Raw genomic sequence first — 57,671 nt, 5'->3', positions numbered from 1 at the left:
ATTTACATAAATCCTACCGGATGGGAAGCAATTCCCTCCACGTTTTAAAAGGACTTAATTTATCCATAAAAGAAGGCGAGCTCGTAGCCATAATGGGGTCATCCGGTTCCGGGAAATCTACTTTTCTGAATATCCTCGGAATGCTCGATGAAGCCGACTCCGGACAGTATGTGCTGGATGGTGTACCTATTAAGGACCTCAACGAAACCAAAGCAGCCAAATACAGGAATAAATTTCTCGGCTTTATTTTTCAATCCTTTAACCTTATAAATTACAAGACCGCCATTGAAAACGTGTCGCTCCCGTTGTATTACCAGAAGGTCAACAGGAAAGAAAGGCAGGAAAAAGCGATCAAATATCTCGAAAAAGTAGGGCTGAAACAATGGGCAGATCACCTTCCCAGCGAACTTTCGGGGGGGCAAAAACAACGTGTGGCCATTGCCAGGGCATTGGCGGCGGAACCTAAGGTATTGCTGGCAGATGAACTTACCGGTGCTTTGGACAGTAAGACTTCCTGTGAGATCATGGAGTTGGTCCAGGAGATCAACGATGAAGGGAAGACCATACTGGTAGTGACCCACGAGCCCGATATAGCCAAAATGTGTAAACGAATCATACACCTTAAAGACGGGGTTATCGTGGAAGACACCTTTGTAGAACAAGTAAGGGCTTCGGAATATGTTCAGTAGGGACCGCTGGCAGGAAATATTCCAGACCATAAGAAAAAACAAGCTCCGGACTTTTCTTTCCGGGTTTACGATAGCACTTGGTATTCTCATATTTACCGTGCTCTTCGGAATGGGGAACGGCCTTAAGAATACATTCAACGAATTTTTTATGGATGATGCTACCAATACTTTTTATATATATCCCGGGCGTACGACCGTACCATACAAAGGATTTAAGAAAGGTAGACAGGTGGAGTTCCGGAACGATGACCTGAAAGACATTAAAAAGGATTTTGCCCTTTACCTGGACCATATTACGCCCAGGATCAGCAAGAGCAGTATTGCCCGGTATAAGGGGGAGTCTAATTCCTATACCGTAAGGGCCGTGGCCCCTTCCCATAGAATTATGGAAAAAACCATTATAATGAAAGGTCGCTATATTAATGAGAAGGATATAGCAGACCAGGCCAAGAATATTGTCATAGGACGCCTTGTGGAGATTGACCTGTTCGGAAAATCAGAAAATGCGGTTGGCAAGTTCCTGGAGGTGGGCGGTGTGATGTACAAGGTTGTAGGAGTCTTTCAGGATGATGGCGGTGACGATGAAGAGAGGTATATTTATATGCCTTACACTACACGTCAGCTTCTCGACAAGGGAACCGACAAAATTGACCAGATCATTCTTACCTATGAAACGAGTATAGGATATGCGGGAGCCATGGCGTTCGACCTTAGCCTGCACAAATATCTTAAAGAAAAACACAATGTAGCTCCTGAGGATCAGAATGGCATTTACCTGAGCAATACGGCCGATATCGTGAAACGGAATATGATGTTTGCCAATGTATTGCAGTGGGTGGTGATCTTTGTTGGTATTGGTACACTCATAGCCGGAGTTATCGGTATAAGCAATATTATGGTATTCGTAGTCAAGGAACGTACCAAGGAAATTGGTATACGGAAGGCGCTCGGAGCAACACCCGCTTCCGTGATAGGTCTGGTGCTGCAGGAATCTATCTTTATTACCACTATTGCCGGTTATATTGGTCTCGTTATAGGTGTAGGTACATTAAGTCTGATAGGGAACAATTTAAAAGAAGACTATTTTATTACCAATCCGCAGGTGGGTATGGATGTGGTGATCACCGCTACCCTGATCCTGATATTTTTCGGGGTAATAGCCGGTTATATCCCGGCAAAAAGAGCCGCTAGCGTAAAACCCATAGTAGCTTTGAGGGATGAATAAGGATATTCCGGAAAGTGCCGGGTAGACAAAGTATTAGAAAAGTAAACAAAAGAATACCATAAACAACATGCGATTTATTTTTGACAGGGATACATGGCAGGAAATTTTCGGTTCGATCCGGAAAAATAAAATCCGTACGATAATTACTGTCATCGGGGTACTTTGGGGTATTTTCGTTTATATAGCATTGTCCGGGGCCACTAAAGGGCTGGATAATGGTTTCGAACGGGAATTCCAGGGTATAGCCAACAACAGTATGTTTGTCTGGTCACAACGCGCCAGCATGCCCTACGAAGGGTTTAAGATAGGAAGGCCTGTACAGCTTAAGCTCGACGATGTCGAGGAACTTCGCAATAAATTACCCGATATACAGTTTATTGCCCCAAGAAACGTAAAGGGACGTTTCGGAGATGCCCCTCCGCAGGTTTCCCGCGGAATGAAGACAGGAGCCTATACCGCGTTTGCAGATTATCCGACCATAGACAAGATATTCAAAAAAAAGATATATGAAGGAGGTCGTTTCCTGAATGAAATGGATGTGCAAAAAGAGAGAAGGGTGTGTGTCATAGGCGAGAGGGTGCAGAACGATCTGTTTAATAAGGACGAAGATCCCGTAGGGGGGTATATAAAACTGAACAATATAAGTTTCCAGGTCATCGGAGTATACAAGAAGTCTGAAAACATAGATTTCGAGAGAGACAATTCCCTGATGCTCCCCTATACCACCTACCGGAAAATATTCAATACCGGCGATAATGTAGGTTTGCTGGCCATAGCAGCCTATGATGAATCTGATATCGTAGCCCTTGAAAAAGATGTAAAACGCATGTTGAAAAGAAGGCATAAAGTACACCCGGAAGATGAAAGAGCGTTCGGTTCATTTAACCTGGGAGAAGCTTTTGCAAAAATGTTTGGGTTTGCCAAGGGCCTGAATTTTTTATCCCTTTTCGTGGGGCTTGCAACCATTATAGCCGGGGTGATCGCCATTGGAAATATATTGCTTATTTCCGTAAAAGAACGAACCCGCGAACTAGGAGTAAGAAGGGCTTTGGGAGCTACGCCGGGTGAAGTGAGAGGGCAGATATTGCTGGAATCCGTTTTTCTGACGATCGTAGCAGGTATACTTGGTATTATATTAGGGGCTTTTGTACTGGCTATAATCAATGTGATGACTCAAGGGAGTAGCGGGTTTCCTTATACCAATCCCACGGTGCCCATACCTTATATTTTTGTGGCCCTTTTTATAATGGTAGTATTGGGTACCCTTATTGGGTTAATACCGGCACAAAGAGCGGTAAGCATAAAACCAATCGATGCCCTGAGGGAGGAATAGGCTCTGCCTATTCCTGTAAAGACGTACAGCTGTACGTCTCCATATAAAGGATAAAAGCGCTATAAAAATTAATAAGAACCATAACATCTCAAAAGAGAAAAACAATTAAATAATCAATAGTAAGCATAGATGAAAATTTTAAAGTACATAGGAATAGGTGTTCTGATCATAGGAGCATTGTTTGCGGCGGCATACTTTATAAAGTCTAACAGCAAATCGCCTATAACGTTTGGAACCGAAACGCCCTTTAAAACCAGTATTGAAGAAAAATCGGTAGCCACAGGTAAAGTGATACCCCAGGATGAAGTTGCTATAAAACCGCAGATATCCGGTATTATCGGTGAAATATTAGTAGAAGAAGGCGATGAGCTGCAGGCCGGCGACCTTATAGCAAAGATCAAGGTAGTGCCAAATGAACAGACACTGAATACGGCAAGGGGAAGAGTGAGCAATGCCAGGATATCCCTGAATAATGCCAGGATAGAATATGACAGGAATAAGACTATTTTTGAAAAAGGGGTAATCTCTTCCCAGGAGTTTAACAATATAGCGCTGACCTACGACCAGGCAAAACAGGAGCTGGCCAATGCCGAAAGCGACCTCCAGATCATAAAGCTCGGTTCCGCCGGAGGGTCTACCAGTGCCAATACCAATGTAAAGGCAACTATAGCGGGGACCGTGCTGGAAATACCTGTGAAAATAGGAGACCAGGTGATAGAAAGTAACAATTTCAACGATGGTACTACAATCGCCAATATAGCGGACCTCTCCAAAATGATATTCGAAGGTATGGTAGATGAGGCAGAAGTAGGGAAACTTGAAGTGGGTTCGTCACTTAAAATCAACTTCGGGGCAATACCGGACAAAGAATTCGAAGGCAAACTGAAATTCGTAGCCCCGAAATGGAATGAGGAAGAAGAGACAACCTCCGGAGTGGTACAGTTCAAGATAGAGGCCGATGTGTTTATGGAAGAAGGGTACTTTATCCGGGCAGGGTACAGCGCCAATGCATCTCTTGTGCTGGATAAGAAAGATGACGTACTGGCCATAAAAGAAGCGTTGTTACAGTTTGACAGGGAAACAGAACAACCTTATGTGGAAGTGGAAGTAGGAGAACAGAAGTTCGAAAGAAGGGATGTGGAAACGGGGATATCGGACGGACTTAATATAGAGGTTATTTCCGGTTTGTCCGAAAATGACAAGATAAAAGTGTGGAATAAGACCGAACCTGTAAAGAAAGAGTCGGCAAATGAATAGGAGAAACAAGCCTTTTTTGGAGATAGACCCGGTTTCATAGCATTAATAGGTAAAACGGAGGAAAAGATTTCTAAAAATAATGTAAATTCGTGCCGCTTGTCATTCGGTAAAAGAAATATACCCCCGGTTTTTAGATCCTGTACCCGGTAAATATAGGGTCTGACCTTTTCGGAAAAGGCCTGGATATAACATATGGGCGCCGTTTGGCAGGTGCCTCGACAAAACCAAAAAAACAACAATTAACCCTTATGAAAACAAGAATTGTACTACTGACTTTTCTCTTAACCACATACGTTGCGCATTCGCAGGCCAAAAAATGGACCCTGAAGGCCTGTATAGATTATGCCCTGAAACACAATATAAATGTCAGGCAAACCGAACTCGATGCCAAAGATGCAGGTATCGATAAGTCCGACGCAATAGGTAAATTCCTGCCGACGGTAAATGTAGGGATGTCTCATTCGTGGAATATTGGTTTGAACCAGAATATCACCACCGGTCTGCTGGAAAACCAGACTACGCAGTTTACCTCGGCACAAGGGGCGTTGCGTTTAGACCTGTTTAAAGGGTTGCAAAATGTAAATACATTGCGCAGGGCTAACCTAAGCATACTTGCCAACCGGTACAAACTGGCGGATATGAAAGACGATATTTCCCTTTCCGTGGCCAATGGTTACCTGCAGGTGCTCTTCAGCAGGGAAAACCTCGAAGTAGCCCGGTCACAGTATGCCGTAACCGATCAGGACCTTAAAAAAACCAAAGAACTGGTAGAATCCGGAGTAGTACCGAAAGGAGATCTTCTGGAAATAGAAGCCACAGCGGCTACCCAGGAGCAGCAAATAGTAAATGCCGAAAACGAATTGCGATTGTCTAAAATTGCCCTGGCCCAGTTGCTGATGATCGATGACTATGAAAATTTCGATGTGGCCGACGAAGACTTTATGCTTCCCGAATCGGATATACTCGATAACTCTCCCAGGAAGATTTACGACAAGGCCCTGACTTTTCGTAACGATATCAAGTTCTCCGAAACCAGTGTGGAGCTGGCCAGGAAAGACCTGGATATAGCCAAGGGAGCTTTACTGCCTACTCTGTCTGCATTCTACGGTTACGATACCAGGATATCCTATCAGGACAGGGTTGTGAATACCGGAGAATTTGAACTGGTGCCTATCGGTGTTGTACCTTCCACAGAAGAACAGGTCCTTACTGCTCAACCGATTAGTGCCATTCGTGGCTCACTGCCTTTTTTCCGGCAATGGACACAAAATGACGGTCATTCTTATGGCATTCAGTTGAATATTCCCGTTCTCAACGGTTTTTCAGCCAGGAACGGTGTAAAGAGGAGTGAAGTGAACTTTGAGAGGACCAAAAATCAACTGGAACAGGACAAACTGGACCTGGATAATGCCGTACACCAGGCGTGGAACGATACCCGTGCCTCTTACAAAAGTTACGAAGCTGCCGGAAAGGCACTGGAAGCGAGACAGGAAGCCTATAACTACGCCAGGGAACGTTTTAACGTGGGACTGATGAACAGTTTCGATTTTGCCCAGGCCCAGTCCAGGGTAGATAATGCGGAAGCGGAATTTGTGAGAACCAAGTACGACTATATATTTAAACTGAAAGTCCTGGAATTCTATTTCGGAATTCCTCTCGATGAACTGTAGGATTTTGGATTTACGATTGCAGACTTTAGATTTGCACAAAAATCGTAAATCTGAAATTAGTAGTGATGCGTTAATTTTTAGTTCATCATTGTAAAGTACTAATATAACTGGCCCTAAGTATGTTTTTTGTTTTTTTGATTTAAATTTGCCTTTGTGAACTTCGTGTAAACCTTTGTGGTTAAATATCAACCACAAAGGGTTCTAGGTATGCACAAAGAACACAAAACGGACTTGTTATCAAAATTTGATGCATCAGTACTAATCTGAAATCGTAAACTACAGTGGCTGTTATTTTAAATATCGAAACCTCTACGACAAATTGTTCCGTTTGTCTGGCCAAAGACGGTGAGTCACTGGTCATAAAAGAACAGGACGACGTTAATTATTCCCATTCCGAAAACCTTCATGTTTTTATCCGGGATGTCATGGAACGGGCTTCTATGTCTCTTTCGGAAATAGATGCCATCGCCGTGAGTATGGGGCCGGGTTCCTATACGGGTTTACGTATAGGGGTGTCTACGGCCAAAGGCCTGTCTTATTCCCTCGATAAACCTCTGATAGCAATACCTACTTTACAGGTGCTGGCTTCCGTATATACCATAGAGAGCGGTGTTGTATTGCCTTTGCTGGATGCCAGGCGTATGGAAGTATATTCGGCGGTGTATGATAAAGACCATCAACCTGTCCGGGAAACAAGGGCGGAAATAATAACAGAGGAATCTTTCGGAGAGTGGCTGGAAAACGGGAGGGTTTACTTTACAGGAAACGGTGCGGAAAAATGTAAGGGAGTTATTTCACACGCCAATGCGGTATTCCCGGAAAAAACAGAAGTTCCGTCGGCCTCGGGAATGACCTTACTGGCAGAAAAAAAGTTCAAAACAGGCGGGTTTGAAAATGTCGCCTATTTTGAACCTTATTATTTAAAAGACTTTGTAGTTACAAAAAAGAAGAAGTGATCCCTCAGGCCTTTGCTTCTCCGTTGTGATTGTATATGTGAATATCTCTTTGCGGGAACGGAATACCGACACCTTCTTTATCAAATGCTTTTTTCACATTCTCCTGCATATAAAAGTGAACATTCCAGTAGTCTTCCGTCTTACACCATGGACGTACGGCAAAATTCACGGAACTGTCTGCTAATTCCGAAATAAGGATATCTACCGGCTTTTCATGATCTATATAAGGACATTCGTCCGCTACTCTTTTAATGACTTCACGGGCCTTGTCAATATCATCAGGGTAACCGATACCAAATGTCATAGGTACTTTCCGGACAGGGTTGGCTGTGAGATTTTCCAGAGGGCCGCTGGTAATGGCGCCGTTGGGTATGATAATGACCCTGTTATCCAGGGTAGTGAGAATAGTGGTGAAAATCTGGATTTCTTTTACAGTTCCCGAATATCCCTGCGTAACGATAAAGTCCCCTACGCGGAATGGTTTGAAGAAAAGTATGAGAATACCTGCGGCCATGTGGCTCAGATTGCCCTGCAATGCCATTCCTACCGCGAAGGCCAGCGCCCCGAATATGGCTACGAATGAAGTGACCTCAAGGCCAAACATACTTGCCGCACTTAGCAATACCAGTGCTTTGACCAGGATAAGCACCATAGAAGTAAGGAAGGGTGTTAAGGACGGATCGGCATTTCTTTTTTCCAGTTGCCTGCGAACATAATTGGCAAGCACCCTGGCAAGCCAGAAACCGATAATGAGTGTTACAATGGCCCCCAGTACTTTTGGTGCATAGGTGACGATCATAGTGAGAGTTTCGTTAAAATATTCTTCCATAGTATAATGTATTTAAGGGTTTTGTTTCCATTTGTTGTGTTGGGGATTTGTATTATTCCGGAAAACGCTGCTTTCTGTTTCGTACTTCAGAGGTTGTTTTGTAATTGGGGTAAGACATCACTAACCTTGTCAACAGGGAGTTTACAGGAAAAATCTACACAAACATAAATAAGAGTTTTGTTATCTACAAATCTGTTTTGCAGTAATACCAACTCCGAATCTCCTTTAGCTCCCGTAACCAGTTTGTTAGGGAAATAGTGCCGGTTTAATTCCCCGGCCTTTTTTACGGCATCTTCTCCGGATATGGCCACTTCATAAAAACTTTCTGTATGATGAAGCATTAACTTTAGCCAGTTTGCATGGAACGAAGGATATTCTTCCGCACTTGGCGCCATATTCCGGAGCATTTGTTTCGCAGTTTCGGCATAGCGCTGTTCGTTAAAGTGGCGGGAGAGGATAAAAAGGTTTTCTGCCATAATAGAATTGGAAGCGGGGATTACGTTATCCGATTTTTCGATACTTCGGGTGATAAGCGGGACATCTTTGTCCGAGGTAAAGAAAAACATGCCGCTCTTCGTATCGTAAAAATGATTGAACGTATAATCGGCTAGTTTTTTGGCGGAAAGGAGCCAGTGTTCATCGAGAGTGGCTTCATGCAGTGTCAGCAGGGCGCTTATCAGGGTGGCATAATCTTCGAGATAGGCATTGATACTGCTTTTTCCATCCTTGTAGTTGCGGTTCAGGCCTCCGTCCGTCCTCCATTGTTTACCGGTGAGAAAACGGGCATTGGCAAGTGCCGCTTCCAGAAACAAAGGTTCTCCGAATATTTTGTAAGCATCCGTATACCCCTTCAGCATTAAAGCATTCCAGGAAGTCAGTATCTTGTCATCCCGTTTCGGCCGGGGCCTTTGGTCTCTCTTTTCCGAAAGCAGGGTTTTCCAGGAAGCGATCTTCTCAGTCAGTTCTGCTTCGGTAAGTCCGTGTTTTTCGGCTATATCACTATCCTTTTTACTGCGGATCAGGACGTGATTTTCTCCTTCCCATACACCATAACTATTAATGTTATAATAATCCCGGAACAACGGATAATCCGTGGGGAGCAGTTTTTGCAGTTCCGGTTTTGTCCAGATATAAAAAGCACCCTCCTCATCTTCGCCTTTTTCATTGGTACTGTCTGCATCGAGAGAAGAGTAGAACGCACCTTCCTTGTCCGTCAGTTCCCGGCGGACAAAATCAAGGGTTTCGTAGACCACGTTTTTATATAGGTCCTTCCCGGTAACCGCATAGGCATTGGCATATACACTTACCAGTTGTCCGTTGTCGTACAGCATTTTTTCGAAATGGGGAACGTGCCACCTGGCATCTACGGAATAGCGGGAAAAACCACCGCCTATGTGGTCGTATACCCCACCGTAAACTATTTTGGTGAGGGTGAGATCGAGATATTCTTCAATTTCTTTATCCGCGGTATTAAAGATATAATGTTGCAGAAAAGACAAATTTACGGGCATCATGAATTTAGGGGCACGGTCGGGTCCGCCATTTACGTGGTCAAAATTATTTTTCCAGCGGTTTACGGCATTTCGTATCTGTAAAGAAGTAAAAGGTATTCCATCTGTTTGCGGAATAACCGTTTCCAGGTTTTGGAGCCCTTTCTCCATGTTGTCCGCGTATTCCCGGAGTTTTTCCGGTTGTTCTTCAAAGAGTTTCCGGATCTGTTGCAGTGCGGCGGTCCAGCGGTCTTTCGGAAAATATGTACCGCCCCATACCGGTCTGCCATCGGGGAGCGTAATCACATTGAGGGGCCAGCCGCCCTGCCCGGTCATAAGCTGTATGGCATTCATATATACCTGGTCTACATCCGGCCTTTCTTCCCGGTCTACTTTTATACTTATATAGCCGGCATTCATTATCGCAGCTACGCCCGGATTTTCAAAGCTTTCCTTTTCCATAACATGGCACCAGTGGCATGCAGCATAACCTATGCTGATGATCAGTAACTTGTTTTCCCGTACCGCTTTGTCAAGGATTTCCGGTTTCCACGGTTTCCAGTTTACGGGATTGTGCGCGTGTTGCAATAAATATGGGCTGGTTTCCCGGATAAGGTCATTAGTATCGTGTGGCATTTTCTCTTTATTTTGAACTGAGGTAAAAGCGGCATACCGGTGCAAACTCTCCTGTGTTATGGCACTTTACCATTCAAAAATATAACAAAAAAGCGTCTCAAAGATTTGAAACGCCCATAACAACTCAAACACTGGTGATTAAGTTAATATTTCATGTACAGTAGGGGAAAAGCGGTATACGGGGCTTTTAATCTACCTCAAAAGTAATTTTTACATTGACCCGGTAGTCCGTTATCTTGTCACCACTTACCATGGCACTTTGATCCTGTACATACACGGATTTTATGTTCTTCAGGGTCTTGGATGCTTGTTTTACTGCTTTTTGTGTGGCGTCTTCCCAACTTTCCGGAGAATTTGCCAGTAATTCGATTACCTTTAAAATTGCCATAATATTCGATTTTTTATAAATGCTTAATAGTCATAAATATACGGAATTATAGCGCATTATTAAAATAAATTTGCTTAAATTGTAGATTAAGAAACCGTTATAAACATCCGCATAATGTTTTGGTAACATTAAATTAACCTTGTATTAATTAAGTTGGCAGACTTTTGCGTCTGTAAAGATTACGTATGGAACAGGTGTATATGGTAATGCTGATAGCCTTAGCGTTGTTGGCAATAACAGATTTGGTTGTCGGGGTCAGTAATGATGCGGTTAATTTTTTAAATTCGGCAATAGGCTCCAAGGCGGTTCCGCTTCGAACCATTATGATTGTAGCCAGTGCGGGGATTGCCTGTGGGGCGTTGTTTTCGAGCGGTATGATGGAAATTGCCCGTAGTGGTATCTTTATCCCCGGAATGTTTACGTTTAACGAGGTCATGATTATTTTCATGGCGGTGATGATAGCAGACATCCTCTTATTGGATGTGTTCAATTCCATCGGTCTGCCTACCTCTACTACGGTATCTATTGTATTTGAACTTCTCGGTGCCGCGGTGTGCCTGGCTATCTATAAGATTCTCGTACAGGATGGCGACATGGCTACGCTGGGAGAATATATCAATACAGCCAAGGCCACGCAGATCGTAGTCAGTATCCTGCTTTCCGTAGCGCTGTCTTTTACAGTCGGAGGTTTGGTACAATATATCTCCCGGTTGGTATTTACGTTTCAGTTTGAAAAAAAGGTAAAATATATAGGAGGTATTTTCGGTGGATTAGCTATTACGGCCATTACGTTTTTTATGCTTATCAAAGGGCTGAAAGGTGTGTCCTTTATTCCTGTGGAAGTAACTTCCTGGATAAAAGATCACCAGTTAATCATTATAGGAGGGAGCCTGATCTTCTGGACGGTACTTTCCCAGATATTGATGACTGCGCTGAAGGTAAATATACTCCGGATGATCATAATCATTGGTACGTTTGCCCTGGCCATGGCTTTTGCCGGGAACGACCTGGTAAACTTTATCGGTGTGCCGATCGCCGCATATCAATCTTATGGTTTTTATGTCAATTCCGGTATGCCTGCCGACACTTACCTGATGGGAGAACTGGCAAGCGGAGAGATTGTAGCGCCGTTCTACTTTCTGTTATTTGCCGGTATAGTAATGGTAATTACCCTATGGACTTCCAAAAAGGCCCGTGACGTTATTGCTACCGGGGTGGACCTTTCCAGGCAGGGGGACGGTGCGGAGAAATTCTCCCCGAATGCCCTTTCCCGTTTTATTGTGAGGACTTCCTTATATGCGGGGATAGGGATTAATTATTTTCTGCCTAAATCCGTTCAGTTAAAGATAGACAAGCAGTTCGAGCAGCCGGAAGTAAGGCGTAAGAAAAAAGATGCCCCTGCCTTTGATATGGTCAGGGCGTCCGTAAACCTTATGGTAGCAAGTATACTGATCTCTATTGGTACTTCCCTCAAACTGCCGCTTTCTACCACGTATGTTACTTTTATGGTGGCTATGGGGACCTCTTTTGCCGATCGTGCCTGGGACAGGGAGAGCGCGGTGTACCGTGTAGCAGGAGTGTTTAATGTTATCGGGGGCTGGTTCCTCACCGCTATAGTGGCCTTTCTTTCGGCAGCTGTAATTGCGTATTTGTTGAGTATAGGAGGTATTGTGGCCTTTGTAGGGTTGCTTATCGTTGTTGCCGTTCTTCTGTATCGCAGTTCCAGAATACATGCTAAAAGAGCCAGAGAAGAAGAAGAAAAACGAAAGCTCCGTACCGAAGATATCATAACCATACACGAAATCGTGAATGACAGTTCGCATCATATATCCAAGGTCATAGGAAAAACCAATAAGCTGTACAGCGAAGTGGTGGATAACCTCGGACTACAGGAACTGAAAAAACTGAAAAAGAACAAAAAAACCCTGAAAAAACTCGAAGATGAGGTAGATGAACTGAAAGGAGAGCTGTTTTACTTTATCAAATCCCTCGATGAGTCTTCTATCGAAGCGAGTAAGTTCTATATCCTGATGCTGGACAACCTGCAGGATATGGTGCAATCTATCGGTTATATTGTGAAAAACAGCTATTCGCACGTTAATAACAATCACAAAAATCTTAAATTCAACCAGATAAGGGACCTGAAAGGAATAGATAATGACCTGCAGGTGCTGTTTGATAAGATTAAATATACCTTTGATAAGGAAACTTTTGGAGATATAGATAATATACTGGAGGAAAAACAGGAATTGTTCGACCGTGTATCCAATCTCATTCAAAAACAAATAGATCGTATACGTACTACGGAAACCAGCCCGAAGAATACGAAACTTTATTTCGGTCTGCTGCTGGAAACCAAAGATCTGATAACCGCCAGCATGAACCTTCTGGAGCTTTTCCGGGACTTTTACCAGGAATATAAGGAAGTAAAAGAGAAAGCGTTTCCTGTTTTGTAGACAGGCAGGTTATCTGTCAAAAAACAAATCCCGGATTTCAGGACCTTTTCAGGAAATGAAATCCGGGATTTTTTATGAAAACAGGATAGACTGAACTATCCGTTAATGGCAACTACTTCATTGACTTTACCGTGCATCATTTCTTTCAGCATGGCTTCAATGCCGTTTTTCAGGGTGAACGTCGAAGACGGACAACCGCTGCACGCTCCCTGTAATATCAATTTAACGACTTTACTATCCTCATCGTAAGATTCGAAAAGGATGTTACCCCCGTCACTGGCCACAGCCGGTTTTACATATTCTTCGATAATATTGATGATCTGCCTGGAGGTCTCGTCGAGGTTTTCGGCATATTGTGTGTCGGCAACAGTATTTTTGTTGGTCTTTTGCTCTTTGATGTCTTCCGATACCGTTGGTTTGCCTTCTTCAAGGTAAACGCGGATATATTCCCGGAGTTCCATAGTGATGTCGTTCCACTCCGCAATATCGTATTTGGTTATGGAAATGTAATTCTCATCCATAAAAACCTCTTTTACGAAAGGAAAATGAAACAGCGCCTGTGCCAGGGGAGCATCCTTGGCATCGTCTATATTTTTGAATTCGAAAGTAGAGATCACCAGTCTTTTATTGGCGACGAATTTCATTACAGCCGGATTGGGAGTACTTTCCGCGTAAACGGTGTAAGGAAGTTTTTTGCCGCCTTCATCTACCTTAATCACGGGCTGTCCGCTGTTCAGGTAACGCTCTATCTGCTCCGCAACCTCATTTTGTACTTCTTCCCATTCCACAATGTTATACCGCTCTATTGCTACAAAATTTCCGGAAATAAAAACGGTTTTTACAAACGGCAGATAAAACAACTGTTGTGCTAACGGGGAGTTCTTTGCCTCATCTATATTCTTGTATTCGTAACTTTTACGTTCTGTGAGAAACCTGTCCGCTTCAAACTTCAGGATAGCCGGGTTATTGGTGGGGTTTACTTTTATAGTGATCTTTTCCATGAGAGTCAAATTTTTATGCAAAGTTACATATAAGATATGAGAAATGTATGTTAAAGTGATTTGACGAAAGATTCCGGGGAGAGGAGTTTTAGTGTCTGCTCCTTTGGTATGTAGATTTGTATGATGTGTCCTGATCCTTACTACATGAAGTTCCTTCGTGTAGATGATATGGAACATCTTCATGTAAGTGATATAAAGCTAAATTAAAGGATGGGTGAAGGTATCTAAAGGACGGTTGGATTTCCTTTACCCGGTAAGGTATTTGGCAATCCCTGCTTAAGGTTCCGGCACTCCCGGATTTCCCCGACTTTATTTCGTAATTTTGAGTTTTAAAACTATAAAAATGATCCTGAAAAAAGTCAACGGAAAAGAGCCCCGTATGGGAGAAGATTGTTTTATTGCGGACAACGCGGTGATCGCGGGAGATGTCCGGATGGGCGATCAGTGCAGTGTGTGGTTTAATGCGGTTATACGCGGGGATGTGCATTATATAAAGTTGGGGAATAAGGTAAATGTACAGGACGGGGCGGTAATTCATGCTACATACCAAAAATCCCCCACCAATATAGGAAACAATGTTTCCATAGGGCACAATGCTATTGTACACGGATGTACGGTACACGACAATGTACTCATAGGTATGGGGAGTATCGTTATGGACGACTGTGTAGTGGAAAGTAACAGTATTATTGCGGCCGGCGCGGTAGTCACACAAAATACACGGGTGGAAGCCGGCAGTATTTATGCGGGGGTCCCCGCGAAGAAAGTAAAAGACATCAGCGAGGAACTCATTTCAGGTGAAATAGACCGTATTGCCAATAATTATGTGAAGTATTCCGGCTGGTTTAAGGAAGAAGAACAGAAGCCGTAAACATGTAAAAGGACCCGGTTTGTCCGTATAAATGCTTCCGCATCGTTTTTACAATATCCGGTGTGTTCGGGAGATGCCAATAAACATTTTACTATTTTTGCCCCAAACAAATACGATTTTTTTATGAACGCATACATATTCCCCGGTCAGGGGGCGCAATTTTCCGGAATGGGAACCGACCTGTATGAGAAGTCGGAAACAGCCCGGGAACTTTTTGAAAAAGCCAATGAAATTCTGGGATTTTCCATTACCGATATCATGTTTAAGGGATCGGATGAGGACCTGAAACAGACCAGGGTTACCCAGCCTGCGGTTTTTCTGCACTCGGTTGTCCTGAGCAAGACCCTTGGAGAGTCTTTTAAACCCGATATGGTGGCAGGACATTCCCTCGGAGAATTGTCTGCCCTGGTGGCTAACGGTACCCTGGATTTTGAAGACGGATTAAAACTTGTATTCCAGAGAGCTATGGCCATGCAGAAAGCCTGTGAATTACAGCCAAGTACCATGGCTGCCGTACTCGGACTGGAAGATGCAGTGGTAGAAAAGATATGTGAAGAGACCGAAGGGATAGTAGTTGCTGCAAATTATAACTGTCCCGGACAATTGGTGATCTCCGGAGAAGTGGAAGCAGTTAACAGAGCCTGTGAAGCCCTCAAAGAAGCCGGCGCCAGAAGGGCTTTGGTATTGCCGGTCGGAGGGGCTTTTCATTCTCCCCTGATGGAACCTGCCCGGGAAGAACTGGCCGCAGCCATAGAACAGACAAAATTTCATAAACCGGGATGTCCCATTTATCAGAATGTGACCACTACGGCAATAACGGATGCCGAAGAGATAAAAAAGAACCTCATGGTTCAGCTTACCGCCCCGGTAAAATGGACACAGAGTATACAGAACATGATAGCCGGGGGTGCGACCCTGTTTACGGAAGTAGGACCGGGGAAAGTGCTGCAGGGACTGGTAAAAAAAATAGACAGGAACGCAGAAGTTACCTCGGCGTAATAGCTGTACATCCGGATAAGGAAAAATACCCGGTCATCCCGGACAGAACCGAAGTCTCCTTCAGTGGGTTCATTCCCGGTTCTGTCCGGGATGACAGTTTTTAATACTTCCGGTATTGTCATTCAGGGAGGTTTTTTCCTTCGGGATAGATACCTGTAGTTTGTTTACAGGAGATTTTACAGATTTTTTTTTGTTAATTGCCTATTGCATAATAGAGGCGTCTTTAATATCTTGCATCTGTATTTTTATTTTTTGACTTGGTATTTTATTTGTTAAACCTTATCTTTTAAATTTTAGGTATTATGTCATTTAAAGCTATTTTAAGCGTTGGCGGCAAGAAGGTAAATATCTTAAGCGTCAATTATGACCTGGCACAGGAAGTGGATGCAACAGGTCGCCCTTCATCGGTGACACGCGGCGGAAGGATCAACCTTATCGTAGAGTCTACCGGAGAGTCTTTCTTCTTTGAGTGGATGACCAATAATTTCGAGCGTAAAAACGGAACGATTACGTACATTAAACGCGACACGGAAGCCAAACTGAAAGAGGTGAATTTTGTCGAAGGATATCTCGTGAAATACAGGGAAAACTTCGATGCTGTAGGTTATAACCCGTTGACGGAGACCTTTACCATTTCCTGCCGGGAATTGTCCTGCGGTGGCGGAGCTCATATCAACGAATGGGTATAATTCAGGTTCGTATTACAAAAACAATATAAAGGAGTGCTTAAGCGCTCCTTTTTTACATACTGCTGCCCGGAACAACTGGAACCTGGAACCCAAACCTGAAACCTGAAACCTGGAACCTGGAACCCAAACCTGAAACCTGGAATCTGGAACCTGAAACCCGAAACAGTCTATAACATTGATTTTCAGACATTTTTCTGCACCACCTCAAAAACTTTGCTGCCGTCACATTTCAAGGTTTTGGAAGGGAATTTGAGCAACAGGGCATAATCGTGTGTGGCCATGAGAATGGTACGGCCGTTGCGGTTTATTTCCTGAAGAACTTTCATAACTTCCACACTGGTCTGCGGGTCCAGGTTTCCGGTAGGTTCATCGGCAAGGATTAATTCCGGGTCGTTAAGCAGTGCACGGGCAATGGCTACACGTTGCTGTTCCCCGCCCGACAGCTGATGCGGAAACTTAAAGCCTTTGGTTTTCATGCCTACGCGACCCAGTACCTCTTCTATTTTGGCTGCCATTTCTTCCTTGTCCTTCCACCCGGTAGCCTTCAGTACGAAGAGAAGGTTGTCGTTTACCGTGCGGTCCGGTAGCAGGTTAAAATCCTGGAATACAATACCGAGTTTACGTCGCAGAAACGGAATATCCTTTTCCTTAAGGGCTCTCAGGTCAAAATCCGTAACCATACCCGAACCCTGGGTAAGCGGAAGGTCGCCATAGAGCGTTTTCATAAAGCTGCTCTTACCGCTTCCGGTCTTTCCTATAAGGTAGACAAATTCCCCCTTGTTAACGGCCAGGTTTATTTCACTGAGCACCAGGTTTTCTCTTTGATAGATGGCAACATCTCTTAGTTCTACGATGGTATTCGACATATTTTGGGTTTTACGGAGGTAAAAATAATAAAAGTTAAGGGTCGGGGTTCAAGGTGTATCGTTAAATTCATGGGAATAAGTATCAAAAGTAAAAAAAATCCTTGCTTTTACCACCTTGTTTCTAAGCTTTAATCTGTGTGCAAATAACGTTTTTATAATTCCGTAAGAATGGAACTGTAAAGGAAATCTTAATTTGCTACCGGTTAATCTCATTGTGGATAATTATAAATGAAAAGCTGCGTTATAGGTTGTATATTCGGTTATCTTTGAGTGACGAAAAAAAATCATTTATGCATTACAGAAAGGTTATCCCGCTTTTTGCGAGTTGTTGTTTTACGATGATGGCAATGGCGCAAATGTCTGAAGTATATACCTATAACGACAAGGATTATGAAAAAGCGCTGGAGTTGTATAACAGCAAACAGTACCGCGCTGCCCAGCTTGCATTTGAGAAAGTAAAAATGCGGACAAAGGATGAGGAAGTGGAAGCAAACAGCGCTTACTATGTCGCCGGAAGCGCTATTCGGCTGGAGCAGTTGGGAGCGGATAAACTGATGGAGAATTTTGTACGGAACTATCCGACTTCCACCAAACGAAACACGGCCTATATCGATGCCGGCGATTATTATTTTTCCAACGGAAAATACCCGCAGGCACTGAAATGGTACAGCAAAGCCGAAGACCAGGGAATGAGCGCCAAAGAACGCGATGCCTTTAATTTTAAAAAGGGATATGCCCTGTTTACGGTAAAGCGCCACAGCGATGCCAAAACCTATCTGAACCGGGTGGCAACTTCGGAAGAGTACGGGCCCAGGGCCAAGTATTACCTCGGGTATATGGCATATGAAGGAGATGATTATAATGAAGCCAATCAGTACTTCGAGCAGGTTACGGGTGAGAAAGAACTCAGTAAAAACCTGTCTTACTACCAGGCGGATATGAATTTTAAAGCCGGGAAGTTCGAGGAGGCTATCCGGCTGGCCAAGGAGCAATTGTCCAAATCAGATCCGAAAGAAGTCTCCGAGCTCAACAAGATCATAGGTGAAAGTTATTTCAACCTTAAACAATATGAAGCTGCGGTACCTTATCTGAAAGCGTATAAGGGCAAGCAGGGGAGGTGGAATAACACGGATTTCTACCAGCTCGGTTATGCTTATTACAAACAGGGCGATTACGAAAACGCCATAAACCAGTTCAATAAAATCGTCGGAGGAAACGATTTCGTAGCGCAGAATGCCTATTACCACCTGGCGGAATGCTATCTGAAAACAGATAAAAAACAACAGGCCCTTAACGCGTTCCGCAATGCCTCACAAATGGATTTTGACGAAAGAATACAGGAGGATGCGCTCCTCAATTACGCCAGGTTGAGTTATGATATAGGCAACCCTTACCAAAGTGTTCCGGAAGTATTGTTGTCTTTTATAGAGAAATATCCCGATTCCGGATACAAGCAGGAGATCGAAGGCTTGCTGGTAGATTCTTATGTCACCTCAAAAGACTACGATGCCGCTTTACAGGTACTGCAAAAGAACAATTCGTACAGTAATAAGGAAACATACCAGAAAGTAGCTTTTTACCGTGGTGTGGAATTGTTCCGCGATGGAAAATATGAAGAGGCCGGGGAGTATTTCGACAAGTCCGCCAAAGAACCGCAGGACCGGAACTACCTGGCAAGGGCAATTTACTGGCGGGGGGAAACCGCGTATTTATCCAATAAGTACGATCAGGCAATTGTAGATTTTAAGGACTTTATCAATAGCCCTGCCGCACCCGTAACTCCCGAATACGACCGGGTGAATTACCAGTTGGGATATACTTATTTTAAGCAGAAGAATTACGATCAGGCCATTATCTATATGGAAAGATACCTGAACGATAATACCGGGCAGGACCGGGAAAGGGTAAACGATGCCTGGTTGCGTTTGGGAGACAGCTATTTTGTAACCGGAAAATACTGGCCGGCTATGGAAGCTTACAATAAGGCCATAGCCATGAAAGAAGCACATACCGATTACGCGCATTTCCAAAAGGCGATAAGCTATGGTTTTGTGGACCGTACGCCGACAAAGATCGAAGAACTCGATAAGTTTATAAAAAATTATCCCGATTCCGATCTGAGGGACGATGCCATGTATGAGCTGGGGAATACTTACGTTTCGCAAAACCAGGTGTCTGCCGGGGTGGAAATATACAACCGCCTGGTAAAAGAATATTCGCTAAGTCCTTATGTGCCGAAAAGTATGCTTCGGGAGGGACTCGTATATTACAACGCTGAAGAAAATGACAAAGCCCTGGAAAAATTCCGCAGCGTTGTTAATTATTATCCCAATACGCCGGAAGCCCTGCAGGCCGTATCTACGGCAAAGCTTATTTATGTGGACATGGGCCGGGTAGATGAATATGCCAATTGGGTAAAAGGACTCGATTTTGTAGAAGTAACCGATGCCGAACTGGACAATGCTACTTTCGAATCCGCGGAAAAACAATATGCGCAGAACAATACTGCGGAAGCCATTAAAGGATTTGAGACTTATCTGGCCAAATTCCCAAAAGGATTGCATGCCCTTGAAGCAAATTTCTATACTGCACAATCTTATTTCCTGAAAGGGGAAAAATCCAGGGCGGTACCTTACTATGAAAAGGTAACGGAGCAGGGAAGGAACGAATTTACAGAGCAGAGCTTAACCCGTCTCGGGCAGATTTTCCTGGATGAAGATAACTACAAAAAGGCTGTCCCCGTTTTAAAACAACTGGAAGAAGTTTCCGGATCGTCGCAAAACCTGACTTTTGCCCGCTCCAACCTGATGAAAGCCAATTACGAACTAAAAAATTATCCCGAAGCTATCCGTTACGCACAGGAGGTGCTCCGTAATGAAAATACGGATAACAGGATAAAAAGCGATGCCCATACTATGATAGCCCGCGCCGCTATAGAAACAGGGGATGAGGCTACGGCAAAAAAAGCGTATGCCGAGGTCGGAAAAATAGCTACCGGTTCCCTGGCTGCCGAAGCCCTTTACTACGATGCCTACTTTAAAAACAAAGAGGGCGCTTATGAAGCCTCCAATAAAAGCGTACAAAAACTGGCCAGCGATTATTCCGGGTATAAGGAATTCGGAGCTAAAGGGTTAGTGCTGATGGCAAAGAACTTCTACGCTATGGACGATGCATTCCAGGCTACTTATATACTGGAAAGTGTTATCAGTAATTTCGAAGATTACCCGGATGTAGTCCTCGAAGCCCGTAATGAACTGTCGCGTATAAAGGGAGAAGAGGCTAAACGGAACTCTTCCGTAAACCCGAATAATAATTAAAATTCCATACCTGTATAATGTATCATATATATAATAATACCGGGAAATCGGTGTATTGTACCGAAGGGGTAAAAAGCAATACCCGAAGATCAAATACGAAAAACCGGCAACCGGAAATACCGGGAATGAAGCGCTTGTGGTTGCTGACAGTTGTATTTATTTCCCTTTCGCCGGGTTTTGCCCAGGAAAAAGAGAACATAGGTACGGAGACAGTAGATGTGGTAAGGCCTTACAAGGCAAATATTTCCGACGCGTTTAAAGTGCGTGAGGTTCCGGCCCTGGACGATTCCACGTTGTTAAAGAAAAAGGAAATAGATTACAGCATTTTTTCCGTTCCCGTAGCATCCACATTCGTCCCTGCCAAAGGAAAAGTCTCCGGGATAGAAAAGAAGAAACAGGATATGTTGTATAACACCTATGTTTCCCTGGGGCTGGGAAATTACAGTACCGCTCTGCTCGATTTTTATACCAGCAGGGAGATCAGTAAAGATCAATCTTTCGACATCGGGCTCAACCACCACTCCGCACAGGGGCAACTGAACGAAACGGAACTGGACACCAAGTTTTTTGACACCCAACTGGAAGCGGCATACAGAAATGCAGGCCGTTTTTACCGCTGGGGGGTGAGCGGTAACTTCCGGCACCAGATATACAACTGGTACGGCTTGCCGGAACAGGCCGGTTTTGACCAGAGCGTGATAGATGGTATAGATGAAAGGCAAACCTATTATACAGCTTCGGTGGGAGGAAACCTGGAAGCCATAGACGAATCTGTATTCACCGGAGGAGAACTTACTTTAAGACGTTTCTGGGATGCCCATGACTCCGGGGAAAACAGGGCGATACTAAACCCTTCGTTTCAATTCCCCGTGGGAGAGGAGCTGATTACAGCACATGTCTTCGCCGATTATGTAGGAGGGGAATTCAAGCGTGGATATTTTACCGATGAAAAATGGAAATACAGCAACCTGCTTTTGGGAGTAAATCCCAACCTGGTAATAGATGGTGAAGACTTTAGCATTAGCCTTGGAGCTTCTGTTTTCTACGGTATGGATATCGAGAATGATGACAACGACTTTTATATCTATCCGCAGGTAAGAGCATCCTATCGTCTCGTAGAGGAATTTGTAACCCTCTACGGAGGTGTGGTAGGCGGCCTGGACCAGAATTCTTATTACGATTTTGCTCAGGAGAATTTTTTCGTATCCCCTACGTTGGGTATCACTCCAACAGACAGGCAATACGATGCCTATGTGGGAATGAAAGGGAAGCTGTCTTCCAATATAGGATATAATATAAAAGGGTCTTACCGGGCGGAAAATAACAAACCGTTGTTCCGTGCCAACCAGGTAAATGTTGCGGGTAATGAAAACCAGGGGTATGTTTACGGGAATTCCTTCGGGGTGGTATATGACGATGTAACCACATATTCCGCTTTCGGAGAGATCCATGCGGATATAGACCGTAATCTTACTCTCGGTGTCAATGCCGAAATATCCGGTTATGATACGGACAATGAACAGGAGGCGTGGAACCTTCCCATAGTACAGGGATCTTTCTTCGGGGATTACCAGATCGGGGAACATTGGTTTGCCGGGGCCAACATATTTTTTGTAGGTAAGCGAAAAGACCTGTATGTGCCGGAATCCTTAGTGACCACAGAATCGCAAGTAGTGGATCTGGACAGTTACTTTGATGTTAACGTCCGCCTGGGATACCGCTTTAACGATCAGTTGTCGGTTTTTGCCAAGGCCAATAACATAGCAAACAATCAATATACAAGGTGGATGAACTTCCAGGTTCAGGGATTCCAGATACTGGGAGGAGTAACGTATAAATTCGATATGTAATCCACGGATACATAACTGAAAAGAGGCGCTCAAAGGCGTCTCTTTTCAGTTATGTATCTCTGTTTTGTTGGTATTGTCGTAATCTTGCTTATACTCTTTTAGGATTGTGGCTGCCCGATCCTTTGAATTGCCGGGGAGTACCTGCGGTATGCTTCTCCCGTCAGTACTCGGGCCAGGTGTTCGGAGATGGCGCCATTTGCGAGCCGGTCGAGCCAGAGGTATTCTCCTGCCGCATTGATCTCCAGGAAGTAATATTCGTCCTGCGGGGTAACTATGATATCTATGGCTCCGTAATTAACCTCGTAAACATCCATTAACCGAAGCAGCTTTTCCCTGATATCTTCCGGCAGTGCATAAGGTTCCCACTGGCTGAGAAGCGTGTTCCCTTCCCGACGCCAATCAATCTTTGCATTTTCCAGTTTCGCGGAATCTATGGCATAGGTGAACACAGCATTTCCCACTATGGTCACTCGTAATTCCCTGGCTTTTTCCAGTTTTTCCTGGAATTGCATGGGGCAGTACTGCAGGGTATCTATGGCGTCCAGGTCTTTTTCGGATACTACATTGGTAAACACCACATGCTCTTTGCCCTCCCTGTATATCGCAAAAGAACTTTGCATTTTAACAATGGTCCCCTGTGGATGCGACCGTACAAAATCGCGTGCTTCTTCCGGGTTGTTGGTGATACAGGTATCCGGTATACGGAGTCCCAGGGAAGAAGCTATTTTCATTTGTTCTTCCTTGCTGTCCAGCCTTCGGTACTTACTGAACCTGTCTATCTGAAAACAGGGCATACTTTCCAGCATCCCGAAAAGGGTCCGCCGTATTTCCTTCTGTGCGCTGGTAAGGTAGGTGCCTTCCAGTATGTTTTGTAATCCGGCAGCGAGGTTATGACTTCGCCGGTACCACACGGCTGTTATATCGTGAAGGGACTCACGGTTTTCGTCGACATCCAGGAAAACCTGCCAGGCGCTGTTTTCGAAACGGCTGCTGAGACGATATTTTAACGGGTATTCATCTACATTAAAGCGGATGACCTGTGCCCCCGACTCTTTTAAAAAACCGGAGACCGCAGCTATAGAGGCATTGTCTTTGGAATGGGTGATAATCAGTATTTTCTGCATAAGTTGTAATTTGGGGTTCGAGGGTTTATATTCGTGCAATTAGTTTTTCTGCTATGGTCTCTCCTATGGGATACCCGAGATCGCGTTGCAGCATACCCCATTCTCCCTGGGGATTCACTTCCAGAAAGATGTAGCGTCCGTCTGTATGGCGTATTATATCCAGGGCTCCGAAGAACAGGCCTGTTTCCCGCATCATTGCGGTGAGGGAGTCCTGTATGTCATCCGGCAGCGTATAAGGTTCCCACACAATGTTTTTATCGGTAGCGATCCTCCAGTCTGTTTTGCCACGTACCGAATCCCCGGCATCAATCTTCCCGGTAAAAAAGGTTCCGTCCACGTAGATAATACGGAGTTCATATGCTTTCGGGATCATTTCCTGGAAGATCATGGGGCAGAGCGGAAGTGCATCCAGTCGCTCCAGGTCTTTTTCCGCAATGGAAGTGGTCGGAAAAAAAGGGGCATCTCCACGCATACTTCTGGACAGGGAGCCATGCAGTTTAGCAATCATTTTCTTATTGCAATCCTTGTGGAAAAACGATGTTGCCTTTTCCGGATCGTTTGTAAACAGGCTTTTTGGTATTTCCAGCCCGTTCCGGGAAGCTGATTGTAACTGCTCAAGCTTATTTTTACTCACTTCGTGGTCTGTATGCATAGGGTTCATCCAGGGGAGGTGGCGGAGCGATTCGAAAAAAATGTTCCGCATGGTGGCGTACTCCTGGATGTATATTTGGTGGTATTCCGGTGCCAGATCCCGGGGAGGGTGAATAGCCCAGAGTTTCCGGTACCAGACCGCTTCGATGTCTTTGACAGAAAAACCGCAGTCCCCGACCGACCAGAAGAGGTCCTTCCGGTTATTGTTGCAGGTATAACCGAATCGCGATTGGTGGGAGAAAAGATCTGTGTCCATCCGGAAAGTTTCTTTACCGAGAGCTTCACATTTTTTCCGGACAATATCTATGGTATAATGGTCTTGGCTATGGGTAAGAAGTAAAATCATCGGGGCTGATGTTTCATGGTTCAGAACAGGTTATTAAAAGACAATAGCCCCGAAAGGCTATTGTCGTGTCACAGAGATAAATCTCGTTGTTCTACATGATATCTCCTTCTTCGTCGTCATCCGAAGGAAACTTCTGGGTCACATCGCCTCCGCCATCCTGGTCCAGGACAGGCTTGGTGATGGTAGATGTAGTACCGCTTCCATCCTCTTCCTGGTCGGAAGGGAATTTAAGGGTAGCACCGCCCTGTACACTTTCTTGTTCCTCTCCGGATACCTGATGCTCCAGGAAATTTGCGAAAAATGGCTTTTTCAGGCTCTTGTTTTCTTTTTTCATGATAGAAAAATTAATTTGGGGTTAATACTTATTTTAATATTTAAATGATGTCTAAAATAGGGAAAGGTTGCAAAAAACGTAGTATTAATATGTTAAATTTTTTGTAGTGGCAATCCTATAGTATTAAAACTGGTGTTTTGTCAATTAAGATCAACACTATTTTCATATAGTTCCAGTGGAAGTCCGTCCGGATCCGCAAAGAATGTAAACCTTTTACCGGTAAGAGGGTCTTTACGGATGTCTTCTGCCGTAATTCCGTTTTCGTGCAACATTTCCAGTTCCCTATCCAGGTTTTCTACCTCAAAAGCAAGATGGCGCAGTCCCGTGGCTTCCGGACGGGAAACACGGGGCGGAGGATCGGGAAAAGAGAATAGCTCAATACTATAGTTCCCCCGGAGGGCAAGATCCAGTTTATAAGATTTTCTTTCCTCTCTGTAGGTTTCTTTCAGGATGGTAAAGCCCAGTACTTCGGTATAAAAAGCTTTTGACCTTTCATAATCGGAGCAAATAATGGCTATATGATGTATTTTATTTAAACGGAGCATGGGGAAGGTTTAATTTTTTCCGATCCATTTGCTTGCCGTAGGAGCCGTATAACGGTCCATTTTATCCAGGAGATCGTCTATATGTTCACTTACGAGCAGCATGTTCCGGTTCACTTCTTTTAGCAATCCCCGCGAGGTCATGGTATCCAGTAATTGTACCAGTCCGTCATAGAAACCTTCTGTATTGAGCAGGCCTACAGGTTTTCGGTGCAATTGTAACTGTGCATTGGTAAGGGCTTCAAAAAGTTCATCCAGGGTGCCGTACCCTCCGGGCAGGGCTATAATACCATCGGCCATTTCTTCTATTTTTATTTTTCGTTGCGACATGGTTTCTACCAATAGAAGTTCCGTAAGCCTTTCATGGGCGATCTCTTTATTTCGCAGAAAGTCAGGCAATACACCTGTTACTTTTCCGCCTTCGTTCAGGGCGCCGTCCGCTATAGCACCCATAAGGCCTACGTGAGCCCCGCCGTAAACGAGTTCTATATTTCGTTGCGCCAGGGTTTTGCCCAATAGAAAGGCCTGTTCTTTATAAACCGGGTCGTTTCCGTCGTTGGAACCGCAGTAAACCGTAATTCTTTTCATTTTTCCGTAGAATATAAGAGTTAATCGTGTTTTATTATTGCCTGTGCAGGACAGCTTTTAAAAAGTTATTTTCATCAGCCAGTCCGTTTGTTTGTCCTTTCCTATGACAAACGGGTGTTCGCCGAATTTCACAAAACCGTTTTTCTCGTAAAACGCAATGGCTCTGGTGTTTTTATCCCAGACTCCCAGCCACATATAAGAGGCGTTTTGTTCCCTGCTCACGTCTATGGCTTTCCGGATGAGGTCGTTTCCGAGTTTTTTCCCCTGGACCGACCGGAGCAGGTAAATGCGTTCCAGTTCCATAGATCCGGGATCATTTATATCGGTTTGTGCCCCTGCGAGGTTGAGTTTAAAATACCCTACCGGTTCCCCGCGGTCATAGGCCAGGTAAAAAAAGGAAAGGCCGCTTTGCAGTTCTTCTTGTACCAGTTCGCGGGCAAAAGCTTTCTCCATATACGATTTAAAGTCTTCCGGATCGTTTTGGGAGGCATAGGTCTCCGTAAAGGTCACTTTAGATAATTCCAGCAGGACATCCATGTGGGCCGTAGTGCATTGTTTGAATGAAAGAGGCATGATACATTATTTTTGGGTTTAGTACATGATAAAAATTAATTTCGTCATACGGGTATGTCTGTGGTCAAGTGTACGGGTTATCAGTATCCATCCACATACCCGAACACCCGAATACCAAAGGTCAATATGCGTTTGCCTTGTGGTAATACATACGATGTTAATTGAAATAAAAAAATGTCATGTACTGAAATTTTTGGATTTTTAAAATACGTAATTCTTGGGAAAACAAACAAACTTTGCCGTGCAATTATTTATTACGGAAATCCGGCGATTCCGTAACGGGGATACTTCTTTTTAATTGCAGCTTTTTTATATCTTTGGAGCCGTGATGAAACCTGTGGTAAGAATTAAGCAACCGATTTACACCGAGATGGAACTTTTCGAGAAAAAGTTCTACGAAGCTATGTCTTCCAAGGTTTCCCTTCTCAATCGCATTACCTATTATATCGTAAACCGTAAAGGGAAGCAGATGCGCCCCATGTTTGTCTTTCTCGTAGCCAAAATGGTTTCAGGGGGGGAGGTAAACGAACGAACGTACCGGGGGGCCTCCGTTATAGAACTCATTCACACCGCCACCCTGGTGCATGACGATGTGGTGGACGACAGTAACCGCCGTCGTGGCTTTTTCTCCCTCAATGCCTTGTGGAAAAATAAAATTGCCGTCCTGGTGGGAGATTATCTTCTCTCCAAAGGATTACTGTTATCCATAGATAATGACGATTTTGATTTGCTCAAGATCATTTCCGTAGCGGTAAGAGAGATGAGTGAAGGAGAGTTATTGCAGATCGAAAAAGCAAGACGGCTGGATATTACCGAAGAGATATATTACGAGATCATCCGGCAGAAGACCGCAACGCTGATAGCTGCCTGCTGTGCACTCGGGGCCTGTTCCGTAAAGCCTGCTTCGGAAGAAATAGAGAAAATGCGGAAGTTCGGGGAACTTATCGGTATGGCATTCCAGATTAAGGATGACCTTTTCGATTACGGAGAAGACCGTATCGGTAAACCTACCGGAATAGATATCAAAGAACAAAAAATGACCCTCCCTCTTATTTATACGCTCAATAATTGTTCGGAAAAGGATAAGCGATGGCTGATAAACTCCGTGAAGAACCACAACAAAAATGCTGCCCGTGTAAAGGAAGTCATTGCCTTTGTAAAACAAAACGGGGGCCTGGAATACGCCGAGCAAAAGATGAAAGAGTTTCAGCAGGAGGCCTTACAATTGCTGGACATCTACCCGGAATCCGAATACAAAAGTTCTTTGGAACTTATGGTAAACTACGTTATAGACCGGAAGAAATAATATCCGGAACAATCTGAATACGAATTATTTCCCGGGAGAAGAAAGGGTGTGCAGCCTTTACAAGACGGCTGTTTTTCTATACTTTTCAGAAAAAATATCAAAAAAACCACATGTCCGGGCAACCTTTAAAACGCTTTTTTCGTCTATGTAAATAGAAACACCAATGAAAAAGCAACTCTTGAAGATCATACCCCTTTATAAGGATGAAACCAAACTGGTGAAAAAGGCTTCCGAAAACAACCGGGAAGCCCAGCACGAACTTTATAAGAAGTATGCTTCGAAGATGCTGAGTGTTTGCAGGTATTACATCAAAGACGAACAGTTTGCCGAAGATGTGATGATAACCGGTTTTTTCAAGGTTTTCACATATATCGGTACATTCCGGAAGGAGGGAAGTTTTGAAGGCTGGGTACGGCGGATCATGGTCCGGGAGTGCATATCCTTCCTGCGAAAAGAACAGTCCCTTTCTTTCCTGGAAGAAGAGGGTGCCCCCGCGATCAAAGAATGCGGGGCTCCGGGGTATACGGAAATGGATACGGAAGACATCCAGTTACTCATAGACGGCTTGCCGGACGGATATAAAACCGTGTTCCTGATGTATGCCGTGGAGGGATATTCCCATAAGGAAATAGCCGCAACACTGCGTATTTCGGAGAGTACTTCCAAATCGCAGTTGTTCAAAGCGCGAAAAATGCTACAGGAAAAGATAAAGGAATTAAAAAAAAGGGAGAATGGGACACGATAATACCGATAAACATATAAAACGGAAACTCGAAGAAAGGCGTCTGGAACCTTCGGCAGATGCCTGGAATAAATTGGAAGAAAAACTGGAAAAGACTTCCTCTCCCCGCCGGGCAGGGAACAGTACACTTTACTGGATTGCCGCGTCTGTTATGGTGATGTTATCCGTAGGAATATGGATTTCACAGGACAATAATGTGCAACAACACATTCCGGTGGTTACCGATGTAGGTGGGGAAAAAGAAAGTCCGGAGGAGGAGAAAGTAGTTGTAGTGTCGGTTACGGAAGAAAAAGACGAAATACCCGTGGAAGAACAAAAACCGACTGAAAATTCGGATAAAAAAGAAAATCACCGGTTGAATTCCCCGGAGAGAAAAGCAATTCCGTTTCCGGAAGATAAAGGGAGAGAGGACGCATTGGTATCACACGAAGAAGAACGGGCAACCGGATTTGAAGATAAGAAAGTAGAAGAAGTAGTTTCCAGGATTATGGAAATACACGAAAAGAGGCAGGTTACCGATGAAGAGATAGAGAGTTTACTCGCCGAAGCCCAGAGAGAAATAGATTCGCAGCGTATTATTATAAAACAGACCGGTACCGTAGATGCCATGGCCCTCCTGGAAGAGGTGGAAACGGAACTGGACAAATCGTTCCGGGATAAGGTTTTCGAAGCCCTCAAGGAAGGATTTGTAAAAGTAAAAACAGCGGTGGCCAACCGTAACGAGTAGTTCATTCATCAATCAAAATTCATTCATCATGTTACGTATTATCAGCTATATCACTTATGTGATCCTGTTATTTATTGCCCAGAATTTATGCGCCCAGACGGAGCAGGAGAAAGACAGCTCGGATATCCGCATACAGGAAAGGGTATTGCAAGCCATTGACACAGAAAAAGAAAGAGTGGTAAAGGAGGAAAAAACCAGGTTAAAGAAAGAAGTGGAACTTATCCGGCAACTGGAGAGCGAAGGTGAGATTACGAAGGAAGAAGCGCAGGACAGAAAAGAGAAAGAAGCGAGGAGAACAGCCCTGAATATAGAAAATAAACTCGCTGTTCTTGAAAATAAGAGGGCATTAGTAGAACGCGGCGAAGAAAAGGGCTGGGAATACCTTCGGGCGGCTACCCTGGGCATTGGCATAGGAAATGACTATGACGGAAACGGAAGCAGGCTTATCGGGCTACAGTTTGAAAACCGGAGAAAAGATAAAAAGTATGACCGGAGGACGTATTCGGATATTGTCATGGCTTTCGGGTTCAACAATGCGCTGATCGAGGGTGAATCCCTTAACGACAGCCCTTATAAAATAGGTGGAAGCCGCTTTTTTGAACTCGGCTGGCAGTGGAAAACGCGGGTCCTGAAAAACAGCAATGCCGTTAGGGTAAGTTACGGTTTGTCTTTTCAGTCTAACGGACTGAAGCCTAAAGACAACCAGTATTTTGAAAAGGAAGGCGAGATCACTACCCTGAAAACCTATCCTTACGATCTTAAAAAGTCCAAATTCCGCCAGGATAACCTTGTGGTCCCCGTTTTTTTCGAATTCGGTCCCTCCAGGCGGACGGAGCACGAGGAATATTTCCGCTATTCCACCCGAAGAAAATTTAATGTGGGTATCGGTGGATATGCCGGGGTAAACCTCACTTCTCGGCAGAAGTTAAAATATACAAGGGAAGGCAGCACCAGCAGGGAAAAGATCAAAGACGATTACAACACGAATAATTTCGTATACGGACTTGCGGCATATGCGGGTATCGGGGGCTGTTCGCTGTATCTCAAATACGATCTGAACCCTGTTTTTAAGAGTCCGAACGTCAAACAGAACAACATTTCACTGGGGCTTCGTTTTGAATTATAGAAATAGAAGGTGGGTATTAACAAAGCAAATACCTCTTAAAAATTCAAATTGTTTTTTTGTTTTGGAGTGGGGGGATAGGAAAATAAAGAGAATATCTTCAAAACTAAAAAACTCCGAACGCATCAACTCTCCAACTCTTTAATATTCCTTATTTTTGATTCCCGTTTTGCGCGGGAATCTTTAATTTTATAAAAAAGGCTCTAAGATTGATTTCCAAGGAAACCATAGACAAAGTTTTTGAGACCGCCCGGGTAGAGGAGGTCATCGGCGATTTCGTGCAGTTAAAAAAATCAGGTTCCAATTTTAAGGGGTTAAGTCCCTTTACCGACGAACGGACGCCCAGCTTCATGGTGTCTCCGGTAAAACAGATCTGGAAAGACTTTTCGTCGGGCAAAGGGGGAAATGTTGTTGCTTTCCTGATGGAACACGAGCATTTTACCTATCCGGAAGCTATAAAATACCTCGCGAAAAAGTACAATATAGAGATAGAGGAGACCGAACAGACCGACGAGCAAAAACAGCAGGCGGATGAAAGGGAAAGTATGTACCTGGTCAGCGAGTTTGCCAGGGATTATTTTGAAAATGTCCTCTGGAAGACCGAGCCCGGGAAGGCCATAGGGCTTACGTACTTTAAGGAGCGCGGCTTTACGGACGGGACGATAAAGAAATTCGGACTCGGATATTCTCCCGATGAATGGGAAGTGTTCACGAAAGAAGCCCTTGCAAAAGGATATCAGCTGGAATTCCTGGAAAAAACGGGATTGACCATTGTCAAGGAAAATGAGGGTGGTACGGGCCGGAAGCAATTCGACCGCTTTAAAGGGCGGGTAATGTTTCCCATTCAGTCCATGAGTGGCAGGGTGCTGGGTTTCGGAGGAAGGATACTTACCAACGACAAAAAAGCGGCCAAGTACCTGAATTCCCCGGAAAGTACCATCTATCACAAAAGTAAGGTGCTTTACGGTATATACCATGCCAAACAGGCCATAGCGAAACAAGACAATTGCTACCTGGTGGAAGGGTATACCGATGTTATCCAGTTTCACCAGAGAGGTATAGAAAATGTGGTAGCCTCCAGCGGAACTGCACTGACACCGGAACAGATAAGACTTATACACAGGCTCACCAACAACATAACGGTTCTTTTTGACGGGGATGCGGCGGGGCTGCGGGCATCGGTCCGTGGAGTGGACCTTATCCTCGAACAGGGAATGAATGTAAAGGTCTGTGCATTCCCCGAAGGAGAAGATCCGGACAGCTTTGCCAGGGCAAATTCGCTGGAAGAAATAAAACAATATCTCGGAGACAACGCGAAGGACTTCATCCGTTTCAAAGCCTCCCTGCTTATGGAAGAGGCAAAGGACGACCCGATACGGAAGGCGGAGACCATAAGAGATATAGTAAATAGTATTTCCAGGATACCCGACAGGATACAGCGCGAGATCTACGTACAGGAATGTTCCAGGATCATGGACATTTCGGAAGAAGTCTTATTCAATACCCTGGCGCAGATAGGACGAAAAGAAATAGCGGATGCCGACAAAAAAATCAGGAAAGAACGACAGGGGAGGGCTTTTGAAGTAGTAAAAGATTCGCGGGAAAAGCTGGAAAAAGTGGATCAACAGTATCTTCTGGAGCGGAAGATCATAGAGGTACTGATGCTATACGGAAGAAAAAAGGAAGAATTTGAGGATTTTATACTCAAGCAGGATGATGAAGGAGAACTGAAACTGGAACGGGTAGTACATAACAGTCTCGTTTTTGAGAAAATATTCCTGGATTTACAGGAAGATGAAGTAGAACTGAGTAATCCCGTTTTCCGGAAAATATATCCGCAGCTTATACAACAACTCAACGAGCAGGAAGGATTTTCCGTGAAGAGTTTTGTGCATATGATGGAAAATGATGTTGCGGATGAGGTGACATCCATTCTTATGGAAGAAGAAAAGTATACCTTACACCGGTGGGAGGAGCAGGATATCCTTGTTAAAGACAAAACGGACAGTATAGCCCAGCTGGTCAGTGAAACCGTTTTGAGTCTCCGGTGTTTTCTGATAGACAAGCGGGTCGCGGAACTCCAGGAACAGACCCGGGAAAACAAAGATGGTAATTCAGAAATCCTGGAGGAGATCATAAATTACCATCAGTTAAAAAGGTTGCTGGCTCAAAAGCTCAACAGGGTGCTGTAATTAAAAAAACTTCTGGGGCACCGTTTTAGTATAATTCCAGGGCTTTGGCCTGTTGCAGCATGTCTACCATGTTATCTACATTCAGTTTTCTCATAAGACGGGCCTTGTAAGTGCTCACGGTCTTTTCATTGAGTCCGAGTTCTTCTGCTACATATTTGTTTCTCTTCCCTTCTGCGAGAAGTTTTAATACTTCTACTTCTCTTGTGGAAAGTTTGCGAAAGAATTTACGGGGTTTGTTCGTACTCTCGTCAAAGGCCAGACGCTGAGCGAGTTCATTGGTAATGAACAATCCGCCATTGGCAATCTTGGTTATGGCTTCGGAAAGCAGAGAGGTGTCCGCATCTTTGGAAAGATATCCCGAAGCACCTGCACGAAGTGTGCTCAATGCGTAAACATCTTCAGATTCGGAACTGTAAATAAGAACTTTGGCCTGAGAGTATTCCTTCTTTAATTGGCGCAAAGCTGTGATTCCGTTCACTTCCGGAATATTCATTTCCAGAAGGATAATGTCCGGGCTAACTTTGGGTAAAACTTCGAAAAGTTCGGAAGTCGTACGTACTTTAGCCACTATTTCAATTTCTCGATTGTTGCTGAGGGCTGCAACAATACCATCTTGTACTACCGGATGGTTGTCGGCAATTAATACTTTAATCATGATGATTTGTTTTTATTTAGGATTAGTTAGGTTTTTCACAAACCATCGCGAGTAAGTAGGAAATGGTGCCAAAGCACAATTGGGGGTAAGAGGGTATAAATGTAATTAAAAAAATTATCTTATGCAAAAATAAAGAAAAATATTTCGTTTTTTTTTATACTTAAAGCCCTACATTCGTCAGTAATTATGGTGTTAAAATACAGTTAATTATTACATATACTCCAAGGAATACAAAGCTTCGGAGTGTATACTGATCAAAAACAAGCGTGTTTTTTCGGTTATTGATAAATATAGAAGATCGGGGGCTTGCAAAAAAGCAGAGGCAATCTATTTATAAGATTGCCTCTGCTGTATTATGACTTTAATTCTTTTGGTATTTCACAAACGGGTATCGGAATCATCTTATGCTTGTTGGCGGTATTGAAGCGCTTGTAAATCTGCAATACCTCTTTTTTTCTTCCTTCAAAATCGACGGACTTTTTACCTTCGGCATCCATCTTCATGGCCCATTCCAGTTCCGGATAGGTGGCCCCTATCTGGTCTTCATCCGTACGGTCATCTCCCCATAAACCATCGGTGGGAGGCGCCACAAGTATTTCTTCGATAATTCCAAGATGTCTGGCTACTTCATAAACTTCCGTTTTTAACAGATCTGCTATAGGGCTGAGGTCTACTCCGCCATCGCCGTATTTGGTATAGAATCCTACACCGAAATCTTCCACTTTATTTCCCGTACCCGCTACGAGGTAATTATGCAACGCGGCAAAATAGTAAAGGGTGGTCATCCGGAGCCTCGCCCTGGTATTTGCCAGGGACATAAACCTTTCTTCTTCACTGTCTACAGGAGGAAGGCTATTAACAAGACTGTCAAAAACCGGGGTGAGGTTAACGGATTGCATACTTACCTGGTCGTAGTTTTTTTGCAGCCATTCTATGTGTTTTAATGCCCTGGTCACCTGGTTTTCTGCCTGGTGAATAGGCATTTCCAGGCATAAAAGGGGTAATCCTGTCCTCGCACATAAAGTTGAGGTTACCGCAGAATCGATACCTCCGGAAATACCTATGACAAAACCTTTGATTTTGGCGTTCTCCGCATAACTTTTTAACCAGTGGACAATATGATCGATTACTTTTTCGGTTTTCATTCCGTAATAGTTTATTCTGTTTACCTTTGCCTGCTGTTAGGCCGGATAAAATTATTAAAAAGATTGGTCGATAATAAATGGTAATTTCACGCCTATGCGAAAAATTGTGATATTTTTATTAGTGATCCCGCTGGTTTTTTCCTGTAACCGGAAAGACCGCCTGGAAGAAGAGATAGAGCAGATTGATGTGAAAGTACAGGTGAGCAGGTTTGATCTGGAATTTTCCAAAGCTACTCCCGAAACCCTCCCGCAACTGAAATCCGATTATCCTTTCCTTTTTCCTCCGCAATATACGGATAGTGTGTGGATAGAAAAAATGAAAGATACCGTTCAGCAGGAACTTTCGGATGAAGTACAGAAAAAGTTTCCGGATTTTTCCGGGCCGGCTACCGGGATTCGTTCCCTTTTTCAACATATAAAATATTATTTTCCCGACTTTGAGGAACCCCGGGTGGTGACGCTTATTTCGGAAGTAGATTACAACAATAAAGTGATCTGGACAGATAGTTTGCTGTTGGTGTCCCTGGATACCTATCTGGGTAAAGACCATCCTTTTTACAATGGAATTGCCGGCTATCTGAGTAAAAACTTTTCCGAAGAGAACATTGTTCCCGATGTGGCCTCCGCGTATGCCACGCGCCAGGTGCCTCCGGACAGGGACAGAAGCTTTCTGTCGGCAATGGTGCGGGCAGGCAGGGAACTCTACCTGAAAGACCTCCTCATTCCATCGGTGTCCGACGCATTGAAAATAGGGTATACCGAAGAAGAGATGGTGTGGGTAAGGGCCAACGAAAGGGAAATATGGCGCTACTTTGTGGAGCGTAGCCTGTTGTATGCAACAAACACGAGATTAAAGGACCGCTTTATAGAACCCGCCCCTTTTTCGAAGTTTTACCTGGATATAGATAATGAGTCCCCCGGTGAGGTAGGCCGCTTTATCGGCTGGCAGATTGTCCGTGCTTATATGCAAAACAAAGATGTATCTTTGCAGGAAATGTTGAACACCCCGGCGGAGGATATTTTTAAGAGATCGGGCTACAAACCTGAAAAATGAGGGATATCCCCATTAACCGGGCATTATTGAAGTGCAAACCGAATTAACAAAGAAGAAAAAGAAAATGGCAAAAACACATAGATCCGATATAAATATATCCGTAGAACTCGATGAAAACAGGGTTCCGGAAAAGCTGCACTGGTCTGCCCAGGACGGCGGTGTTAACAAAGAAGAGGCCAAGGCCATGTTCTTGTCTGTCTGGGACAGTAAAAACCAGGAAACACTGCGTATTGACCTGTGGACAAAAGATATGCCGGTAGATGAAATGAAAGTGTTCTTTCATCAGACCCTTGTGGCGATGAGCGACACGTTCAACAAGGCAACACAGGATGAAAAAATGACCGCAACCATGCGCGATTTCTGTGATTATTTTGCGGAAAAACTGGAGTTGAAGAAGTAAACGGGACCCTACCGGCCGCTGCTGTTGACTTCGCGGTTAATGCTATCTATGTATCCGAGGAGTTCTTCCTGTCCGCGGCCGTCCGAAGATGAAGTGATGAAGTGCAAGGGGACTTCTTCCCAGGCGCCCTCCAGCATCTTTGCAAAATATGCCTGCGTGTTTTTTTCCGCTGCCTTTGGTTTCAGTTTATCCGCTTTGGTGAATACGATGGAAAAGGGTATATTGTTTACTCCCAGCCATTCCATAAATTCCAGGTCTATATCCTGCGGCTCATGCCGTATATCTATCAGAACAAAAGCACATACCAGCTGCTCCCGCTTTTCAAAATAGTCTGTGATAAATTTCTGGAAGGTCTTTTTGACTTTTTTGGATACCCGGGCATAGCCATATCCCGGAAGGTCCACTAAAAACCAACGGTTGTTTATCCGGAAGTGGTTGATGAGTTGTGTTTTTCCCGGTTTTCCGGAGGTTTTTGCCAGTTGTTTTCTGCCCGTCAACATGTTTATCAACGAGGATTTCCCTACATTAGACCGCCCTATAAAAGCATATTCGGGTATGGGTTCGGAAGGGCATTTGCTTACATTCGTGTTGCTGATTACAAATTCTGCCGTGCGTATCTGCATATTTAAAAATTTCGGGCTTTCAGCCATTTTTCCAGAAGCACATTAAATTCGTCCGGGTGTTCCATCATCGGGGCGTGGCCGCATTGGTCTATCCAGAACAGTTCCGAATCCGGCAGCAAACTGTGAAATTCTTCTGCTACATTCGGAGGCGTTACATTATCGTTCTTTCCCCAGATGATACATGTCGGGGTAAGCATGTGCGGAAGGTCCTTTGCCATATTGTGCCGGATGGCGCTTTTGGCAATGGAAAGGGTTTTTATCAGTTTGGAACGGTCGTTTACCGTAGCGTAAACTTCATCTACGATCTCCTTGGTGGCTACCTTCGGATCATAAAAAACATCTTCACTTTTTTTCTTGATAAACTCATAATTTCCCCGTTTCGGATAACCGTCGCCCATAGCGCTCTCATAGAGTCCGGAGCTCCCGGTGATAACCAGTCCCTTGACTTTTGACGGGAACATTTTAGCGTGTAAAAGACCTATGTGACCGCCCAGGGAATTCCCTAAAAGAATGACCTGGTCAAGTTCCTTGTATTCTATGAATTGTTCGAGGTATTTCGCAAAACTCTTTACATTGGTGCGTAAAAGAGGTTTTTTGTATATAGGCAATTCGGGCACTATAATTTTATATCCTCTTGTGGAAAAGTGCGAGGTCACACCGTTGAAGTTGCTCAATCCCCCCATTAAACCGTGGAGGATAATCATCGGCGTGCCTTCTCCGACCTCTAAATAAGAATATTTTCCTTCTTTCTTTATGTCGTGTACCATCAATAGGTTAGTTGTTATTCTAAGATAGCAAATTTACATAAAATTGTTTCACCGCAAATTTTACTTCCCTGCTCCTGTCATATTTTATTAAAAATCGGGGATTTATGGCCTTTAAGGGCATATATTAGGGCTAGGATAATTCAACTTCGTATAGGTGAATAAATAACGCAATCTGTAAGGGTATTATATTAAAAAGGACTCGCTTAACGAGTGTTTGTCATCTCCGTTACTCCTAAAAACATCCATTAAAACGTGTATTTCGCCGGAAAAATCGCAAAACTTATCAACAAAGTGGTAGAAAGTGGTAGAAAGTGGTAAATAATTCCATATATTTGAAATATGTAAACCACAGAACCTTACGGTTTGATAATGAACAACTTCATAGGGACATACGAGTGTAAAGCGGATGCCAAAGGAAGGGTGATGCTTCCCGTTGCACTCAAAAATCAGCTTTCGCCGGTTTTGCAGCAGGGATTCGTGCTCAAAAGGGCCGTGTTCCAGTCGTGCCTTGAATTGTATCCGATGGAAGAGTGGAATGTGTTGATGGAGAAGATGAACAAACTGAACAGGTTTAAGAAAAAGAACAACGATTTTATTCGCCGTTTTACAGCCGGTGTTAAAATAGTGGAAGTGGATGCTACGGGGCGGTTGCTAATACCTAAAGACCTGGTGGCGTTTGCGGGGATCGATAAAGAAATAGTGTTGTCTTCGGCCATTAATATTATTGAGATTTGGGACAAAGATAAGTATGAACAGGCAATTGACGATGCAGCTGTAGACTTTGCCGATCTGGCCGAAGAAGTAATGGGTAACGAAGAAGAGGATGGAATATCATAAGCCCGTATTGTTGCAGGAATCTGTAGATGGACTGCAGGTGAAGGAAGACGGAGTTTACATAGATGTAACTTTCGGGGGTGGCGGACACTCCCGTGAAATATTGAGCAGGCTGGGAGAAAAGGGGAAACTCTTTGCTTTTGATCAGGATGAGGATGCCTGGGGAAATGCACTGGAGGATGAAAGGTTTGTGCTGATCCGCGAAAACTTCCGGTATGTAAGACGTTTTTTGAGAGTGTATGGTGTGCGGCAGGTGGATGGTGTACTGGGAGATTTCGGAGTGTCTTCACATCAGTTTGATGTTCCGGAAAGAGGATTTTCTACCAGGTTTGCAGCCGGACTGGATATGCGGATGAGCAAAAAAAGTGAATTGTCGGCCTACAATGTGGTAAATGATTATGACGAAGGACGTTTGCGCGAAGTGCTGAGTTTGTACGGAGAGCTGAAAAATGCCCGGGCCATGGCCAGGGCGGTGACAGAAGCCAGAGAAAAGGCGCCTGTGAAAACCACGGAAGAACTGAAAGAAGTGCTGAGGCGGTTTTTGCCCAGGAATAAAGAGAATAAGATATTGGCCCAGGTGTACCAGGCCATCCGAATAGAGGTGAACCGGGAGATAGAGGTGTTGCGGGAGTTTTTGTTGCAAATGCCGGAGTTGCTGAAACAAGGAGGAAGGTTGAGTCTTATAAGCTATCACTCCCTGGAAGACAGGCTGGTGAAGCGGTTTATACGTAGCGGAATGTTTGAAGGAGAGCCGGAAAAGGATTTTTATGGGAATGTAGAAGTTCCTCTTAAAAAAGTAGGAGGGTTGATAGTGCCGGATGCAGCGGAGATAGAGCGGAATAATCGTGCCAGGAGCGCCAAGCTTCGGATAGCGGAGAAGATTTGAGAAGGTTAAAAAAGCGAACATTAAATAAATATTAGGAAATGAGGAACAGGCTGATGGACATACTGAAGGGGAGATTCCTGGTTAGTGAAGATGCCGTGAAGAACTGGAGGTTTATCCTGTTTGCATCTGTTCTTGCCGTATTTATGATTGCCAGTTCACACAATGTGGATAAAAAAGTGCATGAAATAGCAAAACTCAATGACGAAGTGAAAGAATTGCGCAGTGAATATGTGGATACCAGGGCGACGATGCAACAGATGAAACTCGAATCCACTATTATGTCCCGTTTAAAAGATAAAGGGTTGAAACAATCGGAAACAGCACCGAAAAAAATAGTGATTTTGGAAGGCCGGTAAAACGGGTGGCCATTCCGTACGGAAAACAGATTTTTTAAAAAAGGATCCATGCCGATAACAGAAAAGAAAATATTGCACAGATTGTACTTTGTCGCCGGGGCTATGTTCCTGTTTTCTTTGGCTGTAGCCGTAAAACTTGTGTTTATCCAGGTAGACGGAGAAGAGTACAGGCAGATGGCAGAGGAACGTACCATCCGGAATTTTACGATCCCGGCAAACCGGGGCAACCTGTATTCGGACGATGGCAGCCTGCTTGCTACATCCGTGACGAAATATGACATTCGGTTTGACGCAATGACCGTTTCTGCCAAGAATTTTGAAAAAAACCTCAAACCCCTTTCAGATAAGTTGTCTGCCATGCTCGGCAGGCCTTCTTCGTATTACCAGCAAATATTCCGGAAAGCCAGGGCCAATAAAAACCGGTATCTGCTGGTGGCAAGAGATCTCGGTTATGCCGAATATATCCGGATCAAGAATTTTCCACTCTTCGAACTCGGACCTTATAAAGGAGGGATTATTGTAGAACAACATGTAGAACGGGAACATCCGTTGGGAAAAATGGCGGAAAGAAGTATCGGGTACGAACGCCTGGACGGGGAAGGAAACGCTTTGCGGGTAGGTCTTGAAGGCGCTTATAGCGAATACCTGAGAGGAAGAGAAGGCAGACGCCTGAAGCAACGTATCGCAAAAGGACAATGGAAACCGATAAGCGATAATAACGAAGTGGAGCCCAGGGACGGCTATGATGTGATCTCCACCATCGATATCAACATACAGGATATAGCACACCACGCCCTGTTGCTGCAACTGGAAAAATACAAAGCGGAACACGGAACCGTAGTGGTAATGGAGACCAAAACAGGAGAGGTGAAGGCTATTTCCAATCTTGGCAGGACAGAGGATGGGAAGTATTATGAAAAGCTGAATTATGCCATAGGGGAATCTCATGAACCGGGATCTACGTTTAAACTGATGGCTCTTGCTGTGGCGCTGGACGATAAGGTGGTTGATACCAGTGATATTGTGGATACCGAAAAAGGTACTATATATTATCATAGGAGGAGAGTCAGGGATACTAAGACAGGGGGTCATGGAAAGATAACCATTTCCAGGGCCTTTGAGGTATCGTCCAATGTTGGGGTAGTGAGGACCATTCATGACCATTACAGCGATAACCCCGAACGGTTTGTGGGAAAACTCCGTGATATGGGACTCGATAAGCGATTGGGGCTGTCTATTAAGGGAGAAGGGAAACCTTATATCCCCGATCCAAAGAACAAAAAACAATGGAGCGGTATAACTCTGGAGTGGATGGCATTCGGTTATAATGTTTCACTCACGCCGCTTCAGACACTCACTTTTTATAATGCCATAGCAAATGATGGCCAGATGGTGAAGCCACGGCTTATAAAAGAAGTAAAAGAGTGGAACAAAACCATTCTGAAATTTGATAAAGAAGTGATCAATTCGCAGGTATGTTCGCCGGAAACCATAAGCAAGTTGCAGGAAATGATGAAGAATGTGGTGCTTCGGGGAACAGGTAAGCGGTTGTATTCTCCTAATTTTTCCATGGCGGGAAAAACGGGGACAGCCCAGAAAAACTACGGTCAGAAAAAAGAAGGGAAATTACAGTATATATCGTCATTTGCCGGCTATTTTCCTGCTGACGATCCCAAGTATTCCTGTATCGTAGTCATTCATGAGCCCGACAAGAGTGTCGGTTACTACGGCGCGGATGTGTCCGGGCCCGTATTCAAGAGTATAGCACATAAGATTTATACGAATTCCCCCCTGATGGATGAAGTAAAGGATCTGGAGAATGATAAAGAGGAGACCGATAAGGATTACCAGTCTTACTACGCCAAGGCACAGAAACGTCTGGAGATTGTACCCGATGTCATGGGAATGAGTGGTATGGACGCTATTCCGCTATTGGAAAACCTGGGATTAAAGGTTAAGGTGGTCGGAAACGGAAAAGTAAAAAAACAATCTATATCCGGAGGAAAAAAAATCATCGCGGATCAAATTATAGTATTAGAACTGTCGTAGCAGATGAACGTACTAAAGGACATATTGTATAAAGTGCCTATAGATGCCGTTACCGGAAATACTTCGGTTGCGGTAAACGCGTTGTGTTTCGATTCGAGAAAAGTATCTCTTAACGATGTTTTTGTCGCCATAAGAGGTGCGGAATCGGATGGGCATGCTTATGTAGAGGGAGCTGTTAAAAATGGCGCCGTAGCTGTAGTTTGCGAAGAAATACCGAAGAATATCGTTAACGGAGTTACTTACGTGCAGGTGGCGGATACACATTCTGCCCTGGCTATCATGGCTTCCAACTATTACAGGAATCCTTCGGCAAATCTCAAAATGGTAGGGATAACCGGTACAAACGGTAAGACTACCATTGCAACACTTTTGTATCAATTGTTCCGCAGGGCGGGATACAAAGTTGGCTTGCTTTCTACGGTAAAAATACTTGTGGACGATAAAGAGTACAAGGCAACACACACTACGCCCGATCCGGTTACTATTAATCATTACCTGGACCTTATGACCCGGGAAGGTGTGGAGTATTGTTTTATGGAGGTGAGTTCACATGGTATAGCCCAGAAAAGAACGGAAGGATTGCAATTTACCGGAGGGGTATTTACCAATCTTACGCACGATCACCTGGATTATCACAACACTTTCGCCGAGTACAGGGATGTAAAAAAATCCTTTTTTGATCATCTGCCAAAAAGCGCTTTTGCACTGACTAATGTAGATGATAAGAACGGTATTGTGATGATACAGAATACCGCAGCTAAAAAATATACCTATGCCCTGAAATCTTATGCGGATTACCGGGCAAAAATACTGGAAAACCAGTTTGGGGGACTTTTGTTGAAAATAAGGGAGAATGAAGTTTGGGTGAAACTCATAGGGAAGTTCAATGCGTACAATATGCTGGCTATTTATGCCACGGCCGAATTACTGGGATTGGAAGAAATAGAGATACTCCGGCTGCTGAGTGAACTCGATAGTGTAAAAGGGAGGTTTCAGTATTTTATATCCGGGAGAAAAATAACCACTATTGTCGATTACTCACACACTCCCGATTCTCTTAAGAACGTGCTGGAAACGATAAACAGCATCCGTACGGGAAACGAAGAACTGATAACCGTAGTGGGGTGTGGCGGAGACAGGGACAAAAGCAAAAGACCTGTGATGGCGGCAATAGCGTCAGAGTTGAGTACCAGGGTGATTTTTACATCCGATAACCCCCGGACAGAAGATCCCGAAGCTATAATAAGAGATATGGAAAAAGGAGTGGAGCCTCTGAATTTTAAAAAAACACTCTCTATTACAGATAGAAAACAGGCCATAAAAGCAGCATGCCAGATGGCGGAAAATAACGATATCATTCTTATTGCCGGTAAGGGGCATGAAACCTACCAGGAAATAAACGGTGTGCGGAAAGATTTTGACGATTTCAAAATAGCGGGGGAAATGATGAAGGAGTTACAGAAGTAGTCCTTCTCACCCGGTTGAGATAGTAAACAAAAGCAAAAACAGTAAAAAACAAATAGCTTAAATGCTTTATCATTTATTCGAATACCTGAGTAAACACTACCAGATCCCCGGATCGGGACTTTTTCAGTTCCTTTCGTTCCGTGCGGCAATGGCTATCATATGCTCCCTGCTTATATCTACCATTTTCGGGAAACATATCATCAATTTTCTTCGCAGGCAACAGGTAGGAGAAACGGTGAGGGATCTCGGGTTAAAGGGACAGACCGAAAAGGCCGGTACGCCAACCATGGGAGGAATTATCATTATCCTGTCTACCCTTGTGCCTGTATTGTTGTTTGCCAAGCTGAATAATATTTATATCATCGTATTGCTCGTAACTACCGTATGGATGGGAGCAATCGGTTTTGTGGACGATTATATCAAGATATTTAAAAAAGACAAAGAAGGGTTAAAAGGCAGATTTAAGATCCTCGGTCAGGTAGGGCTCGGTATTATTGTAGGTGCCACCTTCTATTTTCACCCGGAAGTTACTATCAAACAAGATCCCAAAGCGGATAATACGGAAATAGTAACTACTGCGGGTACCGTGGGAAATGAAGGGGAGAAATCCACAAAAACAACCATCCCCTTTGTCAAAAATAATGAACTGGATTATTCCAGGATCATAGCGTGGACCGGGGAAAACTATAAAGATTACGCATGGCTGGTATTTATCCCTATCGTCATATTCATTGTTACGGCGGTTTCCAACGGGGCGAACCTCACCGATGGTATAGACGGGCTTGCGGCAGGCTCATCGGCCATAATTGTTATTGTTCTGGGGTTATTTGCCTGGGTTTCCGGTAACATTATCTTTTCCGATTACCTGAATATCATGTATATACCCCGCGTGGGTGAACTGTCTGTATATATCGCTGCTTTTGCAGGAGCGCTGGTAGGTTTTCTTTGGTATAATACATACCCTGCCCAGGTTTTTATGGGAGATACCGGAAGCCTTACCATAGGGGGGATCATCGCCGTAATAGCTGTGGCTGTAAGGAAAGAATTACTCATTCCTGTGCTGTGCGGCATTTTTCTGGCGGAAAACCTGTCTGTTGTATTGCAGGTAGGTTATTTTAAATACACCAGGAAAAAATATGGAGAAGGTCGGCGTATATTTTTAATGTCGCCCCTGCATCACCACTACCAGAAAAAAGGGTATCACGAAAGCAAGATCGTAACCCGGTTCTGGATCATAGGTATTATGCTTGCTGTTATTTCTATCGTAACCCTGAAAGTAAGATAGGCGAAATGATCGAAAAGCGAAGTAAAGGCCGAAAAAAAACCGGATTGGTAATACTGGGCGGAGGAGAAAGTGGTGTAGGTACTGCCATACTTGGAAAAAAAGAAGGTTTTGAGGTTTTTGTTTCCGATAAGGGAACTATAAAAGAGAAGTATAAAGACGTTCTTAAACAACATGAAATAGAATGGGAAGAAGGTGGGCATACCGAGGAAAGAATATACGGTGCCGACCTGGTGATGAAGAGTCCGGGGATACCGGATAAAGTGCCACTCATCCGGGAGCTGGCCGGCAGGGGAATTCCGGTGATATCCGAAATAGAATTCGCTGCGGGCTATACCAACGGACAGTTGATCGGGATTACCGGGAGTAATGGTAAGACCACGACAACCATGCTTACCTATCACCTGCTGAAAAGCGAAGGCCTCAACGTAGGTATGGCCGGGAACATAGGAGATAGCTTTGCGCAGATGGTGGCCGAAGATGATAAAGCACATTTTGTCCTGGAGATCAGTAGTTTTCAGCTGGACGGAACAGAACACTTCCGGCCGCATATAGCAGTGATCACCAACATCACCCCCGACCACCTGGACAGGTATGAGTATAAATTCGAGAACTATATAGCATCGAAGTTCCGGATAACAAGGAATCAGACAGAGGAAGATTACCTCATTTACGATGCCGATGACGAAGAGATAACCGACTGGCTGAAAAAGCACCCCGTAAAGTCCCGGCTATTGCCCTTTTCCCTGGAAAAGGAGATAAGTAACGGCGCTTATGTAAAGGAAAATAAAATAATACTAACTATAGATAACGATCAGATAACTATGTCAACAGACACATTAGCATTAGAAGGGAAGCACAACATAAAGAATACCATGGCGGCTTCTCTGGTAGCCCACCTGGTGAAAGTAAGAAAAAAGACCATAAGGGAGAGCATGGAAAATTTTCAGGGGGTGGAACACCGGCTGGAAAAAGTACTGAAAATCCAGAATGTACAGTACATAAATGACTCCAAAGCGACTAATGTAAATGCTGCTATGTATGCCCTGGACAGTATGTCTGCTCCTACGGTCTGGATCGTCGGGGGAGAAGATAAGGGAAATGATTATACCGTACTCATGCCTTTGGTGCGCGAAAAGGTAAAAGCGATCATCTGTCTCGGAATAGACAACACCAAGATCATCGAAACTTTCGGTAAAGTGGTAGACCTGATGGTGGAAACCCAGTCTATGGAAGAAGCGGTGAAGATCGCATATAAGATCGCTGAGAAAGGGGATAACGTATTGCTTTCTCCTGCATGTGCCAGTTTTGACCTGTTTCAGAGTTACGAAGACAGGGGGAACCGGTTCAAGGAGGCGATAAAACAATTGTAAAAAAAATACCGGTCCCTTGACCGGATGCTAATATGTAAACGTTGATTCGGGTTGCAATATATCCGGAAGAATTGATAAACGACGACAAACCGGAAAGAATGCATAGTATATTTAAAAATATAAAAGGAGATAAAACCATATGGGCTGTTGTGGCTTTGCTGGCGGTACTTTCCTTTTTGCCGGTATACAGTGCCAGTTCCAACCTGGTGTATGTGGTGGGGAAAGGGACTACTGTAGGGCATTTGCTGAAACACGGCCTGTTGTTGTTGTTGGGGTTCGGTATTATTTTCGGTATGCACCGCATACCGTACAGGTATTTCAAAGGCCTGTCCATTATAGCAATGCCTGTAGTATTTTTACTGCTGGTGTATACCCTGGCACAAGGTAATACCATAGATGGTGCCAATGCCAGCAGATGGGTTCGCATACCATTCGTAGGAGTTAGTTTTCAGACCTCTACGCTGGCCACGGTGGTATTACTGATATATGTGGCCAGGTACCTGTCCAGGATCAAAGATCAGGAAGTGACTTTTAACGAAAGCCTGTTGCCGCTTTGGGTGCCGGTTTTCCTGGTGATGGCATTGATACTGCCTGCAAACTTCTCTACGACTGCTATCCTGTTTTTTATGGTGTTGGTACTGTGTTTTTTGGGAGGGTATCCTATGAAGTACATAGGAGCAATAGTAGGTGTAGGTGTCTTTTGTCTGTTGATTTTTGTTTTGGTCAATAAAGCATTCCCCGACCTGTTGCCCAACAGGATAGATACCTGGGTGAATCGTATAGAAAATTTTACCAACGGAGAAGATACCGAAGCCGATTACCAGATAGAGAAGGCAAAGATTGCCATAGCAACCGGTGGAGTTTTAGGTGTTGGTGCAGGTAAGAGTGTTATGAAAAATTTCCTGCCGCAGAGTTCCTCCGATTTTATCTATGCCATTATAGTGGAAGAATACGGCCTGGCAGGGGGATTGTTATTGTTGTTTCTGTATATGTTATTGCTGTTCCGTATAGTCATAGTGGCTTATAAGGCCGATTCCGTATTCGGAAAGCTCGTGGTGGTCGGTGTGGGGCTGCCCATCGTTTTTCAGGCATTGATCAATATGGCGGTTGCTGTGGAATTGTTTCCGGTGACCGGGCAAAACCTGCCGCTTATCAGTACGGGGGGTACTTCCATATGGATGTCCTGTATGGCATTAGGTATTATTTTGAGTGTCAGCGCCAAGCGCCAGGAAGTTGTGGAGCAGGCGGAAGTGAAGGTAGAAGAGGAAGAACAAAACCCATTGGAGATTTTAAGTGAGCAATTATAAGTTTATCATATCAGGAGGAGGTACCGGAGGGCATATTTACCCGGCAATTGCTATTGCCAACGAGCTGAAGGCACGTTACCCGGATGCAGGGTTCCTTTTTGTAGGAGCCAGCGACCGGATGGAAATGGAAAAAGTACCCCAGGCCGGATACGAAATAGAAGGATTGTGGATATCCGGGATACAGCGGAAGCTGACGCTTAAAAACCTGCTGTTCCCGTTTAAATTGATAAGCAGTTTGTGGAAAGCTACCAAAATAGTGAACAAATTTAAACCGGATGTAGTTATTGGTACCGGGGGTTTCGCCAGTGGTCCGCTTTTACGGGTAGCTTCGAAGAAAGGCATACCCTGTGTGTTGCAGGAGCAGAATTCCTATCCGGGGATTACCAATCGTTTACTGGCTGGTAAAGCACGAAAAATATGTGTGGCTTATGACGGGCTTGAAAGGTTTTTCCCTGCGGAGAAGATTATAAAAACGGGAAATCCCGTACGGCAGGATCTACTGGATGTCAGCGCAAAAAGAGCGGAAGCGCAGGCGTTTTTTCAATTGCAGCCGGGTAAAAAAGTGCTGCTGGTGCTGGGAGGCAGTCTGGGAGCCAGGGCTATAAACGAACTGGTGAAGGAGCAATTAGCCCTTTTCCGTGAAAAAGATGTTCAGGTATTGTGGCAATGCGGGAAATTGTATTATGAAGAATTTAAAAAATACGCGGATAATACCGTCCGGGTGCATGCGTTTATAAACGAGATGGCCCTGGCTTATGCTGCGGCTGACATGGTTATTTCCAGGGCTGGTGCCGGTTCGGTTTCCGAACTTAGTATAGTCGGGAAACCGGTGATATTTATTCCTTCACCGCATGTTGCGGAAGACCATCAGGCAAAGAACGCTATGGCTATAGCAGAAAAAAATGCTGCCATCCTTATCCGTGAAAAAGACCTGGATGCGGTTTTTGAGAAAGAATTTACCGCTCTTATCGCTTCGGAAGAAAAGCAAAAAGAGCTCGGAGATAATATTCGTCAGCTCGCTTTGCCGGATGCCACAGGGGATATAGCGGACGAGATAGAAAAATGCATGTTAGGAAAGAAATGATGACCGGGAAAATTCCGGTCAGAATAAATAGAAAGAAACAGTAGAAACCGTAAATGAATCTGAAGACCATACATAACGTCTATTTCATAGGTATAGGAGGTATAGGAATGTCCGCTCTGGCCCGTTATTTCAAATTTATCGGGAAGAACGTGGGCGGCTATGACCGTGTCTCCACCGATATAACCACCGAACTGGAAGATGCCGGTATGGCAGTGACCTTTAAGGACGATGCAGAAGAGGTTCCGGAGGAGTTCCGGAATACGGTAGATACCCTGGTGGTGTATACGCCGGCCATTCCGAAGGACAGTGCCCTACTCAGATATTTTACCGAAAGAGGTTTTGAAGTAAGCAAGCGTGCCCAGGTGTTGGGGTATATCACGGCAGGTTCTTTCTGTTATGCGGTAGCCGGAACACATGGTAAAACAACTACTTCCGCGATATTGACCCAGGTGTTGCAGGAAACGGGAACGCCTATTACTGCATTTCTCGGAGGAATTTCCGAAAATCTGAACAGCAATTTTCTGCTCGAAGGGGATAAAATAACCGTGACCGAAGCAGATGAGTTCGATCGTTCTTTTTTGCATCTTGCACCGGATATCGCCTGTATCACCTCTATAGATGCAGATCACCTGGATATTTACGGGGACAAGGAGGAAATGGAGCGTACCTTTAACGCTTTTGCCGGGAAAATAAAACCGGGAGGTAAACTTATTGTTCGGTATGGACTACCGCTTCAGGGTATTACGTACGGAATAGAAGCCGAAGCAGATTATGCGGTAGAAAACCTGGAAATCCGGGACGGAGGATATGTTTTTGATATTCGTACGCCGCAGGAACTGGTAACCATGGTGAAATTCGGTAAGCCGGGAAAACACAATTTATTGAATGCTCTGGCGGCGTTTGCCATGGCGGTGGAAGGAGGAACACCCGCAGGGGAAGCGGCAGATGCGTTGATTAGCTTTAAAGGAGTAAAGAGGCGGTTTTCCTATCAGCTGAAAACCGATTCCGTAATCTATGTTGACGACTATGCCCATCACCCCGCAGAGATCGAAGCCGTATACCAGGCCGTAAGGGAGATGTACCCCGGTAAAAAGGTCCTGGCTGTTTTTCAGCCTCACCTGTATAGCCGTACCAGGGATTTTATGGAAGAATTCGGCAGAAGCCTTTCCGGTTTTGACGAAGTGGCCCTGCTGGATATATACCCCGCGAGGGAAGAGCCGATAGAAGGTATTACTTCCGATCGCCTGCTCCATGAAATAGATAACGAAAATAAATGGCTGGTAAGCAAACAAGAATTGTTATCCCTGTTGAAAAAGACAGATGCACAGGTAGTGCTGACGCTAGGCGCAGGAGATATAGGCCGGGAAGTGGATAAGATAAGAGAAGTGCTGTCAGAAAAAGAGAAGAAATAAGCGGTTTTTGCAAAACCGGCCCGTAAAAGAATTAAAAATAAAATAGTAACCGATAAAAAGCAGAGGCGTAAATATCCGTAACATGCGAAAAGTAGTATACATAATAAAGTTTTTTTTCGTACTTATAGTGCTGGTATTTCTGTATTCTTTTGCAAATCAAAGACATAGTAAGAAAACGGTAAATAGTGTTAATGTGGAATTTCTGGACGGAGACAACTTGTTTGTTACCTATCCTATGGTTAATAAATTGTTAATACAAAATGCGGACTCTGTCCCGAACATACCTAAAGAAAAATTAGTTTTGAATAAGTTGGAGGATATTCTGAACTCTAACGAAATGATACAGGATGCCCAGGTCTATCTTACTGTAAACGGGCAACTTGGTGCAAAGATAAAACAAAGAGAACCTATAGCCCGTGTAGAAGGACAGGCTTCGTTTTATATAGACAGGAATGGAAAGCGGATGCCTCTTTCTCCTGTGCATACGGCACGTGTACCATTGGTTACGGGGCAAATGAACGAGAATGATCTGGAAGATGTCTATATGCTGGTGAAGTATATAAATGAAGACAGGTTTTTAAACAGGAATATTGTAGGAATACACAGAACGGGACCGGGATACGAACTGAAGCTGCGAACGGACGACTTTACCATTGCTCTGGGAAATACGGACAACCTGGAACAGAAGGTCGTTAATTTTAAGGCATTCTATCAAAAAGCTTTAAAGGACAACTCTCTCGGAGCGTACAAAAAAGTGGATCTGCGATTCAATGACCAGGTGGTGTGCACCAAAAAGTAAGATATGGAACAGGAGAAATACGCAATAGGATTGGATATAGGAACCACGAAAATCGTGGTAATGATCGGCCGCAAAAACGAATACGGCAAGATAGAGATATTGGGCATAGGGAAAGCGAAAAGTCTTGGTGTCCATAGAGGGGTGGTAAATAATATTACCCAAACCATTCAGTCTATCCAACAGGCGGTGCAGGAGGCGGAAAACAATTCCGGGAAACGGATAACCGAAGTGGTGGTGGGGATTGCCGGACAGCACATACGAAGCCTGCAGCACAGTGATTATATTACACGTCCGAATTCGGATGAGGTTATTGACGAAATGGATGTGGACAGGCTGTGTAACCAGGTGTATAAGCTGGTGATGCTTCCCGGTGAGGAGATCATACACGTATTGCCGCAGGAATATAAACTGGACGGGCAATCCGAGATAAAAGAGCCTGTGGGAATGTACGGGGGCAGGCTCGAGGCCAATTTCCATGTGGTGGTAGGACAGGTATCTTCCATTCGCAATATAGGCCGTTGTGTCAAGAGTTCCGGGCTGGAATTGTCCGGTATAACGCTGGAGCCCCTGGCCTCGGCAAATGCCGTATTAAGCCGGGAAGAAAAAGAAGCCGGTGTGGCACTTATCGATATAGGAGGCGGAACAACCGACCTGGCAATTTTTAAAGACGGTATTATCCGCCACACTGCGGTGATACCTTTCGGAGGTAATGTAATAACCGAAGATATCAAGGAAGGCTGTTCTATCATAGAAAAACAGGCAGAACTCCTTAAAATCAAATTCGGGTCTGCATGGCCCGGAGAAAATAAAGACAACGAAATTGTTTCCATTCCCGGTTTAAGGGGAAGGGAACCAAAAGAAATAACCCTGAAAAACCTCTCTAAGATCATACATGCCAGGGCAGTGGAGATTATAGAGCAGGTGTATATGGAAATAAAGAATTACGGGCATGAGGACCAAAAGAAAAAACTCATTGCCGGTATTGTACTGACTGGTGGAGGAAGCCAGTTGAAGCACTTGAAACAACTGGTGGAATACATTACGGGAATGGACACCAGGATTGGGTACCCCAACGAACACCTGGCCGGAGATTCCGATCCCGAAGTTGCCAGTCCCGTATATGCCACGGCCGTGGGCCTTGTAATGAATGCCCTCGACCGGCAGGAAAGAAATTTTATAGAAGAAAAAATTGTAGAAAAAGGTATTGAAACCGATCAACAACAATCCCAGCAACCAACCAATGATGAGCCCGAAACTATATCACAACCAAGGAAAGATCGGAAGTCTTTCCTGGAAAAATGGTCTGATAGAGTGAAAGATTTTTTAGACAATGCAGAGTAAAAAGCAGTATTGGCTAAAGGAAAATATTTTAAAACCTGTAAACAAGAATTATGAGTAGCAACACAGATTTTGGAAACATCTCATTCGACATGCCTAAAAACCAGAGTAATGTAATCAAGGTTATCGGTGTTGGCGGTGGTGGCAGCAATGCCATAAACCACATGTTTCAACTGGGTATTAAAGGCGTCGATTTTGTAGTGTGTAACACGGATTCGCAGGCTTTGGACAACAGTCCTGTGCCAAATAAGATACAACTCGGGGTTTCTCTCACCGAAGGGCTGGGAGCAGGGGCCAATCCCGATGTGGGAGAAAAATCGGCCATAGAGAGTTTCGAAGAAATAAAAAGCATGCTTGACAGCAATACCAAAATGCTTTTTATAACTGCCGGTATGGGTGGTGGTACCGGCACCGGGGCGGCTCCTATTATAGCCAAAATGGCCAAGGAACTGGATATCCTTACTGTAGGTATAGTAACCATACCTTTTCAGTTTGAAGGTAAAACACGTAACGAACAGGCCCGGAGAGGAGTGGAGAACCTGCGTGCACATGTAGATTCACTTGTAGTGATCAATAACAATAAACTTCGGGAAGTATACGGCAACCTTGGTTTTAAAGCAGGTTTTTCCAAGGCCGATGAAGTATTGGCAACAGCATCCAGGGGGATAGCGGAGGTTATTACCCATCACTATACACAAAACATTGACCTCAGGGATGCCAAGACCGTTCTGTCCAACAGTGGTACCGCCATTATGGGTTCTGCATCCGCATCCGGAGGCAACAGGGCACAGGATGCCATTATCAAGGCATTAGATTCCCCGTTGCTCAACGACAACAAGATCACCGGAGCCAAAAACGTACTGCTACTTATCGTTTCGGGCGGAGAGGAGATCACTATAGACGAAATAGGAGAGATCAACGATCATATTCAGAATGAAGCCGGTCACGGAGCCAACATCATTATGGGTGTGGGAGAAGACGATACTTTGGGAGACGCTATTTCGGTTACGGTAATTGCTACAGGTTTTGATATAGAGCAACAACACGAGATCGTAAATACCGAGGCTAAAAAGATAATTCACACACTGGAAGACGAACAAAAAGCAACACAGGAGCTCACTCCCAATAAAACTTTTTCCACGATGAATTTTCCCGGACAGCAGGCCAAATCTGCTCCGAGGGAAGAAAAGGAACCAACCGTAAAACACACACTTACGGATGATGCGCCCGAGGATTTAAAAAAAGGACCGGACCTGGTCTCTACGACAGACCTTATCCGGAACATAAACGTCATATATGATGAAGTTTATGCGAAGGAAGAAGACTTTGTTATTATAGATACGACCGAAAATATCCGGAATATAGAGGTAGAAGCCGAAGAGGTTAGGATGAAAGAGCAGCAAAAGCAGCAACAGACAATGCTTTCTTTTGATATGCCTTTAAGCAATAAACAGGAGAACCCGGAAGCAAAAAAGACCGGACAACCGGAAAACCGCGAGGAGAAAACCAATGTGTTTACTTTTGATATGGACCGGGACACAAGGAATTTTGATGTAAAAGACCATGTGGAAGTCGTTCCTGTGACCGAAGTATCCGAAGAAGGGGTAAGACGGTACAGCCTGGATGATTATATGGAAATGGAAAGCCGGCTTTCCAGTGCCAAACCTGTGCAAAAGAAGTCTGAAATCATAGATAAGGAGCTCGCTATCGAAAAGAAAGTGGTAAATGAACCGGAACAACAAACCCAAAACAGGGAAGTAGATCCTTTTAATACCTCTATCGAAGATAGCCTGAAACTAAGAGCAGAAGAACGAAGAAAAAAACTCAAGGAGTTTAATTACAAGTTCAATAACAATGCCACCAAAATCGATGAGATCGAAAAGCAGCCGGCTTATAAAAGAATGGGCGTGGAATTGCACGAAAGGACATCCGAAGACGGTACGTCCAGGATTTCCGTAGGAAAGGACAGTAATGATGATGTACAGTTACGATCTAACAATTCTTTCCTGCATGACAATGTGGATTAAAGAAAATGTTGTTCCCGGGACACCTTTTTTCAGATAAGTCCCGGAGAACAGATAGTATAGGGTTAAGTTATGCTTTAAAGAAGTTAAACGTTGTGTGTTTTTCAAAAACCATGACGTTTAACTGTTTTTAGGAGGGCAGTCAAAAAATCTTATAATTTTTAGATACACGTTTTGTAATTCTTTCTTATATTCGCAGTCCGGAAATAAAAGCCGATATTATGAGTTTGCAAAGTAAAGTAATGGAGGAAATAAAGGCAGCGATGAAAGCCAAAGACACGGTGTCTTTAGAGGCTTTACGTGCCATTAAATCAGCTCTGTTACTCGCCGGGACAGAAAGTAGTGCCAAAGAACTGACCGAAGCAGATGAGCTGAAGTTATTGCAGAAACTGGTAAAACAACGCAAAGACAGTGCGGCAATCTACACGGAACAGGGCAGGGAAGACCTTGCAGAACCGGAAGTAGCCCAGGCAGCGGTAATCGAAAAGTTCCTTCCGGAGCAGATGGGAGAAGAAGAAATTGCTGGAATAATCGAAAAGATCATCGCCGAAACCGGTGCCGAAGGCATGAAAGATATGGGGAAAGTGATGGGGCTTGCTACTAAACAACTGGCCGGAAAGGCAGACGGAAAGGTTATTTCCACTATAGTAAAACAAAAATTAGCATAAATAAGTAACCCGGACTTTTATAGTTCTGGAATATGGCTCCGTAGTTCAACTGGATAGAATATCAGATTTCGGCTCTGAGGGTTGGGGGTTCGAATCCCTCCGGGGTCACCAGATGCAAAAAAGAAAGAGGCCGTCTAAAAAGTTTTAGGCGGTCTTTTTATATTTAGCCTATTTGCTTGTTTTCAACTTGAACTAGCAAGAGTTGAGCGTTAAAAAGTTAATGAGTTAATAGGTGTTGTGGGATTATGCCCTTATCCCTACCTTTTTAAGATTGTGAGCCATGGCCACAAGCCCTATTTCGGTTTCTACCTTATCAAGTCCCCTGAGCATAAAGCGTTTGAAGTCCATATTCTGTTTTGGCACTTTCAGAAGAAAGTAACTTTAGACATACAACAGTAAAATTTAAGCATACACCACGAACAAGCTCGGGCGATTTTCAGTTAAATTGTCCGAGTTTTTTGTGTTTTCCTCTTTCCTGATATTTTTGAGGAGGAATCCGGTACTGCCAGGACATAGGTATCCCAGGGATTTTTTGGGGAGGTTAAAAAAATTAAGCTGTTTTTTGCAGCCTTGCCTGAGCCATACGCCTGCCGATCTCCAGAGCATTAGCCGTGTGGATACCTAAGAAGATCCACAAGGTTTCTGTAGCCCCTGTCCTGGCCTTGACTTTCTTTAAGTGGTAGTATTCTTTTTCCTTGCCAAAGCTCCCTTCTAAAGAGGAGGCTCTTTCCTTAGTGATGAGTTGGCCAAGTTGCTTCTGGGCCTTATGGTGTTTGGAAGGCCTGCCTTTAGGTTTAAAATCAGTTTGGATATTATGGGAGGTAGCAAACACCCGATTTTTATTGGTGGCATAAATGGCATCGGCCCCGGCGATCTTCACTTTGGTTTTGGTCATTCCCTGGGCCTTATAAATGGTCTTGGTAAAACGTGTCCCTTCGTTAAAGGCATTGAAGCTCAGGTGTTCGATAAAACTGATCCTGTCGATTTGCAATTTGTGTACTTTGGCTCCGAACTCCACCTGTTTGATTTCCTTGCCCCTGACGATGGGACGCAGGTAATCCTTGCTCAAACTGATAATCCGTCCTTTAGGCTTGTTCCCAGTAGTAAAGTAAACATACTGCTGGGCATACACCTTTTGGATAATCCTTAGCCGATTATAAAACCGCTCAGGCATGGTAAAATCATATTGCTTTTGCAACTGTTTTACAAAGGCTAACAATTTATGCAATAACTTGAGTAAGGCTCGGGTTAGGCTGCGGCGTTTCTTTACCGTTTTCTTACGCATTTTACTATAGCCTATGTAGCGCTGTTTCCATTTGCGATACTTACTGCGGGGGCGAGCAATGCCTAAAACCTTACAGATTTGACCGACTTGACGATATAACCAATCTACACACTCCCACAACAGTTTTTGATTGGTAGGATAACGCACTTCGCTCTCGTAACAAGTGGCATCCATAGTGATGTTTCCCGGTTCCGCTATATAAGCCTTCCAATGGGCATAAAGCGCCTTTTCCACATCTGTTATGGACAAGCAAGCAGCCAGCTCACAACGGATCTGGCTGACGATCTTGTAATTAGTGATTCGTTTTAACCCCAGGTGGATATCGCAGAAGAACTGGTAATCGATATTGCTATTGAGTTGCTCGATAAGTTTCCGGTCAGAACAACCTGCATGATGTTTTAAAAACATCAATGCCAATCGCCCGCGGGGACTGAACATCATACGGGTACCCTTGCCAGACTCTTTGAGCCCAAACTCCCTGACCATCGCATCCCAGGGAACTGCACAGTATATCTTACCTAAATCACTCTCGAAAAAGCGTTCCCGATAAGCGGTTAATTGTTCGGTGGAAGATAAAAACGAAAAAGTGTGCTGTAATTCCGAAAATCTTTGTAATTTCATCAGTATCAGTAAAAGAAAAACCCCGTTTTTTGGCGCTTTGGCCAATTTTTGGGGTTTTGTTTCTCTAATTTACAAACTAATTCACTGAATTACAAATGTTTATTTACTTCTGAAAGTGCCTGTTTTATATTCCCAAAAACGGCTTCCACATCCCAGCACCTTCTTTTTCGGTGGGCAATGCCTTCTTTTGAGAGCAACAGTGCTTTGGCCTTTGCCTTTAACCGTATCAGTTCATGGTTTCTCATAATGATCCGGTTGCCTTTGGCTTTATGGCAGCTGCCCCTTAACGGGCAGCCCTTACAGTTTTTTGCCCGATAGAGGTCATAGACCTGTAGGTTGCAAAAAACGGATAAAAGTGAGCAGTGTAAATGAAGTGTTTAAAATCGATTCATTCTTGGTGTAAAGTTAGCTTTTATTTCTTAGTTTCTTCCGCATGGATTCTCCCTTTATATCAATCCGGTGGGCAGTATGTACCAGGCGATCTAAAATAGCGTCTGCAATAGTCTGTTCCCCGATAGTTTGATGCCAGGCCTCTATAGGGAGCTGAGAAGCCATAATCGTGGAGCGTTTTCCGTGCCTGTCTTCTATGATTTCCATCAACATTTGCCTATTGATATGATCTAAGCCTTTTAGTCCAAAATCATCAAGGATCAGTACATCCTGTCTTTCCAGTTTGTTGATCTGTTTGATATAAGACCCGTCAGCCTTTGAGGTTTTGAGCATGGTAAAGAGTTTATTGGCATTAAAGTACATCGCCTTATATCCCAGTGAACATGCTTGATAACCTATGGCTGAAGCGATATAGCTTTTTCCAGTCCCTGTGCTACCTGTAATCAATATGTTTTCCTTTTTATCTATAAATTGACAGGAAGCAAAGCGTTGTATTTGATTTTTATCGATGTTCCTGGCAGTGTCGAAGGCGATGTCTTCCATCACGGCTTTGTACCTGAACTTTGCGGCCTTGGTCAGGCGTTCAATTTTTCTGTTCTGCCGGTCATCCCACTCGGATTGCAAGAGATAGGCGATCAGCTCATCATTGGTATAAGCGATGCTCTGCGAGGACAGAGCGCTCGTAAAAGCCCTATACATGCCATAGAGCCACTTTATCCGTTCTTTCCATTAAATCCTCCACATCAAAGATCTCCAAGTGGTAAATATTACATCAGACTTGAAAAAGAAGCTAAACCCGCTGCTCATGGTTTAGTTAAAGTCTTATTTGATAAAAGAAGAGTTCCTCAACTAATAGCAGAAATAGAAATTAATCAGCGAGATGAATCAATCGATGAAATAATCTGTAGAGTGAGAAATGAGTCTGAGGTTCCTGCGGATAAAGTTTCTTTTTTGCTTGATATTTATAGTGGAGAGTGAATTTTCGTTTAGATTTTATGATGATGATTTAGGAGAAAAATATTCAACATCACTGAATGCAAATCAGGTGCTTGTAAGCTAATTCCTCAAAAAATAAATGACAA

At 44.1% G+C, this 57,671-nt stretch carries 51 protein-coding genes, 1 tRNA gene and 1 pseudogene (1 of these 53 only partly in view); 34 read left to right on the top strand and 19 right to left on the bottom strand.

Features of this window, described 5'->3' with window-relative positions; all coding sequences use genetic code 11:
* From ACVBDU_RS07610 to tsaB, 6 genes are all read left to right on the top strand, one after another.
* Positions 1–689 carry the 3' portion of an ABC transporter ATP-binding protein gene (locus ACVBDU_RS07610; protein WP_447179165.1) on the top strand. The gene continues 16 nt to the left of window position 1, outside the view, so 689 of the gene's 705 nt are visible here — the last part of the coding sequence; its start codon lies off the left edge, out of view; its stop codon occupies positions 687–689.
* Complete coding sequence (locus ACVBDU_RS07605) at positions 679–1,914, top strand: ABC transporter permease (RefSeq protein WP_447179164.1); 1,236 nt, start codon at positions 679–681, stop codon at positions 1,912–1,914. The genes ACVBDU_RS07610 and ACVBDU_RS07605 overlap by 11 nt, the downstream gene beginning before the upstream one ends.
* 67 nt (positions 1,915–1,981) lie before the next feature.
* Positions 1,982–3,247 carry an ABC transporter permease gene (locus ACVBDU_RS07600; protein ID WP_447179163.1) on the top strand — a complete coding sequence of 422 codons (1,266 nt, stop codon included), beginning with the start codon at positions 1,982–1,984 and terminating at the stop codon, positions 3,245–3,247.
* 129 nt (positions 3,248–3,376) lie between these two features.
* Positions 3,377–4,504, top strand: a complete 1,128-nt coding sequence (locus ACVBDU_RS07595; protein WP_447179162.1) for an efflux RND transporter periplasmic adaptor subunit — start codon at positions 3,377–3,379, stop codon at positions 4,502–4,504.
* 248 nt (positions 4,505–4,752) lie between these two features.
* Positions 4,753–6,174 carry a TolC family protein gene (locus tag ACVBDU_RS07590; protein WP_447179161.1) on the top strand — a complete coding sequence of 474 codons (1,422 nt, stop codon included), beginning with the start codon at positions 4,753–4,755 and terminating at the stop codon, positions 6,172–6,174.
* Between the two features lie 281 nt (positions 6,175–6,455).
* Complete coding sequence (gene tsaB, locus ACVBDU_RS07585) at positions 6,456–7,130, top strand: tRNA (adenosine(37)-N6)-threonylcarbamoyltransferase complex dimerization subunit type 1 TsaB (RefSeq protein WP_447179160.1); 675 nt, start codon at positions 6,456–6,458, stop codon at positions 7,128–7,130.
* 4 nt (positions 7,131–7,134) lie between these two features.
* Here tsaB and ACVBDU_RS07580 read toward each other — a convergent pair whose 3' ends face one another.
* From ACVBDU_RS07580 to ACVBDU_RS07570, 3 genes are all read right to left on the bottom strand, one after another.
* The gene (locus ACVBDU_RS07580) at positions 7,135–7,959 is read right to left on the bottom strand and encodes a mechanosensitive ion channel family protein (protein ID WP_447179159.1); all 825 of its coding nucleotides are present in this window, start codon (positions 7,957–7,959) and stop codon (positions 7,135–7,137) included.
* Between the two features lie 86 nt (positions 7,960–8,045).
* Positions 8,046–10,085: a thioredoxin domain-containing protein gene (locus tag ACVBDU_RS07575; RefSeq protein WP_447179158.1), complete on the bottom strand. Its 2,040-nt coding sequence runs from the start codon at positions 10,083–10,085 to the stop codon at positions 8,046–8,048.
* Positions 10,086–10,272: 187 nt separating this feature from the next.
* Complete coding sequence (locus ACVBDU_RS07570; protein ID WP_447174766.1) at positions 10,273–10,473, bottom strand: dodecin family protein; 201 nt, start codon at positions 10,471–10,473, stop codon at positions 10,273–10,275.
* A gap of 185 nt (positions 10,474–10,658) precedes the next feature.
* Between ACVBDU_RS07570 and ACVBDU_RS07565 the strand changes: the two genes are divergently transcribed.
* Positions 10,659–12,929, top strand: a complete 2,271-nt coding sequence (locus ACVBDU_RS07565; protein WP_447179157.1) for an inorganic phosphate transporter — start codon at positions 10,659–10,661, stop codon at positions 12,927–12,929.
* 95 nt (positions 12,930–13,024) lie between these two features.
* Here the strand turns inward: ACVBDU_RS07565 and ACVBDU_RS07560 are convergent, their stop codons facing one another.
* Positions 13,025–13,930 (bottom strand): NifU family protein, encoded by a 906-nt coding sequence (locus ACVBDU_RS07560; RefSeq protein ID WP_447179156.1) that lies wholly within the window; start codon positions 13,928–13,930, stop codon positions 13,025–13,027.
* Between the two features lie 343 nt (positions 13,931–14,273).
* Between ACVBDU_RS07560 and ACVBDU_RS07555 the strand changes: the two genes are divergently transcribed.
* The 3 genes from ACVBDU_RS07555 to tssD all read left to right on the top strand — a co-directional run bounded on the left by ACVBDU_RS07555 (position 14,274) and on the right by tssD (position 16,489).
* On the top strand, positions 14,274–14,801 hold the full coding sequence (locus ACVBDU_RS07555; protein WP_447179155.1) for a gamma carbonic anhydrase family protein: 528 nt from the start codon (positions 14,274–14,276) through the stop codon (positions 14,799–14,801).
* Between the two features lie 123 nt (positions 14,802–14,924).
* Positions 14,925–15,800 (top strand): ACP S-malonyltransferase, encoded by an 876-nt coding sequence (gene fabD, locus ACVBDU_RS07550; protein ID WP_447179154.1) that lies wholly within the window; start codon positions 14,925–14,927, stop codon positions 15,798–15,800.
* A 302-nt stretch (positions 15,801–16,102) separates the two neighbouring features.
* On the top strand, positions 16,103–16,489 hold the full coding sequence (gene tssD, locus ACVBDU_RS07545) for a type VI secretion system tube protein TssD (protein ID WP_447174761.1): 387 nt from the start codon (positions 16,103–16,105) through the stop codon (positions 16,487–16,489).
* 182 nt (positions 16,490–16,671) lie between these two features.
* Here tssD and ACVBDU_RS07540 read toward each other — a convergent pair whose 3' ends face one another.
* Complete coding sequence (locus tag ACVBDU_RS07540; RefSeq protein WP_447179153.1) at positions 16,672–17,355, bottom strand: cell division ATP-binding protein FtsE; 684 nt, start codon at positions 17,353–17,355, stop codon at positions 16,672–16,674.
* Between the two features lie 290 nt (positions 17,356–17,645).
* On the opposite strand from ACVBDU_RS07540, the gene ACVBDU_RS07535 reads away from it, so the two are divergent.
* Both ACVBDU_RS07535 and ACVBDU_RS07530 read left to right on the top strand, forming a co-directional pair.
* Positions 17,646–20,672 (top strand): tetratricopeptide repeat protein, encoded by a 3,027-nt coding sequence (locus ACVBDU_RS07535; RefSeq protein ID WP_447179152.1) that lies wholly within the window; start codon positions 17,646–17,648, stop codon positions 20,670–20,672.
* 17 nt (positions 20,673–20,689) lie between these two features.
* A complete protein-coding gene (locus ACVBDU_RS07530) occupies positions 20,690–22,522 on the top strand; it encodes a TonB-dependent receptor (RefSeq protein WP_447179151.1) in 1,833 nt (610 codons plus the stop codon).
* Between the two features lie 98 nt (positions 22,523–22,620).
* Here the strand turns inward: ACVBDU_RS07530 and ACVBDU_RS07525 are convergent, their stop codons facing one another.
* The 6 genes from ACVBDU_RS07525 to ACVBDU_RS07500 all read right to left on the bottom strand — a co-directional run bounded on the left by ACVBDU_RS07525 (position 22,621) and on the right by ACVBDU_RS07500 (position 26,680).
* Positions 22,621–23,646 (bottom strand): MvdC/MvdD family ATP grasp protein, encoded by a 1,026-nt coding sequence (locus ACVBDU_RS07525; RefSeq protein ID WP_447179150.1) that lies wholly within the window; start codon positions 23,644–23,646, stop codon positions 22,621–22,623.
* A gap of 25 nt (positions 23,647–23,671) precedes the next feature.
* Positions 23,672–24,643, bottom strand: coding sequence for an MvdC/MvdD family ATP grasp protein (locus ACVBDU_RS07520; protein WP_447179149.1), 972 nt, complete (start codon positions 24,641–24,643; stop codon positions 23,672–23,674).
* Between the two features lie 91 nt (positions 24,644–24,734).
* On the bottom strand, positions 24,735–24,977 hold the full coding sequence (locus ACVBDU_RS07515) for a microviridin/marinostatin family tricyclic proteinase inhibitor (RefSeq protein ID WP_447179148.1): 243 nt from the start codon (positions 24,975–24,977) through the stop codon (positions 24,735–24,737).
* Positions 24,978–25,117: 140 nt separating this feature from the next.
* Positions 25,118–25,522: an SMU1112c/YaeR family gloxylase I-like metalloprotein gene (gene gloA2 / locus ACVBDU_RS07510; protein ID WP_447179147.1), complete on the bottom strand. Its 405-nt coding sequence runs from the start codon at positions 25,520–25,522 to the stop codon at positions 25,118–25,120.
* Positions 25,523–25,531: 9 nt separating this feature from the next.
* The gene (locus ACVBDU_RS07505; RefSeq protein ID WP_447179146.1) at positions 25,532–26,107 is read right to left on the bottom strand and encodes an LOG family protein; all 576 of its coding nucleotides are present in this window, start codon (positions 26,105–26,107) and stop codon (positions 25,532–25,534) included.
* A gap of 57 nt (positions 26,108–26,164) precedes the next feature.
* Positions 26,165–26,680, bottom strand: coding sequence for a GNAT family N-acetyltransferase (locus ACVBDU_RS07500; protein WP_447179145.1), 516 nt, complete (start codon positions 26,678–26,680; stop codon positions 26,165–26,167).
* 328 nt (positions 26,681–27,008) lie between these two features.
* On the opposite strand from ACVBDU_RS07500, the gene ACVBDU_RS07495 reads away from it, so the two are divergent.
* From ACVBDU_RS07495 to dnaG, 5 genes are all read left to right on the top strand, one after another.
* Positions 27,009–27,986, top strand: a complete 978-nt coding sequence (locus ACVBDU_RS07495) for a polyprenyl synthetase family protein (RefSeq protein ID WP_447179276.1) — start codon at positions 27,009–27,011, stop codon at positions 27,984–27,986.
* Positions 27,987–28,149: 163 nt separating this feature from the next.
* Positions 28,150–28,731, top strand: coding sequence for an RNA polymerase sigma factor (locus ACVBDU_RS07490; RefSeq protein ID WP_447179144.1), 582 nt, complete (start codon positions 28,150–28,152; stop codon positions 28,729–28,731).
* Complete coding sequence (locus tag ACVBDU_RS07485; RefSeq protein WP_447179143.1) at positions 28,718–29,455, top strand: hypothetical protein; 738 nt, start codon at positions 28,718–28,720, stop codon at positions 29,453–29,455. The genes ACVBDU_RS07490 and ACVBDU_RS07485 overlap by 14 nt, the downstream gene beginning before the upstream one ends.
* A 28-nt stretch (positions 29,456–29,483) precedes the next feature.
* Entirely contained in the window at positions 29,484–30,581 is a 1,098-nt protein-coding gene (locus ACVBDU_RS07480; RefSeq protein WP_447179142.1) for a porin family protein, read from the top strand.
* A gap of 206 nt (positions 30,582–30,787) precedes the next feature.
* The gene (gene dnaG / locus ACVBDU_RS07475; protein ID WP_447179141.1) at positions 30,788–32,770 is read left to right on the top strand and encodes a DNA primase; all 1,983 of its coding nucleotides are present in this window, start codon (positions 30,788–30,790) and stop codon (positions 32,768–32,770) included.
* A gap of 25 nt (positions 32,771–32,795) precedes the next feature.
* Here dnaG and ACVBDU_RS07470 read toward each other — a convergent pair whose 3' ends face one another.
* Together ACVBDU_RS07470 and nadE are read right to left on the bottom strand one after the other, a co-directional pair.
* The gene (locus ACVBDU_RS07470) at positions 32,796–33,425 is read right to left on the bottom strand and encodes a response regulator (RefSeq protein WP_447179140.1); all 630 of its coding nucleotides are present in this window, start codon (positions 33,423–33,425) and stop codon (positions 32,796–32,798) included.
* A 353-nt stretch (positions 33,426–33,778) separates the two neighbouring features.
* Positions 33,779–34,570 (bottom strand): NAD(+) synthase, encoded by a 792-nt coding sequence (gene nadE, locus ACVBDU_RS07465; protein WP_447179139.1) that lies wholly within the window; start codon positions 34,568–34,570, stop codon positions 33,779–33,781.
* Between the two features lie 94 nt (positions 34,571–34,664).
* Between nadE and gldB the strand changes: the two genes are divergently transcribed.
* Both gldB and gldC read left to right on the top strand, forming a co-directional pair.
* Positions 34,665–35,624, top strand: coding sequence for a gliding motility lipoprotein GldB (gene gldB / locus ACVBDU_RS07460; protein WP_447179138.1), 960 nt, complete (start codon positions 34,665–34,667; stop codon positions 35,622–35,624).
* A gap of 64 nt (positions 35,625–35,688) precedes the next feature.
* Positions 35,689–36,024 (top strand): gliding motility protein GldC, encoded by a 336-nt coding sequence (gene gldC / locus ACVBDU_RS07455; RefSeq protein WP_447179137.1) that lies wholly within the window; start codon positions 35,689–35,691, stop codon positions 36,022–36,024.
* Positions 36,025–36,032: 8 nt separating this feature from the next.
* Here gldC and yihA read toward each other — a convergent pair whose 3' ends face one another.
* Positions 36,033–36,647, bottom strand: a complete 615-nt coding sequence (yihA, locus tag ACVBDU_RS07450) for a ribosome biogenesis GTP-binding protein YihA/YsxC (protein WP_447179136.1) — start codon at positions 36,645–36,647, stop codon at positions 36,033–36,035.
* Positions 36,648–36,649: 2 nt separating this feature from the next.
* On the bottom strand, positions 36,650–37,414 hold the full coding sequence (locus ACVBDU_RS07445; RefSeq protein ID WP_447179135.1) for an alpha/beta fold hydrolase: 765 nt from the start codon (positions 37,412–37,414) through the stop codon (positions 36,650–36,652).
* A 369-nt stretch (positions 37,415–37,783) separates the two neighbouring features.
* Here ACVBDU_RS07445 and mraZ point away from each other — a divergent pair, with 369 nt between their 5' ends.
* The 15 genes from mraZ to ACVBDU_RS07370 all read left to right on the top strand — a co-directional run bounded on the left by mraZ (position 37,784) and on the right by ACVBDU_RS07370 (position 54,404).
* A complete protein-coding gene (gene mraZ, locus ACVBDU_RS07440) occupies positions 37,784–38,251 on the top strand; it encodes a division/cell wall cluster transcriptional repressor MraZ (RefSeq protein WP_447179134.1) in 468 nt (155 codons plus the stop codon).
* Positions 38,238–39,134 (top strand): 16S rRNA (cytosine(1402)-N(4))-methyltransferase RsmH, encoded by an 897-nt coding sequence (rsmH, locus tag ACVBDU_RS07435; RefSeq protein ID WP_447179133.1) that lies wholly within the window; start codon positions 38,238–38,240, stop codon positions 39,132–39,134. The genes mraZ and rsmH overlap by 14 nt, the downstream gene beginning before the upstream one ends.
* Before the next feature lie 38 nt (positions 39,135–39,172).
* Entirely contained in the window at positions 39,173–39,490 is a 318-nt protein-coding gene (locus ACVBDU_RS07430) for an FtsL-like putative cell division protein (RefSeq protein WP_447179132.1), read from the top strand.
* Between the two features lie 48 nt (positions 39,491–39,538).
* Complete coding sequence (locus ACVBDU_RS07425) at positions 39,539–41,539, top strand: PASTA domain-containing penicillin-binding protein (RefSeq protein WP_447179131.1); 2,001 nt, start codon at positions 39,539–39,541, stop codon at positions 41,537–41,539.
* Positions 41,540–41,542: 3 nt separating this feature from the next.
* Positions 41,543–43,006 carry a UDP-N-acetylmuramoyl-L-alanyl-D-glutamate--2,6-diaminopimelate ligase gene (locus ACVBDU_RS07420; protein ID WP_447179130.1) on the top strand — a complete coding sequence of 488 codons (1,464 nt, stop codon included), beginning with the start codon at positions 41,543–41,545 and terminating at the stop codon, positions 43,004–43,006.
* Positions 43,007–43,067: 61 nt separating this feature from the next.
* Positions 43,068–44,291 carry a phospho-N-acetylmuramoyl-pentapeptide-transferase gene (gene mraY / locus ACVBDU_RS07415; RefSeq protein WP_447179129.1) on the top strand — a complete coding sequence of 408 codons (1,224 nt, stop codon included), beginning with the start codon at positions 43,068–43,070 and terminating at the stop codon, positions 44,289–44,291.
* Between the two features lie 5 nt (positions 44,292–44,296).
* Positions 44,297–45,661, top strand: a complete 1,365-nt coding sequence (gene murD, locus ACVBDU_RS07410; RefSeq protein WP_447179128.1) for a UDP-N-acetylmuramoyl-L-alanine--D-glutamate ligase — start codon at positions 44,297–44,299, stop codon at positions 45,659–45,661.
* Positions 45,662–45,759: 98 nt separating this feature from the next.
* Positions 45,760–46,968: an FtsW/RodA/SpoVE family cell cycle protein gene (locus ACVBDU_RS07405; protein ID WP_447179127.1), complete on the top strand. Its 1,209-nt coding sequence runs from the start codon at positions 45,760–45,762 to the stop codon at positions 46,966–46,968.
* The gene (gene murG, locus ACVBDU_RS07400; RefSeq protein WP_447179126.1) at positions 46,955–48,052 is read left to right on the top strand and encodes an undecaprenyldiphospho-muramoylpentapeptide beta-N-acetylglucosaminyltransferase; all 1,098 of its coding nucleotides are present in this window, start codon (positions 46,955–46,957) and stop codon (positions 48,050–48,052) included. Before ACVBDU_RS07405 ends, murG begins: the two co-directional genes overlap by 14 nt.
* Before the next feature lie 53 nt (positions 48,053–48,105).
* Complete coding sequence (gene murC / locus ACVBDU_RS07395; protein ID WP_447179125.1) at positions 48,106–49,464, top strand: UDP-N-acetylmuramate--L-alanine ligase; 1,359 nt, start codon at positions 48,106–48,108, stop codon at positions 49,462–49,464.
* A gap of 82 nt (positions 49,465–49,546) precedes the next feature.
* Positions 49,547–50,263, top strand: coding sequence for a cell division protein FtsQ/DivIB (locus tag ACVBDU_RS07390; RefSeq protein ID WP_447179124.1), 717 nt, complete (start codon positions 49,547–49,549; stop codon positions 50,261–50,263).
* A 3-nt stretch (positions 50,264–50,266) separates the two neighbouring features.
* Positions 50,267–51,604: a cell division protein FtsA gene (gene ftsA, locus ACVBDU_RS07385; RefSeq protein WP_447179123.1), complete on the top strand. Its 1,338-nt coding sequence runs from the start codon at positions 50,267–50,269 to the stop codon at positions 51,602–51,604.
* A 50-nt stretch (positions 51,605–51,654) separates the two neighbouring features.
* The gene (ftsZ, locus tag ACVBDU_RS07380) at positions 51,655–53,628 is read left to right on the top strand and encodes a cell division protein FtsZ (RefSeq protein WP_447179122.1); all 1,974 of its coding nucleotides are present in this window, start codon (positions 51,655–51,657) and stop codon (positions 53,626–53,628) included.
* Positions 53,629–53,846: 218 nt separating this feature from the next.
* Positions 53,847–54,293, top strand: coding sequence for a GatB/YqeY domain-containing protein (locus ACVBDU_RS07375; RefSeq protein ID WP_447179121.1), 447 nt, complete (start codon positions 53,847–53,849; stop codon positions 54,291–54,293).
* Between the two features lie 34 nt (positions 54,294–54,327).
* Positions 54,328–54,404: transfer RNA gene (locus ACVBDU_RS07370), tRNA-Arg, on the top strand.
* A 132-nt stretch (positions 54,405–54,536) separates the two neighbouring features.
* Here ACVBDU_RS07370 and ACVBDU_RS07365 read toward each other — a convergent pair.
* From ACVBDU_RS07365 to istB, 4 genes and pseudogenes are all read right to left on the bottom strand, one after another.
* Positions 54,537–54,641 carry a transposase gene (locus ACVBDU_RS07365; protein ID WP_447179120.1) on the bottom strand — a complete coding sequence of 35 codons (105 nt, stop codon included), beginning with the start codon at positions 54,639–54,641 and terminating at the stop codon, positions 54,537–54,539.
* Between the two features lie 202 nt (positions 54,642–54,843).
* The gene (locus tag ACVBDU_RS07360; protein WP_447179119.1) at positions 54,844–56,244 is read right to left on the bottom strand and encodes a transposase; all 1,401 of its coding nucleotides are present in this window, start codon (positions 56,242–56,244) and stop codon (positions 54,844–54,846) included.
* Between the two features lie 77 nt (positions 56,245–56,321).
* Positions 56,322–56,516, bottom strand: a pseudogene (locus ACVBDU_RS07355) (transposase); the annotation flags it as partial.
* Between the two features lie 88 nt (positions 56,517–56,604).
* Positions 56,605–57,288, bottom strand: coding sequence for an IS21-like element helper ATPase IstB (gene istB, locus ACVBDU_RS07350; RefSeq protein ID WP_447179118.1), 684 nt, complete (start codon positions 57,286–57,288; stop codon positions 56,605–56,607).
* Positions 57,289–57,671: the final 383 nt, after the last annotated feature.

This window comes from Sinomicrobium endophyticum, assembly GCF_052983315.1.
Note: the sequence above shows the minus strand (reverse complement) of the source record. Positions and strands in the feature narration are given on the sequence as shown.

Coding starts and splice junctions, on each gene's coding strand:
- ACVBDU_RS07505 (WP_447179146.1), bottom strand. CDS start 26,107: ATGAAAAGAATTACGGTTTACTGCGGTTCCAACGACGGAAACGACCCG.
- ACVBDU_RS07375 (WP_447179121.1), top strand. CDS start 53,847: ATGAGTTTGCAAAGTAAAGTAATGGAGGAAATAAAGGCAGCGATGAAA.
- ACVBDU_RS07560 (WP_447179156.1), bottom strand. CDS start 13,930: ATGGAAAAGATCACTATAAAAGTAAACCCCACCAATAACCCGGCTATC.
- ACVBDU_RS07430 (WP_447179132.1), top strand. CDS start 39,173: ATGAGGAACAGGCTGATGGACATACTGAAGGGGAGATTCCTGGTTAGT.
- mraZ (WP_447179134.1), top strand. CDS start 37,784: ATGAACAACTTCATAGGGACATACGAGTGTAAAGCGGATGCCAAAGGA.
- ACVBDU_RS07515 (WP_447179148.1), bottom strand. CDS start 24,977: ATGAAAAAAGAAAACAAGAGCCTGAAAAAGCCATTTTTCGCAAATTTC.
- ACVBDU_RS07570 (WP_447174766.1), bottom strand. CDS start 10,473: ATGGCAATTTTAAAGGTAATCGAATTACTGGCAAATTCTCCGGAAAGT.
- ACVBDU_RS07575 (WP_447179158.1), bottom strand. CDS start 10,085: ATGCCACACGATACTAATGACCTTATCCGGGAAACCAGCCCATATTTA.
- ACVBDU_RS07605 (WP_447179164.1), top strand. CDS start 679: ATGTTCAGTAGGGACCGCTGGCAGGAAATATTCCAGACCATAAGAAAA.
- ACVBDU_RS07565 (WP_447179157.1), top strand. CDS start 10,659: ATGGAACAGGTGTATATGGTAATGCTGATAGCCTTAGCGTTGTTGGCA.
- ACVBDU_RS07420 (WP_447179130.1), top strand. CDS start 41,543: ATGAACGTACTAAAGGACATATTGTATAAAGTGCCTATAGATGCCGTT.
- ACVBDU_RS07520 (WP_447179149.1), bottom strand. CDS start 24,643: ATGATTTTACTTCTTACCCATAGCCAAGACCATTATACCATAGATATT.
- ftsA (WP_447179123.1), top strand. CDS start 50,267: ATGGAACAGGAGAAATACGCAATAGGATTGGATATAGGAACCACGAAA.
- ACVBDU_RS07500 (WP_447179145.1), bottom strand. CDS start 26,680: ATGCCTCTTTCATTCAAACAATGCACTACGGCCCACATGGATGTCCTG.
- istB (WP_447179118.1), bottom strand. CDS start 57,288: ATGTATAGGGCTTTTACGAGCGCTCTGTCCTCGCAGAGCATCGCTTAT.
- ACVBDU_RS07480 (WP_447179142.1), top strand. CDS start 29,484: ATGTTACGTATTATCAGCTATATCACTTATGTGATCCTGTTATTTATT.
- ACVBDU_RS07405 (WP_447179127.1), top strand. CDS start 45,760: ATGCATAGTATATTTAAAAATATAAAAGGAGATAAAACCATATGGGCT.
- ACVBDU_RS07530 (WP_447179151.1), top strand. CDS start 20,690: ATGTATCATATATATAATAATACCGGGAAATCGGTGTATTGTACCGAA.
- ACVBDU_RS07540 (WP_447179153.1), bottom strand. CDS start 17,355: ATGTCGAATACCATCGTAGAACTAAGAGATGTTGCCATCTATCAAAGA.
- murD (WP_447179128.1), top strand. CDS start 44,297: ATGATCGAAAAGCGAAGTAAAGGCCGAAAAAAAACCGGATTGGTAATA.
- ftsZ (WP_447179122.1), top strand. CDS start 51,655: ATGAGTAGCAACACAGATTTTGGAAACATCTCATTCGACATGCCTAAA.
- ACVBDU_RS07445 (WP_447179135.1), bottom strand. CDS start 37,414: ATGGTACACGACATAAAGAAAGAAGGAAAATATTCTTATTTAGAGGTC.
- tssD (WP_447174761.1), top strand. CDS start 16,103: ATGTCATTTAAAGCTATTTTAAGCGTTGGCGGCAAGAAGGTAAATATC.
- mraY (WP_447179129.1), top strand. CDS start 43,068: ATGCTTTATCATTTATTCGAATACCTGAGTAAACACTACCAGATCCCC.
- gldB (WP_447179138.1), top strand. CDS start 34,665: ATGCGAAAAATTGTGATATTTTTATTAGTGATCCCGCTGGTTTTTTCC.
- ACVBDU_RS07365 (WP_447179120.1), bottom strand. CDS start 54,641: ATGGACTTCAAACGCTTTATGCTCAGGGGACTTGATAAGGTAGAAACC.
- nadE (WP_447179139.1), bottom strand. CDS start 34,570: ATGAAAACCGAAAAAGTAATCGATCATATTGTCCACTGGTTAAAAAGT.
- murC (WP_447179125.1), top strand. CDS start 48,106: ATGAATCTGAAGACCATACATAACGTCTATTTCATAGGTATAGGAGGT.
- ACVBDU_RS07535 (WP_447179152.1), top strand. CDS start 17,646: ATGCATTACAGAAAGGTTATCCCGCTTTTTGCGAGTTGTTGTTTTACG.
- ACVBDU_RS07485 (WP_447179143.1), top strand. CDS start 28,718: ATGGGACACGATAATACCGATAAACATATAAAACGGAAACTCGAAGAA.
- ACVBDU_RS07525 (WP_447179150.1), bottom strand. CDS start 23,646: ATGCAGAAAATACTGATTATCACCCATTCCAAAGACAATGCCTCTATA.
- ACVBDU_RS07590 (WP_447179161.1), top strand. CDS start 4,753: ATGAAAACAAGAATTGTACTACTGACTTTTCTCTTAACCACATACGTT.
- fabD (WP_447179154.1), top strand. CDS start 14,925: ATGAACGCATACATATTCCCCGGTCAGGGGGCGCAATTTTCCGGAATG.
- ACVBDU_RS07490 (WP_447179144.1), top strand. CDS start 28,150: ATGAAAAAGCAACTCTTGAAGATCATACCCCTTTATAAGGATGAAACC.
- gldC (WP_447179137.1), top strand. CDS start 35,689: ATGGCAAAAACACATAGATCCGATATAAATATATCCGTAGAACTCGAT.
- ACVBDU_RS07580 (WP_447179159.1), bottom strand. CDS start 7,959: ATGGAAGAATATTTTAACGAAACTCTCACTATGATCGTCACCTATGCA.
- ACVBDU_RS07470 (WP_447179140.1), bottom strand. CDS start 33,425: ATGATTAAAGTATTAATTGCCGACAACCATCCGGTAGTACAAGATGGT.
- ACVBDU_RS07425 (WP_447179131.1), top strand. CDS start 39,539: ATGCCGATAACAGAAAAGAAAATATTGCACAGATTGTACTTTGTCGCC.
- rsmH (WP_447179133.1), top strand. CDS start 38,238: ATGGAATATCATAAGCCCGTATTGTTGCAGGAATCTGTAGATGGACTG.
- ACVBDU_RS07595 (WP_447179162.1), top strand. CDS start 3,377: ATGAAAATTTTAAAGTACATAGGAATAGGTGTTCTGATCATAGGAGCA.
- ACVBDU_RS07390 (WP_447179124.1), top strand. CDS start 49,547: ATGCGAAAAGTAGTATACATAATAAAGTTTTTTTTCGTACTTATAGTG.
- gloA2 (WP_447179147.1), bottom strand. CDS start 25,522: ATGCTCCGTTTAAATAAAATACATCATATAGCCATTATTTGCTCCGAT.
- ACVBDU_RS07600 (WP_447179163.1), top strand. CDS start 1,982: ATGCGATTTATTTTTGACAGGGATACATGGCAGGAAATTTTCGGTTCG.
- ACVBDU_RS07555 (WP_447179155.1), top strand. CDS start 14,274: ATGATCCTGAAAAAAGTCAACGGAAAAGAGCCCCGTATGGGAGAAGAT.
- ACVBDU_RS07495 (WP_447179276.1), top strand. CDS start 27,009: ATGAAACCTGTGGTAAGAATTAAGCAACCGATTTACACCGAGATGGAA.
- yihA (WP_447179136.1), bottom strand. CDS start 36,647: ATGCAGATACGCACGGCAGAATTTGTAATCAGCAACACGAATGTAAGC.